We start from the raw sequence: 56419 nt of genomic DNA, 5'->3' as shown, positions 1-56419 counted from the left end.
ATCGGCAGGCCTGTTCGAGAGCGTGACCGTGCGTCCGTGGAACTGGGCGATCAACAATCCCGCCAACGCTTGAGGCTCATGACTGATGGCTTACTGGCTGTTCAAATCCGAACCGTTCAAATGGTCGTGGGAAATGCAGAAAGCCCGTGGCGAAAAAGGCGAGCAATGGGACGGTGTGCGCAATTATCTGGCGCGCAACAACATGCGCGCCATGAAACTGGGCGACAAAGGCTTCTTTTATCATTCCAATGAAGGGCTGGAAGTCGTCGGCATCGTCGAGGTCTGCGCCCTTTCACATCCTGACAGTACCACGGACGATCCGCGCTGGGACTGCGTTGACATCAGGGCCGTCCGCGACATGCCGAAGCCAGTAACGCTGAAAGATGTGAAGGCCAATCCGAAGCTGGAGAAGATGGCACTCGTCACCTCGATGCGGCTTTCGGTACAGCCGGTCATGGAAGACGAATGGATCGAAGTCTGCCGTATGGGCGGACTCGATGTCAAAGATATTTGATGCTTAATCCGGCACATAAAAGCGCGCGCGATTTCATTCTGGCCAATACCAGTCTGCAAGCGCCGCCGCATGTGCCGGAAATTCGTCTTCATCTGGCCGATGAAGCGCACGACCTCTGGCACAAGACAGAGGAAGAGCTTGCCACGATCGGCCTGCCGCCGCCCTTCTGGGCTTTCGCCTGGGCGGGCGGTCAGGGCGTGGCGCGCTATATTCTGGATCATCCTGAAACGGTGCAGGACAAGACAGTGCTCGATTTCGCATCGGGTTCCGGCCTCGTCGCCATTGCCGCCATGCAGGCAGGTGCAACAAGCGTGCTGGCTTCGGACATCGATCCCTTCGCGCTTCCGGCCATCGAGATCAATGCATCGGCCAATGGCGTGTCGGTTTTCCCCTCTCTAAACGACTTCATCGACAAGGACGATGGCTGGGACATAATTCTGGCAGGTGATGTCTTTTATGAAAAGACGCTCGCCGACCGGCTTATTCCATGGTTCATGAAGCTTGCCGAACGCGGCGCGAGCATCATCGTCGGCGATCCGGGGCGCGCCTATCTGCCCAAGGACCGGCTGCAGCAGCTTGCCGTCTATACCGTGCCCGTCACCCGCGCCCTTGAAGACGCGGAAGTGAAGCGCACGACCGTATGGGCATTTATTTAAGCAAATTTCTTCGCACCCGCCACGCAGATGACGACCACCACTGCCGTCGCAACCATCCCCATGCTGACTGGTTCCCCCGCAATACCGGCTGCCAGCATAAGGCCAAAAAAGGGCTGGAGAAGCTGCAACTGGCCCACCGTGGCCGCTCCACCCTGCGCAAGACCGCGATACCAGAAGAAAAAGCCGATCAGCATCGAAAACAGTGAGACATAGCCAAGGCTTATCCAGGCTGGCGTACCGATGCCTGTCCATGTCTCCGGGCGCGTCATGAGACTCAGTGGCAGCATGACCGGCAGCGAAAACACCAGCGCCCAGCAGATAACCTGCCAGCCGCCGAGCCTGCGCGAAAGTTGCGCGCCTTCGGCATAGCCCAGACCGCAGACGATAACGGCAGCGAGCATCAGCACGTCACCCAGAAGCGTGGATTGGCTTCCCTGTCCGTAGGCATAGGAAGCGACGATAAAGCTTCCAACCACTGAAAACAGCCAGAACATTGGGCGCGGATGCTCTCCACCGCGCAGGACAGCGAAGATTGCCGTGGCGAGCGGAAGCAGTCCTATAAAGACAATCGCATGGGCAGACGTCATGTGCTGGAGGGCAAGCCCTGTCAGAAGCGGAAAGCCGACCACCACGCCGAGCGCCACCACAATCAGTGAGATCGCATCGTTACGACGGGGAAAAGGTTCCCGAAACGCCAGCAACAGCGCCAGTCCCAGCACACCGGCAATCGAAGCGCGCGCCATTGTCAGGAAGGTCGGATCGATATCGATCACCGCCAGCCGCGTTGCCGGTAGCGACCCGGAAAAAATCAATACGCCCAAGAACCCGTTAATCCATCCCGCGGTCTTATTCCCAACATTCTCACGCATTGTGTCTTTTCGGCTTTCTTTAAAATCGTATATGGGTTTGGAAGACAATGCCGCGAAACCGCCCGAATAATCAGAGACAGTTTCCGGACAATTCTGACAAACTGTACTGGTACAAGGAATGGTACAGATGATTTCGACGGGCCTGCTGCGCAGCCTTGAAGCTGTAGAAGCCGCTTACGCAAGCGGCGAGATCGAGCGCGGCGATGAAAACGCCACCGCCGACAGGACCCCGCTCGTTGAAAAAGTGATGGGTATTATTCGCGGACGCATCACCGCGATGAGCCTCGCGCCGGGTGCACGACTGCCCTCTATCCGACGCCTTGCCGAAACGATGAACGTCTCGAAATCCACCGTCGTTGAAGCCTATGACAGGCTGGTGGCGGAGGGCATCATCCAGTCGCGGCGCGGAGCAGGCTTCTATGTCTCGGAGCGCGCACGTCAGCCGTTTTCACTCGCCACCAACATACCGCACAAGGAGCGCCAGATCGATCCTTTCTGGGTCATGCGACAATCACTAGAGGCAGACGACGCCACACTCAAACCCGGATGCGGCTGGCTGCCCGACGCGTGGCTTCCGCAGGACGCGATCCGCCGGGCGATGCGCATGGTTGCCCGCGACGAGACAAGCAATCTAGCCACCTATGGCGAACCGCTCGGTTTCCGACCGCTACGCCAGCATCTTGCTCACCGGCTCGGCGAACAGGGTATCGACGTCTCTAGCGGAGAATTACTTCTGGCCGATTCCGGCACCCAGGCCATAGATATCATCTGCCGTTATCTTCTGCAGCCAGGCGATACCGTTCTGGTCGATGATCCGTGCTATTTCAATTTTCAGGCGGTGCTTCTGACGCATCGTGTAAAACTCGTCGGCGTGCCCTATACCCATACTGGCCCGGACCTCGAAGCCTTTGCAAGAGCGGCCAGCGAACACGCGCCGAAGCTCTATATATCCAATGCCGGACTGCATAACCCGACCGGCGGCTCGATGACGCCAGCCACCGCTCACCGCCTGCTGAAGCTTGCCGAAGCGCATGGCGTCACGCTGGTTGAGGACAATATCTTCGGCGACTTCCATCCTTCGCCCGCGCCGCTTCTTGCCGAACTCGACGGGTTCGAGCGCGTTCTGCATATTGGCAGCTTCTCCAAGACGCTGTCCGCTGCCGCCCGCGTCGGCTATATTGCCGGGCGTCGCGACTGGATCGACGGACTCACCGACCTGAAACTCGCCACCAGCTTCGGCGGCAATGCGTTGTCACCGCAGATCGTTCATGCGCTTCTGACCGACGGTACCTATCGCCGTCATATCGACAGCTTACGCGCCAAACTGGCCGATGCCATGACGCTGACCGCCAATCGCCTGAAAGCGGAAGGCCTCACGCTGTGGACCGAGCCGCAAGGCGGCATGTTCCTTTGGGCGGAATTGCCGGATGGGCTGGACTCCGGCCAGATTGCCCGGCATGCTCTGGAGAAGGGTGTGCTTCTGGCACCAGGCGACGTCTTCAGCCCATCACGCACAGCAAGCGGCTTTCTCCGCTTCAATGTTGCGCAATCGCTGGAACCCTACATTTTTGCGGTGTTGCGCGATGCAATGAGAGAAGCCCGCGCCAAAATAGACAGCTGAGAAACTCCCTCAACATTAGCATCCCCGCATCGAAAACAATTTCAAGCAAAAGAGACACAGTCATCCGGACGGCTGCGGTTATACTCCTGCGACATGTCTTTGGAGGAGACATCGCGCATTTCATCGTCGGCTCGGTGTCGAAAGACATCGCGCCATGGCGATCCAGCGCAGGAAGAACGGAGAGAGCAGGCTGGCGATGCGTTCACGCCTGCTGGGAGGGAGTATCATTGAATACGCACCAGTCCGGGGCGGATACGCTTTCGCGTCCCGAAGATGAAAAACTATCTGTAGCTGCCAATCTGGCATATGGCTTTCAGCACGTGCTGACCATGTATGGTGGCATCGTAGCAGTTCCGCTGATTATCGGCCAGGCGGCAGGTCTCAGCCCAACCGAAATCGGCCTGCTGATCACCGCATCGCTTTTTGCCGGCGGCGTCGCGACGGTCCTGCAAACCATTGGCATACCCTTTTTCGGCTGTCAGCTTCCTCTGGTTCAGGGCGTCTCTTTTTCGGGCGTCGCCACCATGGTGGCCATCGTCACGTCAAGCCAAACGGGTGAAGCAGGCTTGCAGGTCGTGCTGGGTGCCGTCATTGCAGCAGCCGTGATCGGCCTTGTCATCACACCGATATTCTCGCGTATCACGCGCTTCTTTCCACCGCTTGTCACCGGCATCGTCATCACCACCATCGGCCTGACACTGATGCCCGTCGCGGCGCGGTGGGCGATGGGCGGAGACAGCAATAGCCCCGAATTCGGCAGCATGGCCAATATCGGTCTTGCAGGCCTTACCCTGGTTATCGTCCTCATTCTCAGCAAGATGGGCAATGCCACGATTTCCCGGCTTTCGATCCTGCTCGCCATGGTCATCGGAACCTTTATTGCGTGGGCGCTCGGCATGACCGATTTTTCGCGGGTAGGCGAAGGTTCGATGGTGGCACTGCCGGAGGTCTTCCATTTCGGCATGCCGGTGTTCAGCCTTGCGGCAACGCTCTCGATGTTCATCGTGATCATGGTCACGCTCGTCGAGACTTCCGCCGATATTCTGGCTGTCGGTGAAATCCTCGGCACCAAAGTGGATTCTCGACGTCTCGCCAATGGCCTGCGCGCGGATATGCTTTCAAGCATCCTGTCGCCAATTGTCGGATCGTTCACGCAGAGCGCTTTCGCGCAGAATGTCGGACTTGTTGCGGTGACGGGTGTGAAAAGCCGCTACGTGGTGGCGACCGGCGGGCTGATCCTTATCACGCTCGGCCTCCTGCCGGTGATGGGTCGGGTGATTGCCTGTGTTCCTCCGGCCATTCTGGGCGGAGCGGGTATCGTCCTGTTCGGCACAGTGGCTGCAAGCGGCATCCGCACGCTCGCCAAAGTGGACTATGAGAACAATATCAATCTCATCATCGTGGCAACCTCGATCGGCTTCGGCATGATCCCGATCGCCGCGCCCCAGTTCTATCACCACTTTCCGACCTGGTTTGAGACCATCTTCCATTCCGGTATCAGTTCGGCAGCGCTGATGGCCATTGCACTCAACCTGATGTTCAATGAAATCAAACTCGGCAACAGCAACCAGATGTCAGTCTTCGCGGAAGGCACAGAACGCATCATCCGCCATCACAACATCTCGGAGCTGCATGACGGAGACTATTTCCTGAACGGCAAGCTCTATGACGCCGACGGCAATGAAGTCAGAATCGTTGCCGCTGCTGCACACTGAGAAGATTACCTTAAGACACGGATCATCGTCCGGTCCGTCAGATGAGGCAGGAGGCGCGCCATATCGGCGCGCCTCAATGCTATGCAGCCCTCGGTCGGCGTATAGCCGGGTCGCGCCAGATGAAAGAATATCGCGCTGCCGCATCCACGACGACGTGGCGCAATGTTCCAGTCCATGACAATGCAGATATCATAAAGGTCATCGCGCCGCCACATATCCTCGTGGCTTGCCGCATAAGGCAGCCTGACGGGGCGGTTGTAATTGGCGTCGGAAGGCGCATCGCACCAGCCGTCCAGACGGCGGACACGCCCGAGCGGCAACCGTGATGACGGCAACAGGCCCTTGTCTCCGCGCCGGTATCCATAGAGCAGCCGCATGGTCGCCAGAGGCGTCGCTCCATCACCTTCACGCTTGAAAGCGGTGATTCCCCCCTTGCCAAGAGCGCATTCCAGCACCAGATTGCCGGCAACAAGCAAACCGCGAGTCTTGTGGCCCGGTTTGGCCCGCACATCAATGACGCCAATTCCCCGGCTAAATTCGTATCTGGCCAAGCCCCCGCCTCCGTGTCATGCATGTGTAAAACCGTTGTCGGCGAGAGCAAAAACCTGTTTCGCGTTTCGCCGCTTCAACTTGTCTCCATTAAATGTCATAAAACACCAAGAGCCATTTAAATCAAAGAGTAACGAGGACAGGCATGACAGGCCGTACGATACTGATTGTGGACGATGACGAAGATCTCCGTTCTATCCTCGTCGAACAGCTGGAGCTGTGCGAAGAATTCCAGATTCTGCAGGAAGACAATGCCACCAAGGGTATTCAGACTGCGCGAAACGGCATTGTAGATCTCCTGATCATGGATGTCGGCTTGCCGGATATGGATGGACGTGAAGCTGTAAAACTGCTGCGCAAGGGTGGTTTCAAGGCACCGATCATCATGCTCACCGGTCACGATACGGAATCAGATACGATTCTCGGCCTCGAATCGGGCGCCAATGATTACGTCACCAAGCCGTTCAAATTCGCCGTGCTTCTGGCTCGCGTGCGTGCACAGCTGCGCCAGCATGAGCAGAGCGAGGACGCGACCTTCATCGTCGGCCCCTATACGTTCAAGCCCGGCCAGAAGCTGCTCATCGACGAGAAGGGCAGCAAGATCCGTCTCACTGAAAAGGAAGCGGCGATCATCAAGTATCTCTATCGTGCTGGCGACAAGGTTATCGGTCGCGATGTGCTGCTTGAAGAAGTATGGGGCTATAATTCGGGCGTGACCACGCATACGCTGGAAACCCACGTCTATCGTTTGCGCCAGAAAATCGAAAAAGATCCGTCGAATGCGACGCTTCTGGTTACAGAAAGCGGGGGATACAAGCTTGTCCCATGATGGACAGCGCCCGATGCAGGTGTATTGACGATCCATGGCGCTTGATGACGATATTCGTATTCTCGGAACGGTAGGCCTGTTCGAGTCTTTCACGCCCGAACAGCTGCGGTTGCTTGCCTTCGGCGCGGAACGCCTCGTGCTCAGAGCCGGGCGCGAGCTTTTCCGTGAAGGGCAAAGTGCCGACTGCGCCTATATCGTCGTATCGGGCAACATCACCCTGTTTCACGAACAAGACGAAGGGCGGATTGCGATCCGCCCTGTCGGTCCCGGCGCCATGATTGGCGAAATGGCGTTGATCGCACAGACCTCGCGGCTTACCGGTGCGGTCGCCGAAGCGGAAACCGAGGTTATCCGCATAAGCCGCGCAATCTTCCGGCGCATTCTGGAAGAATACCCGGAAGTGGCGGCAGCGCTTCATTCGCATATCAGCCGCAATCTTCTGGAGCTGATCGGCGAAATCGAAAAAGTCGCACCGCGCCTTAATGGCGATTAAAGCGCGATCACCCTTTCCATTCCGATAGCATCGAGAAAAGCCTGATCGTGGCTCACGACGATCAATGCTCCTTCATAGGCATTGAGAGCGGTTTCCAGCGCCTCAATGGAATCAAGATCCAGATGATTTGTAGGTTCATCGAGGATCAGGAGTTCTGGAAGCTCTGTTCCACCAAGAACGCAGGCAAGTGCTGCCCGCAACAATTCGCCTCCGCTCAGACTACCGGCAAGCCGTGAAGCTCCCTCGCCGCGAAACGAAAAACGCGCCAGCGCAGCACGCGCATCATTGTCGTTCGACCCCGGATTGAGACGCCGGTAGTTTTCATAAAGCGTCTGGCCACGATCCATCAGGCTCATCTGCTGGTCGAACATCGCCACACGCGCCGGGCGCACAACGGTTCCTGTTGCTGGTTGAAGCTCCCCTGTCATCAGCCGCAACAGGCTAGTCTTGCCTGCCCCGTTCGGCCCCGCGACAACCACCCGCTCGGCCCCCACGATCTTCAATGACAGGTCGCGGATTACCGGATAATCGGCTTGCGGCCCGCCCGAGACATCTCGCATATCGAGCATGACGCGACCGGAAGGCGGAACCGCACCAGCCACATTAAAATGCATCGGCTTTACCCGTTCGACCTTTGCCTCCGCCTCCCGCAACTGCTCGTTGACCCGATTGGACTGGCGCTCCGCCAGTGCATCGCCCCGGCCTTTCGACTGTTGCGCACGGTCTTCCCGGGCATCGAGCAATAACTTGCTCATCCCAGCATCGGCGCGCGACTTGCGGCCACGGGCATCGCTGCGCGCCTGTCTTTCAACGGCAGCCTGCGCCTTGTGTTCGGCCTGTTTGACTTCGCGCCGTGCCGTTGCGAGATCGCGCGCTGCTGTCTCACGCTCCTCGGTCTTTTTCCCGTGATAGAAATCCCAATTGCCACCGTAGAACCGCAGCCCGTCGGGCGATAATTCAGCTATCGCATCCATGAACTGCAACAGTTCACGGTCATGGCTGACCACCACGGCTGCACCGCGCCAGGCGGTCAGCAAATCGACGACTGCCAAACGACCGGCACGATCGAGATTATTGGTCGGTTCGTCCAATAAAATGAGATCAGGCCTGCGGAAGATGAGAGCCGCAAGCGCCGCGCGTGTCTGCTGGCCTCCGCTCAAGATTGAAAGGGAGGTATCGGGAGCCATATCAGGCAAACCAAGCTGCTGCAGCGCGTCGGTAAAGCGCTGCGGCAGAAGCCAGTCTGCCTCATCCAGATCGCTGTCATTGGCCAAACCCTGTTCGACACGTGCCAGTCTGTCGCAATCTGTGCGCGCATCGAAAAGATCCGCCAGCGTCTGAGTACCATCGCCGCCGACGTTCTGCCGCAAAACACCGATGGTCCCGTTTACGGTCACATTTCCGCTTGTCGGAAGCAGCGCACCACTCATCATGCGCAACAGCGTTGATTTACCCACGCCATTGCGCCCGACCAGACCGATGCGGCCTTCGGCTATGCTGAAATTGATGGATTCGAAGAGAGTACGGCCATCAGCCGTAACGCAGGAAACATCCTGAAGTGTAAGAAGAGCAGACATCGCGAACCATGGAAACGTTGAAAACACTGGTCATTTGAAACAGTGCAATCCGATCCATCGTTCTTCTCTCCTCTTCTAAACCGGCTCTTATATAGGCCTTACGATCCGATCAATCCAGATCAAATGTCGCAATGACTGGCACATGGTCCGATGGGCGGTCCCAACCGCGCGCATCGCGAAGGATTTGCAGACCCTGCATATGCCCTTCAAGATCGGCAGAACCCCAGACGTGATCCAGCCTGCGGCCACGATCCGATTCGGCCCAATCCTTGGCGCGATAGCTCCACCAGGTGAAGATCTTCTGGTCAGCTGGAATAAGCTGCCGCATCAGGTCGCTCCAGCCGCCTTTCACACGCAGGTCTTCAAGCGTCTCGGTTTCGATCGGCGTATGGCTGACGATCTTGAGAAGCTGCTTGTGCGACCAGACATCGTTTTCGAGCGGCGCGATATTGAGATCGCCAACGAGAACGGAGGAATGCCCATCCTGCCGGTCAGCAACGATAGCGCGCATTTCTTCGAGAAAAGCCAGCTTATGCGCAAACTTCGGATTGATCTCGGGGTCCGGCTCATCACCACCCGCCGGAACGTAGAAATTATGAATGCGAAGCTTTTTGCCGCCAGCTTCGACCACCGCGCTCAGATGGCGGCAGTCACCCATGTCGCAGAAACCGATCTTTTCCAGGCCCGTCAGAGGACGCCGCGATATTGTTGCAACGCCGTGATAGCCTTTCTGGCCGCTGATCGCGATGTGCTCATAACCGAGCGCGCGGAACCCCTTGGACGGGAACTGATCGTCCGGGCATTTGGTTTCCTGAAGACACAGAACATCCGGCTGATAATCGCGCAAAAACTGCTCGACTAGCGGCATACGCAGACGAACGGAATTGATGTTCCAGGTAGCAACGGAAAAGGCCATGAAGGTAAGTCTCGCAGCAACGAAAAAGATGCCGCGAACCTAATCATTTATCCGACAAATGCAAACCGGTTGCACATCACAAACTGACGATTACTGACCTTTGCGTTTCATGGCGATGCGCTGATAGTCGATCTTGAACATATCGTCGGTGAAACGCACGCCGCTGCGCACATTGAAGATCATGACGGTCGTATCGAGCTTCTGGGCATCCGTGATGGTCCACTGCTTCAGCTCGTAGGATTTGGGGTCGAACATCATGGTGATTTTCGAATCGCCGAAGACCGACTTGTCGCCCAATACCAGCGTGGTCATGTCCGGCTCCTGCTTCACATTCTGAAGACGACCACCGCCAAGATCGATCCGGTCTGCCAGAAGCAGCTTCAAGGGTGTTTTCGACAGCGGATAGAGATCCCAGGTATCGAGCTTGCGGTTGTTGATGACAACAGATTCGCCATCCGAAATCACACGGATCGGGGAATTATTGTAGTTGAAACGGATTTTGCCCGGACGTTCGATATAGAAAGTACCACCCGTCTGCTCGCCCTTGGGGCCGAACTGCACGAACTCGCCAGTCATTGTGCGAACCGATGAGAAATGATCGGCGATCTGCTGTGCCGCCGCGCCGCCGCCAGCACCCTGCGCAATCGCGGCAACGGGAGCTATAACCAGCGACGTCATGCCAAGTCCAAGCGCTCCCATTCCCAGCACGGCTGCAAGGCGACCAGCTTTCGCGAATGCGGAGAAACGGGAGAACATCATCGACAAACTTTCTCTTTTCATCATTCTGTTGAACTACGCCGCCAGTTGGGCGCGAGTATGGCGTCCCGCAGTCATACACCCGGCTTAGAAATCATCGTCACCGGTCGGGACGAGAATTTCACGCTTGCCCGCATGGTTGGCCGGACCGACAATGCCTTCATCCTCCATACGTTCGATGATCGAGGCAGCCCGGTTGTAGCCAATTCCAAGACGGCGCTGGATATAGGAGGTCGAAGCCTTCTTGTCACGCAGCACCACGGCGACGGCCTGATCGTATGGATCGTCGGAATCTTCCAGATTGCCGGTTCCAGCCGGACCGCTGCCGCCTTCGTCGTCTTCTTCATCCTCGGTGATCGCATCGAGATATTCGGGCACACCCTGAAGCTTCAAGTGCTGCACGATGCGTTCCACCTCGTCGTCGCCGACGAATGGTCCGTGCACGCGCTGGATACGACCGCCGCCAGCCATGAAGAGCATATCGCCCTGACCGAGAAGCTGTTCGGCACCCTGCTCGCCCAGAATGGTGCGGCTGTCGATTTTCGACGTCACCTGGAAGGAAATACGGGTCGGGAAGTTGGCCTTGATCGTGCCGGTGATGACATCGACCGAAGGACGCTGCGTCGCCATGATGACGTGGATACCCGCCGCACGGGCCATCTGCGCCAGACGCTGCACGGCACCTTCGATATCCTTGCCGGCGACCATCATCAAGTCAGCCATTTCGTCGATGATGACGACGATATAGGGCATTGGCTCCAGATCGAGCTCTTCGGTCTCGTAGATCGCTTCGCCGGTATTGCGGTCGAAGCCGGTCTGCACGGTGCGGGCGATCGGCTCGCCCTTCTTCTGCGCAAGGCCGACGCGCTGATTGAAACCGTCAATATTGCGAACGCCGACCTTCGACATCTTGCGATAGCGGTCTTCCATTTCACGCACGGTCCATTTGAGCGCGACGACAGCCTTCTTCGGATCGGTCACAACGGGCGTCAGCAGATGCGGAATACCGTCATAGACGGAGAGTTCCAGCATCTTCGGATCGATCATGATCAGGCGGCATTCCTGCGGCGTCATACGATAAAGCAACGACAGGATCATCGTGTTGATCGCCACCGACTTACCCGAACCGGTCGTACCGGCAACGAGAACATGCGGCATCTTCGCGATGTCGGCGATGACCGGCTCACCATTGATGGTCTTGCCGAGCGCAAGCGCCAGTTTCGCCTTGGACTGTTCGAAGTCACGGCTCGCCAGCATTTCGCGCAGATAAACCATTTCGCGCTTCGGGTTCGGCAGTTCGATGCCGATGGCATTACGGCCCGGAATGACGGCCACACGTGCTGCAATCGCGCTCATAGAGCGGGCGATATCGTCGGCAAGGCCGATGACGCGCGAAGACTTGATACCCGGCGCAGGTTCCAGTTCGTAAAGCGTGACGACCGGGCCAGGCTTAACGTTGATGATTTCACCACGCACACCGAAATCTTCCAGAACACCTTCCAGCAAACGGGCGTTCTGTTCCAGCGCATCCTTGGAAAGCGCAGGATCGCGCTGGACAAGCTTTGGCTCGGCGAGGAAATGCAGTGATGGCATTTCGAAAACGCCGTTGTCCTTGAGGAAGGACGGCTGTGCCTCGCGTTGGGCGCGTGGACCAGGTTTCGGCGACGGGGCGGCCTGCTCCACGCGGGCCTTGCGGCTCCGCGGCGGCGGTGCATCGTGCCATTCCTGACCGACGAGCGGCGCGCCGTCATCCATATCATCCATATCGAAAGGCGGTTCGTCCTCGGCAGCGGCAGGCGCACCGAAACCGGGTTCACGACGCGGCGCATTGCGTATTTCGGCGTTGCGGCGCACCACGCGCATATCGTCGAAATCTTCCGCACGCGGACGGCGACGGCCAAGCCCGGTCAGGCGCTTGAAATTCGCGGTCGAGGTCAGTGCCAGATGGGTGAGTGCTCCCATAAGCTGGAAACCACCACCGGCTGATGCATCATCATCTTCGTCATCTGCTGAGAAATCATCTTCCTCCACACTACGACGAGCCGAGGGCTGCGCAGAATTGACGATCCCCGCACCGCGCCCAACGATACCGCTGGCGAAAAGGCAGAGCCAAAAAGCCGGGACTGCGAGGATAAGTGCAATACCCGATGCTATTGCACCTTGCGGAAAACTGCCGAGGAAGAGACCCGGAAACTTGAGGATCATGTCTCCGAAGACGCCACCAAGACCGATCGGCATTGGCCAGCTTTCGGGTACGGCGAAGCAGCTGGCGATAGCTGCGAACAGGAGTGCTGCGCCAAGCCATGCGAAACTGCGTTTGGCTATGCGTCCGATGCCGCCGCGCGTCATCATCAGAAGCGACCACACGGCAAGGGGAAGCAGAGCGGGAACACTCGCCAGGCCGAAAAACTGCATCGCGATGTCAGAGAACACCGCGCCGGGATAACCAAGCGCATTCGTTACCGGATTGTCGGTCGCATGACTGAAGCTCGGATCGGCAACATTCCAGGTCGCCAATGCGCCGACAGCCATGCCGGTGAGCGCCAGAAGGCCCAATCCGAACAGGATATAGAACTGCCTGCGGAAGAGATTGGCCAGTTTCAGCCTGTCTTCCGTAATCCGCTCGTCACGCAGCGGGTATGAGGGCGAATATCCTTGCCGCATATAGCCTGTCCCGAACCGAAAATATTTGCTGGGCCCCAAGCGGAAATGCTCCGGGCACATTGAATCGGTCCGATCCTAGTCGCTGGATGGTTAATTCCCCATTAACCATGCAGGGGGTCGCAAACAAATCCGTTGATGAAATGAAAAAGGCGCGGTTTCCCGCGCCTTTTCCCTCTTGAGACAATCCCGCTCTACTGAACAGACTCGCCGTGCAAAGCGATGTCGAGACCTTCAATCTCAGCCTGCTTGCTGGGTCGCAGACCCATGATGGCCTTGACCACGTAAAGAATGATCGCGGTAGCAATCGCCGTATAGACAATCGTAATGGCAGCGCCGAAGAACTGCTTGCCGATGGTTGCACCTTCACTGGCCGGGTTGATCGCCGCATCGGCGAAGAGACCGGTCAGCACCGCACCAACGAAGCCGCCGACACCATGGACGCCAAACGCATCGAGCGAATCGTCATAACCGAGTGCGTGCTTGATCTTCACGGCCGCCACATAGCAGACCACACCGGCGACGATACCGATGATGAGCGCACCCATAGGGTTGACGAAACCGGCGGCAGGCGTAACGGCGACAAGGCCTGCAACGGCGCCTGAAATGATGCCGAGTACGCTTGGCTTGCCAGCAATCGCCCATTCTACGACCATCCAGGCCAGAGCCGCACCGGCGGTCGCAACCTGCGTGTTGAGCATGGCGACACCGGCAAGTGCATTGGCGCCAGCAGCAGAACCCGCATTGAAGCCGAACCAGCCCACCCACAGAAGGGCAGCACCAATGACCGAGAGCACGAGATTGTGCGGCGCCATGTTGGTGTGGCCGTAACCATCGCGTTTGCCGATGATGAGGGCCGCAACCAGACCGGCGACACCAGCATTGATATGGACAACCGTACCGCCGGCAAAATCAAGCACGCCATCCGACGCCATGAAGCCGCCGCCCCAGACCCAATGTGCGACCGGGATATAGACGATGAACAACCAGAGGGTCAGGAAGACCAGCATGGAGGAAAACTTCATGCGCTCGGCAAACGAACCGGCGATGAGTGCGGGCGTGATGACGGCGAAAGTCATCTGGAAGGTGATGAACACATATTCGGGGATGGTTCCCGTCAGCGATTCCATCGTGACGCCGGAGAAGAAGGCCTTGGAAAGACCGCCTACATAAGAATTGAGCGATCCACCATCGGTAAAGGCCAGCGAATAGCCTGCAACCATCCACAGAATGGACATGAGGCAGGTGATGGCAAAGCTCTGCATTACGGTGGACAGCACGTTCTTCTTGCGCACCATGCCGCCATAGAACAGTGCGAGACCGGGTATGGTCATCATCAACACAAGCGCGGTTGAAGTCAGCATCCATGCCGTATCGCCCGTATCGAGGGTTGGTGTCGGTGCGGCGTCCTGTGCCATTGCCGTCCCGGCCATGGCGACGAGCGCAGGCAGGGTAGCCAGAAGGGCCGTTTGCTTGTTTCTTCCTGTTATGAGCATCGAATATCTCCGTCGAAGGGCGGCTTCAAACGCGGCTGCGCTGGAAAGACCGGTTCAAACAGAGAGAAACAAAAATCGTGCCAGTTGGCCCCGACAGGAAAATTTACTGCAAATTTTCTGATATTCGGTGCGCCGGATGCGGAAATTCCAAGCCATTGACGAGATGATGCCGATGCAATTTCGAACCGAATGACACCTCAAGTGATTCATTCGATTCAGGTTTTGCGCCATGGGCATTCCGCCAACCAGCGGCGAAATGCCTTATTTTTAATCGAAGCACTAACCTGCGATTAAAAAATAATCATTTCTTTTCATCGTGGACGCGGATCAACCCTTCCTGCGCGACCGATGCAATCAGCACGCCGTCGCGCGTATAAAGCGCGCCCCGGTTAAAACCGCGCGCGCCAGAGGCACTCGGCGTATCCTGCGTGTAGAGCAGCCAGTCATCAAGCTTGCACGGACGATGAAACCACATGGCGTGATCAAGGCTCGCAACCTGCAGGTCACGGTCGAAAATCGTGCGGCCATGCGGATGCAGGGATGTATCGAGCAGGGTCATATCGGAGAGATAGGCGAGAATGGCGGCCTGCAGCGCCCGGTCATCCGGCACGATGCCGCGCGCCCTGACCCAGACATGCTGTGCAGGCTCAAGCTTCTCGCGTGAGAAATAATGGGTCAGCGATACAGGCTTGATCTCGATTGGCCGTTCCCGCTCCCAGTATTTGCGCACATTAGGCGGCGCCATATGGAGATATTGCTCCTTGATGTCACGATCACCGACAAGCTGTTCGGGCATTGGCAGCCCTTCCGGCATGGGAAGCTGGTGATCAAGCCCACCCTCATCCACCTGAAACGAGGCCGAAAGGGAGAAAATAGCCTTGCCATGCTGCTTTGCCAAAACGCGCCGCGTGCTGAAGCTCGACCCGTCACGGATACGATCCACCTCATAGACAATCGGGATCGCCGGGTCGCCGGGTCGCACGAAATAGGCATGCAGGGAATGGACGTACCGTTCTGGCTCAACTGTGCGCTGCGCAGCGATCAGCGCCTGCCCGATCACCTGCCCACCGAAAACCCGTTGCCAGCCAACCTGTGGGCTGTTGCCGCGGAACAGGTCCACTTCAAGCGTTTCCAGATCGAGGATGGAAAGAAGCTCACGCATTGCCGCCGTCTGCTCGATCCCGGACTTTTCTTCATCAGACATGGACAGCCTGCCTCTCGCAACCATATATGCTTTACAAAGTTCGAGAGGCATGTTTGAGCCCGCGTGTCCGTACCTGTCAAGAACCGGGCAGGCCAAAGAAAACACATTCCCTCGCCAATGGTTGGGCTGGAGTTTGGGCCAGAACAGGCGGCGTGGCAAAATATCGGGTTTCATACGCGACGATATATGCCAAAACACTGCCCGAAAGACGGATTCTGGAAAGGAACGACAATGGCTGGCCAGAAAAATGCGGAAGCCCCACGCAATAACGATGTGGTGATTGCAGGTGGCGGCTATGTCGGGCTCGTTACGGCGGTTGCGATCAAATCGGCGGCGCCGCACCTTTCCGTTACTGTCATCGACGGTGCGCCGGCTGGTGCCTGGAAGAACGACCCGCGTGCATCCTCGATTGCCGCTGCTGCATCGCGCATGCTGGACCAGCTCGGATGCTGGCGGGAAATCCTCCCCGAAGCCCAGCCCATCACGGAAATGGTCATCACCGATTCGCGTACTTCCGATCCCGTGCGCCCGGTGTTTCTCACTTTCGAAGGTGAAGTTGAACCCGGCGAACCCTTTGCCCATATGGTTGAAAACCGTGTCCTCAACACCGCCCTCCACAACAAGGCTGAAGCGCTCGGAATCACCTTCCTTGAAGCCACCAGCGTGGAGAATTTCAACACTCTCCCAGAAGGTGTGGCAGTCACTCTTTCCAATGGAAACGCGCTTGAAACACGCCTGCTGATCGCTGCCGATGGCGCACGCTCCCGCCTGCGCGATCTGGCTGGCATCAAGACGGTCAACTGGGATTACGGCCAGTCCGGCATCGTGTGCAATGTCGCCCATGAACTGCCGCATGACGGCCGCGCCGATGAACACTTTTTGCCAGCCGGTCCATTTGCGATCCTTCCGTTGAAGGGCAATCGCAGTTCCCTGGTCTGGACCGAGCGCACGTCGGATGCCGAACGCCTCATCCGCGAAGACGACTTCGTGTTCGAAGCGGAACTGGAACAGCGCTTCGGTCACCGTCTTGGTGCCCTGCATGTCGAAGGCCCGCGCCGCGCCTTCCCGCTCGGCCTGACGCTGGCGCGCGAATTCGTGAAACCGCGCTTCGTGCTGGTGGGCGACGCGGCGCACCGCATCCATCCGATTGCCGGTCAAGGCCTCAATCTCGGTTTCCGGGATGCTGCCGCAATTGCGGAAGTCGTGGTCGAAACAGACCGGCTCGGCCTCGACATCGGTTCGTTTGCCGCCCTGGAGCGCTACCAGTCCTGGCGTCGCTTCGACACCGTGCAGATGGGGGTGACGACAGATATCCTGACCAAGCTTTTTTCCAACGATAACCCTGCCATCCGTTCGATCCGCGATATTGGTCTGGGGCTCGTCGATCGGGTGCCGACACTGAAATCCTTCTTCATCAAGCAGGCCGCCGGTCTTTCGGGCGATATACCGCGTCTGTTGAAAGGACAGTCCATCTAGTTGGGGCTGATTGCTGGAAGCCGTGGTCAAGCGCCCTATATCGGTAGCGGAAATCCCAACCGAGAGGAGAGCTTCCCATGGACAGAAAAGCAACCGCCATCTGGCAAGGCACGCTGAAGGAAGGCAAAGGCACCCTCAACACGCAAAGCGGTGCGCTGAAGGACCTGCCTTATGATTTCAAGGCTCGTTTTCAGGACGAAAGCGGTCGCTCCGGCACCAATCCGGAAGAACTTCTGGGCGCTGCCCACGCAGGCTGCTTTGCCATGCAGCTTTCAGCACTCCTCACGGAGCACGGAACACCTCCGGAAAAACTGGAAGCAACGGCAGCAGTTACTGTCGGCCCCGCAGCCGGTGGCGGCTTTGAGATCAGCCGCAGCGCGCTGACACTCAACGCAACTATTCCAGGCATCTCGGTCGAAGATTTTGAGGCTCTCGCCAACAAGGCCAAGCAATCCTGCCCTCTCTCGAAAGCACTGGGTGCCATCGAGGTTACGCTAGATGCAAAGCTGGTCTGAGCGAGTTCAAGACACGGAAATGATGAGCGGGCGCAAGCCCGCTTTTTATTCGGGCAGGTGGCAGACTGCTTCGATATTGTGCCCATCCGGGTCGGTCACGAAGGCAGCGTAATAATCAGGATGGTAATCAGTACGCAGGCCCGGTTTGCCGTTGTCGGCGCCACCGGCGGCAATAGCTGCTTCATAAAAGCGGTCAACCTCGGAGCGGGTTCCAGCCGAAAAAGCGACGTGAAGCACGCCCTCCAGTTTCGCGCCCTTCTGCTTGCCGATCCAGAATTCCGGCTTGCCGTTGCGACCGTAACCCACCCAGTCACCGAACTCCATGGCCCGGCTTATGCCAAGCGGTGCCAATGCCGCATCATAGAAACCCCGCGATTTGGGCATGCTGGAAATGTTGAAACCGATATGATCGAGCATGATTGCCCTGTCTCCGATGGACTTATTCTCCAATCAGATATTGGCGCGGCTATAAAGATCAAGCCTTCTGCGATGGTAACCGGCGCTCAGATCAAAAAAAGGGGAAGGTTTGCACCTTCCCCTCATTCAAATTGATAGCGATGCTGCGATTACACGCGGCGCTCGACCATCATCTTCTTGATTTCGGCAATCGCCTTGGCAGGGTTCAAGCCCTTCGGGCAGGTCTGCGCGCAATTCATGATCGTGTGGCAGCGATAGAGCCGGAACGGGTCCTCGAGATTATCGAGGCGTTCGCCCTTGGCTTCGTCGCGGCTATCGATCAGCCAGCGATAGGCCTGAAGCAGCACGGCAGGGCCGAGATAACGGTCGCCGTTCCACCAGTAGCTCGGGCACGAGGTCGAGCAGCAGGCGCACAGAATGCACTCGTAGAGACCATCGAGTTTCTGACGGTCCTCATGGCTCTGCAGCCACTCCTTCTGTGGCTCCGGCGAAACCGTCTTGAGCCATGGCTCAATGGAACGATGCTGAGCGTAGAAATTGGTGAGGTCCGGCACAAGGTCTTTCACCACCGGCATATGCGGCAGCGGATAAACCTTGATGGCGCCCTTGATGTCGTCCATGCCCTTGGTGCAGGCAAGCGTGTTTGCGCCGTCGATATTCATGGCGCAGGAACCGCAAATGCCTTCACGGCAGGAACGGCGCAGCGTCAGCGTCGGATCGATCTTGTTCTTGATATAGAGCAGACCGTCCAGAACCATCGGACCGCAATCGTCGCGGTCGACATAATAAGTGTCGATGCTTGGATTGGCGTCGTCATCCGGCGACCAACGATAGATACGGAATTCGGTGACCCGCTTCGCACCATCGGGGCGCGGCCAGGTCTTGCCCTCTTGCGGGCGCGAATTCTTGGGAAGTGCGAGTTCAACCATTGCTCTTTCCCTTGATTAGTAAACGCGCTTCTTCGGCGCAATCTTGGCGAGGCTGATGCCGCCTTCCTCTTCCGTCGTCAACGGATCGAGATGGACAGGGCGGTAGTCAAGCTTGACCTTGCCATCCGGCGACAGCCAGGACAGGGTGTGCTTGCGCCACACGGCATCGTTGCGATCCGGGAAATCCTCATGCGCATGAGCGCCGCGGCTTTCCTGACGCGCTTCGGCGGAAACAACCGTCGTCAGCGCATTGGCCATCAGGTTTTCCAGCTCAAGCGTTTCAACGAGATCGGAATTCCAGATCATCGAACGGTCGGTGACCTTAATATCCGGCAGTTCATGCCAGAGCTTTTCCATGCGCTCAACACCCTGCTTGAGCGATTCCGACGTGCGGAACACGGCGGCATCTTCCTGCATGGTGCGCTGCATCTTCTCGCGCAGTTCTGCGGTCGGCTGGGAGCCGTTGGCAAAACGCAGGCGGTCGAAGCGTTCCATGATCTTGTCACAGGCGGCGAGGTCCAGGTCAGGGATCTTCGACTTGCGGTCGATGACCTGACCGGCGCGGATTGCAGCCGCACGGCCGAACACGACCAGATCGATCAGCGAGTTGGAACCAAGGCGGTTTGCACCATGCACCGAAGCGCAGCCTGCTTCGCCGACAGCCATCAGGCCCGGCTGTACGCGGTCCGGATCGGCCTCAGTCGGGTTCAGCACTTCGCCCCAATAGTTGGTCGGAATGCCGCCCATATTGTAGTGAACGGTCGGCAGAACCGGGATCGGTTCCTTGGTCACGTCAACGCCCGCGAAAATCTTGGCCGATTCCGAAATACCCGGCAGGCGTTCATGCAGAACAGCCGGATCAAGATGGTCGAGATGCAGGAAGATGTGATCCTTGGCCTTGCCGACGCCGCGACCGGCACGGATTTCCATGGTCATGCAGCGCGAGACGACGTCACGCGAGGCAAGATCCTTGGCAGAAGGCGCGTAACGCTCCATGAAGCGTTCGCCTTCGGAATTGACCAGATAGCCGCCTTCACCGCGTGCGCCTTCAGTAATCAGGCAGCCAGCGCCATAAATACCAGTCGGATGGAACTGCACGAATTCCATGTCCTGCAGCGGCAGGCCGGCACGTGCAACCATGCCGCCACCGTCGCCGGTGCAGGTATGGGCGGACGTTGCCGAGAAATAGGCGCGACCATAACCGCCCGTCGCCAGAACCACCATCTTGGCGGAGAAACGATGAATGGTGCCATCATCGAGGTTCCACGCCACGACGCCGGTGCAGACACCGTCAGTCATGATGAGATCAAGCGCGAAATATTCGATGAAGAACTGCGCATTGTTCTTGAGCGACTGGCCATAGAGCGTATGCAGGATCGCGTGGCCGGTACGGTCGGCAGCAGCGCAGGTGCGCTGAACCGGGGGGCCGTCGCCGAAATTCTGCATGTGACCGCCGAACGGGCGCTGATAGATCTTGCCTTCTTCCGTACGCGAGAAAGGCACGCCGTAATGTTCCAGTTCGTAGACGGCGGCAGGCGCTTCACGCGCCAGATATTCCATCGCATCGGTGTCGCCGAGCCAGTCCGATCCCTTGACGGTATCGTACATGTGCCACTGCCAGCTATCCGGGCCCATATTCTTGAGCGAAGCGGCAATGCCGCCCTGTGCGGCAACCGTGTGCGAACGGGTTGGGAAAACCTTGGTGATACAGGCCGTCTTCAGGCCCTGCTCGGCCATGCCGAGCGTTGCGCGCAAGCCTGCGCCACCGGCTCCAACCACCACCACGTCGAACTTGTGATCGACATAGGTATATTTGCTTGCCACAGCGGCGTCAGCCGCGTTGTTTACTGCACTAGCCATCGGGCTATCAACCTCCGAAGCTCAGCTTGATGATCGCAAAGATGCAGGCAAAACCGACCACCGCCGTAAAGAAGGTGTTCAGCATCACCAGCACGACCTTCATGCCTTCGCTATGCGCATAATCTTCAATAATGACCTGCATACCCAGACGCATGTGATAGACGCCGGTCAGAATGAACAGCGCCATCACGATTGCCGTGAAGGGATGCGACAGAGCAGCCCGGACTTCCGCATAGCTTGCGCCATTGAGCGAAATGACCAGACCGATGAAAAACATGACCAGCGGCACAAGAGCGACTGCGCTCAGGCGCTGATACCAGAAATGACCGGTGCCTTCCTTGGCCGATCCCAGACCCCGAACCTTGCCGAGCGGAGTGCGCATATCATTGTTCATACCGTTCATGAAACCAGCTCCCCTTAGCGCACCGAATAGGCAACGACCCAGACGAGGATCGTGGCGATGACGGAGAAAACGACGGTCGCCCATGCGATCTTCGAAGCTGTGTGCTTTTCAAGCCCCGCGCCCGTATCCCAGATCAGGTGACGAACGCCACCAGCCAGATGGTGCAGAAGTGCCCAAGTATAGCCGAACAAGATCAGGCGACCGATCCATGACGAGAACAATGCATTGACGATATTGAAGCACTCTTCGCTGACTGCAGCCGAAATCAGCCAGGCTGCCAGCAAAAGGGTGCCGACGTAAAGTGCACCGCCTGTGATGCGATGGACGATAGACATCGTCATCGTAATGACCGGCTTGTAGATGGACAGGTGCGGCGACAAAGGACGCTGACGCGTTACAGTCGGTTGTGTCATGGCTCTGTAGGCTTCCCTGACGTTTCTCTCCGGCAACACCCCGCAGACGAAGATCAGCGAAGCAGCCAGAGGCGGGTTCTCCCGAACCCTCGTTCGATGTCGTCCAAAGCGCAGGGAACCGGACTTTACGATCCCGCGCCGGTACGACCCAATAAAATATGGCTGGGCCGTGGCGTACGGCCCTATGTGGCGCTTTCTACTGCGCTTTTACCATCACGTCAAAGAAGCTTTTTCACGAAAAGACTAACAATTGGTCGCACCTGGGCGACACATTCGCGTGATTGCGGCATTCAAACGATTGAACACCGCAATCGGCAAAAACATGTGTAATTTCATCAACTTTTGAGAAATCGATTAATTGCCGAATCGAATCACATAGCTCGACCAATCGGCAGCCGTGGCGATCTGTTCATAGAGTTTGCGCCCGTCTTCCGGCACGCGCGGCGCGTTGAGCACCAGCTTGGACCAGCTGCGCTCCTCGGCCTTGTCGGCCAGCACGTCGATCAGCGCCTTGGCGATGCCCTTTCCACGATGATCGTGATGCACATAGATATGGTCCACCTGTCCTGCACGCAGGCCTGTCACGGGTTCGGGCAGATCGTAGAAGATCACGAAGCCGACCAGATTTCCGTCAACCCTGGCACCCAGTGTTTCAGCGGCACGATCCTGAAGCAGATGCTCGGCATAAAAATCATCGGGGCGGCGTGGAGCGCCGCGCTTCAGCGCCTGCGCATAGCTTGCCAGCAGCGGTGCGAATTCATGGGCATCACGCAGATGGAGGAGCGCAATATCGACGGCATGATCTTTGGTCATTGGACGTTCCTTGGCGTTTCCAGCTCTTCCACCTGCGACCTGCGAAGCAGTAGCGCACGGGAAGACCGGTTCGATTTTAGCCAGCACGGATGACAAAGGTAAAGAAAGAGTTAAAATAGTCCTCATTCTCTTTGGGATCATGCGTGATAAGGCTCGATCAACGATGGCAAACCGCAAACGGATGATGCTTGGTCTGATTGTCGTCGGCATTCTTGCGCTGGCCGGTCCCGCGCTTGCCGAGGAAGCTGCGCACTTCGTCGACGCATCGGGCAATCTTGTCATCCAGACGCCGGATAACGGCGTCAGAATCATCCGGGTCGGCGCGGCACAGAAGTCATTTTTGTCTTCGCCGCAACGCATAAAAGTGATTACCGCGCCACGGGATCACGCCGTTGCCTATATCGTTGCCAAGCCCAACAGCAATTGCGAAAGCGCAGTCGTGCTGCGCGGGCGCTCTTTCATGTATGGAATCGACCGCGGGGAAACGCCGGTTCTCGACCATGCGGGCTGCGGCTATCATTAGAATTCGTTCAACGCCCGGCCTTAGAGCGGAATTCCACGATGTTTTCGTCCACCAATATCGGCAGAGCGGTGCGGACGCAGTTACGCCCACCCTTCTTCGCTTCGTAAAGCGCCCCGTCGGCCCGCTTGTAGAGATCGGAAAACACATCGTCGAATTCCATTTCCGCGATGCCGAAGCTCGCGGTGAATTCAATCCCGCCATTCCTGCCGGAAATATGGACATCGCGACAAACAAGTCGGGTCTTGTCTGCAAATCGCCATGCGGACTGGATCGTGTTGCCCGGCAGAATGATCGCGAATTCCCAGCGCATGACCATGCGTATCATTGATTACCTTGAAGTGGTCGATGTCGCACAGAACAAGCGACAGAGCCTGCCGCATGCGTTTCGATTTTTCGATTGCAGCCTCGGCACGAAACTCGAAGCCGCGCCGGTTGAGCAGCCCCGATAGCTGGTCGGTTTCGGAGCGGATCAGCATATTGGCAATCAACTCCCGCATCAGGCTCAAGAGCAGAAGCAGTCCACCCGCAACAGAAAGAGCGGCACCGATCGACTGCGAGAACATCGCATAGGTCGTATCGATATAGTCTCTGGGTTCAGCTCCCGTCCCTCCCGACAGCATCGCGATGACCGGCTTGAACAGAAAATGGACCGCACTAAAGCCGAACAGCACCGCCATCAACGTATCGATGCCGTTGCGATCCACCCGCAGGATCAGCCAAACCGCAAGCAGCAGGACGAGGAAATAGGGTGCCTGATAAAGCACCATGCCGATCATCTGGCTGCGGGCAATGTCATATATGCCGTAGACCACAGCAAGCGACACAATTGTCAGTAAACCGAGCGCAATCCACGGCACCGGTCGGACATACATTCGCGCCAGACCGACGACCAGACAGGCCAATGTCAGGTAATAGGTCGAAAAGGCGAGCATATAACCGAGGCGGGGATTGGGAATGGAAGGCATGGCAAGCTCTGTAAGGAAATAGAGCATTGCGAAAATGAAACCGAAGGCGAAGACAGGCGCTGCCGCATTATCCCGCGCATAAACGGCGATGCCGAGAAATGCGAAAGCAAACAGACCGGAAACGGTCATGTTGATCAGGAGGATAAAGTCGGCTCCATTCATCAATGCTCTTCCCCGTGCTGGCTGTCAAAGGCTTCCAAACGCTAAAGCGCCGTGCGTCCTTTTATGGACGCACAAAGGACGCTCTAAACCATTGAACCTACGCATCGTGCTTTCTGAAAATCTATTCCGATTTTCAGGCCGATGCTGTAGCCACCCCATGCCTCCTTACAATCAAAGCGTGAAAAAGCTGCTAATATACAGCCAAAGAAAAACCGCCGGGATGAGCCGGCGGTTTGATCTTTCCAGAAGCGTTTTAAAAACACCTCATCTGGTGTGAAACCTTAGTTCCATTCGCGAATGTCGACGAAATGTCCGGCAATGGCAGCGGCGGCGGCCATGGCTGGCGACACAAGATGCGTGCGGCCTTTGAAGCCCTGACGGCCTTCAAAATTGCGGTTCGAGGTCGAAGCGCAACGTTCGCCCGGCTTCAGGCGGTCGTCGTTCATGGCAAGGCACATGGAGCAGCCCGGCTCGCGCCAGTCAAAACCGGCTTCGATGAAGATCTTGTCGAGACCTTCAGCTTCCGCCTGTTCCTTCACCAGGCCAGAACCCGGCACGATCATGGCGTTTACGCCAGCAGCAACCTTTTTGCCTTCGGCCATGCGCGCAGCGTCGCGCAGATCTTCGATACGGCCATTGGTGCAGGAGCCGATGAAGACGCGATCGATTTTGATATCGGTCATCTTGGTGCCCGGCTTCAGGCCCATATAGTCCAGAGCACGCCACTTCGATGCACGCTTGGTCTCGTCCTTGATCTCGTCCGGATTCGGAACGATGTCGGTGACGAAGACCACGTCTTCCGGCGAGGAACCCCAGGAAACAACCGGAGAAATCTTGGCAGCGTCGAGTTCGACGATCTTGTCGAAATGCGCACCTTCATCCGAATGCAGTGTCTTCCAGTAGGAAATCGCCTGTTCCAGTGCCTCGCCCTTCGGTGCACGAGGCTTGCCCTGCACATAGGCAAAAGTCGTTTCGTCCGGTGCGATCAGGCCTGCGCGAGCGCCACCTTCAATCGACATGTTACAGACCGTCATACGGCCTTCCATCGACAGCGAACGAATGGCATCGCCCGCATATTCGATCACATAGCCGGTGCCACCGGCGGTGCCGATTTCGCCGATGATGGCGAGAGTGATGTCCTTGGCGGTGACGCCGGGAGCCAGCTTGCCATTCACACGCACCAGCATGTTCTTGGCCTTTTTCTGGATCAGGGTCTGGGTTGCCAGAACATGCTCCACCTCAGAGGTGCCGATACCGTGCGCCAGCGAGCCGAAAGCACCGTGCGTGGAAGTGTGGCTGTCGCCGCAAACGATCGTCATGCCCGGAAGGGTGAAGCCCTGCTCCGGTCCGACGATATGCACGACGCCCTGACGGCGATCACGTTCGGAATAATATTCAACGTTGAAATCCGCGGCATTCTTGGCCAGAGCCTCGACCTGAATGCGGCTTTCCTCGTTCTTGATACCGTTGATGCGGTCTGGCGAGGTCGGGACATTGTGGTCGACGACGGCCAGCGTCTTTTCAGGATGCCGCACCTTGCGGCCAGCCATGCGCAGGCCTTCAAAAGCCTGCGGGCTCGTCACTTCGTGCACAAGATGGCGATCAATATAAAGGAGGCAGGTTCCGTCTTCCTGCTGATCCACTACATGGTCGTCCCAGATCTTGTCATAAAGTGTACGCGGCGCGCTCATTGCGAGAGGTCCTTTGAATAGTTCTTAACTTTGGCTGTCATATGCACCCGCCGTCACAGTTCGTCAAGAAACTGAAACCGCAACAGGGTGTCGCAGTAACAATCTTGCGAGATATCGGCAGAATTATGCGTTATGTTACGCAGCCCTATGCATTTGGCAAATAAAAAAGGCGACCAAAGGCCGCCTTTTTCAAACAGAGTGCTGTGAAGCTTATTCAGCAGCAGCCTTGGCAGCCTCAGCCTTGGCGGCGGCAGCCTTGTCAGCTTCGCGCTCGGCCTTGGTACGGTTGTCTTTCTTTTCAGCAATACGGGCAGCCTTACCGGTAAGGCCACGAAGGTAGTAAAGCTTCGCGCGACGTACCTTGCCGCGGCGAACGAGTTCAACGCCTTCGACGATCGGCGAGTAAACCGGGAATACGCGCTCTACGCCTTCGCCGTAGGAAATCTTGCGAACGGTGAAGTTTTCGTTGAGACCAGCGCCGGAACGGGCAATGCAGACGCCTTCATAGGCCTGCACGCGGGTACGCGTGCCTTCGGTAACGCGAACCTGAACGCGAACTGTGTCGCCCGGCTGGAAATCTGGAAGCTTGCGCTTTTCTTCAATCTTTGCTGCCTGTTCGGCTTCAAGCTGACGAATGATATCGGTCATCGTCTGACTCCTTCTGAATTCTTCTCAAACAGTCAGAGCGCTCTACACTTGCCGCCAAGCAACCCTTGGCCCTGCGGCTATGCCTTCAGTTTCAGGCAGGAGCGGTACACCATTTATTGGTTTACGGACGTCTCGGGCTTTGCCCGAACGAGGTATTTCACGTCGGGTTTCCCCGAACTGGCAGGCACATACAGCATCGCGCAGGATTTGTCACGCCCTGTCAGAAATTTTCGTAGCCAGCCTCTCGATACTGTGCCACAAATATCGTCAACAATAAAAATATAAATCGTAAACAACTATAAAAGCTGCCGCTTAAATGGGAACGCTATGACAATCAAGAATCCATCACCCTCGTTATACAACGAGGATCTGGCACCAGCCGAAGAGCGCAAATGGGGTGCTTTCAGCATTTTCAACGTCTGGACATCGGACGTTCATAGCCTCTGGGGCTATTATCTCGCCGCAAGCCTGTTTCTTCTGTGCGGCAGCTTCTTGAACTTTGTCATAGCCATCGGTGCGGGGTCACTGGTCATCTTCTTCCTGATGAGCCTGGTGGGTAATGCCGGCGTACGAACGGGCGTGCCTTTCCCGGTGCTGGCGCGGGCATCGTTCGGCACGTTCGGAGCCAATTTTCCAGCACTCGTGCGCGGCGTTGTCGCCTGTTTCTGGTATGGCGCACAGACGGCTGCCGCCTCCGGTGCACTCGTCGCATTGCTGATCCGCAACGAGAGTATGCTGTCCTTTCATCAGAACAGCCATCTTCTCGGCCACTCTACCCTTGAAGTCATCTGCTATGTCCTGGTTTGGGCGGCCCAACTTCTCATCATCCAGCGTGGCATGGAAACCGTACGCAAGTTTCAGGATTGGGCCGGCCCGGCCGTCTGGATCATGATGCTTATCCTGGCTGTTTATCTGGTCATTAAAGCCGGCACGTTCTCGTTCGGCAGTGAAATTCCGCGCGATGTACTGCTTGAGAAAACGAGAGATGCGGGTGTCATGGGCGAGCCAGGGTCCTTTGCAGCGCTCGCGGCTGTTGCAGCCACCTGGATCACCTATTTCGCAGCGCTCTATCTGAACTTCTGTGACTTCTCACGTTATGCCAAGGATGAAGCATCCCTGCGGCGCGGCAATCTGTGGGGTCTGCCGATCAATCTTCTGGCCTTCTGCCTCGTCGCCGGCGTCACAACCACTGCGGCCTTCACCGTCTATGGCGAAGTCCTGCTTCATCCGGACCAGATTTCGGCAAAATTCGATAGTTGGTTCCTTGCGCTCCTTGCCGCACTGACTTTCACCGTCGCAACGCTCGGCATCAACGTGGTTGCAAATTTCGTTTCTGCGGCCTTCGACTTCTCCAACACATTCCCGCAGAAAGTCTCGTTCAAGCGGGGCGGTGTCATCGCAGCTCTGATCGCTCTGATCCTCTACCCGTTCGCGCCGTGGGAAACCGGTGCAGCGCATTTCGTCAACTTCCTCGGCTCCACCATGGGTCCGATCTTCGGAATCATGATGGTCGACTATTATCTATTGCGTCGCGGACAGTTGAATGTGGCTGATCTTTATCAGGAGAATGGTGAATTCCGGTTCCAGAACGGTTGGCACGTCAAGGCTTTCATCGCTTTTGCAATTGGTGCCTTGTTCTCATCCGTCCTGCCAATGGCCACCAATCTCCTGCCGGCATGGTGGGCAACCTATGGCTGGTTCTTCGGCGTCGGTATTGGCGGCGGCGTCTATTTTGTACTGCGCAGATCGCAGACAGAACTTCGCAAGCCCGCACATCAGCATTCTGCCTGATTATACGAAACGAAAATGCCCGGCATATGCCGGGCATTTTTCATTTATACCAAGGCGTTGAGAAGCTAACGCATCACGCCTTGAAAAAGTTCAATCGCCACTCGGGCTTAACCAAAATCCAATGGGCTTTACCCGATGGACTTTGGCATTACCGGCCAATCCGGCCAAGATGCGTATCTTGAAAACCTGATCCATATTTGAGACCGAAACCCAAAGCGCGGTCGACACCAATATGCACGGCCCAGATCAGCGCCATGGCGATACAGATCTGCCAGTTCATCGCCCAGCCCAACACCGCCAGAAGCACAACACCGATCCAGCTATGGGCGATATTATAGACCACGGCGCCGGTGCGCGGCCCCTTCATATAGCCGAAGAACGAAAGATCGGGCGCCAGAATGAGTATTGCGAAAAGCCACCAGCTGGCACCGCTGACCCAATAGGCACCCAATGCCAGCAGAGCGAGAGAGAGACTTTCGAGCCGCTGGATCAGGTTCATTTGCGTTTGCGTTTGCCCTCGCAATAGGCTTCCCAAAGATCGGGACGCCGTTCCCTCGTGATCCTCTCTGCCTGCTCATGCCGCCATTTATCGACGGCACCATGATTGCCGGAGGTCAGGATTTCGGGAATAGGCCGATCTTCCCAAACCTGCGGACGCGTATAATGCGGATGTTCAAGCAACCCAGTCTCAAAACTTTCCGTCTCGCCGGATTCTCGATTACCCATCACACCCGGCAGAAGCCGCACGATGGCGTCCAACAGAACGATTGCGGCAGTTTCTCCACCCGACAGGATGTAATCGCCGATCGATACTTCTTCGAGATTGCGCGCCTCAATGACGCGTTCGTCTACGCCCTCGAAGCGGCCACAGAGAATGATAGCGCCCGGCCCGTCAGCCAGTTCGCGTACGCGCTTCTGCGTCAGCGGCTTTCCGCGTGGGCTCATCAGCAGCATCGGGCGGCGACCGTCGGCAACCGAATCCAGCGCGCGGGCGATAACGTCCGGCTTCATCACCATGCCAGCGCCGCCGCCAGAGGGCGTATCGTCCACCATACGGTGCCGCCCTTCCGCAAAGTCGCGAATCTGCACCGCATCAAGCTGCCATTTGGCTTCGCCAAGCGCCTTGCCTGCAAGCGAAGTGCCAAGAGGGCCGGGAAACATTTCAGGATAAAGCGTCAGCACCGATGCATGAAAGAAGCTGGCCTCATCATCGGGCTTCGAAACTTCGGTCATGACTTCTTCGGCTTTTTCTTTTCGCTCTGCGGGCGTTCATCTTCATCGTCGGCGATCAATCCAGCAGCATAGGGCTCGACCAGCAAAGTGCCCTTGTCCAGATCGATTTCCGGTACCGCTGCTTCCGTGAAAGGAATAAGCATCGGGCGCTTGCCCTTTTCGCTGAGCTCGATGAGGTCGCCACCACCGAAATCAAACAGGGCACTCACCACGCCATAGGTCTTGCCTTCGGCATCCACCGCCAGCAGGCCGATCAGGTCGGTCTGGAAGAACTCGTCTTCATCCAGTTCGTCGTCCGGCAGTTGCGAACGATCGATGAAAAGTTCGACACCGTTCAGCGCCTCGGCGGCATTGCGGTCATTAATGCCCTTGAACCGCACGACCACGACAGTCTTTGCAGGGCGGGCTTCCAGAACCTCGTAGCTCTTGCCCTGTTCGTCATAGAGCAGGCCGTATTCGGCGATGGCCAGCGGATCGCCGGTAAAAGTCTTTACGCGCACTTCGCCGCGCGTGCCATGGGCGGCACCGATAACGGCGAGCTGGATCGGGTTTTCTGGACGCGGCATTGCCAACCTTGTTTCTGCTGCTTGGATAGGACTATTTTTCGTTCCATAGCCCTTTCGTCAGCTCAATTCACCTCAATTCGTAAGAATAGTGCTTTTCGCCTCGCGGACAACCAGCCGGTAACCTATCGCTGGCAAACTGCCCTTCCATCCAGAGTGAACGACCGGCTTGATTATGACGACGAACAGCGAATTTCTGATCCCCGCCCGCGCCGACCTTGCAGCGGCACGTGAAGAATGGCTGAAGACGCTGAAAGATGCGCGCCGCCTGTCGGAAAATACGCTTGAAGCCTACGAGCGCGATACGCGCCAGTTTCTCAATTTTCTGACCGGTCATCTGGGGGAACCGCCTTCACTAAAGGATGTCGGCAATCTGCGCATTGCCGATCTGCGTTCCTTTCTGGCCAGCCGTCGCAATGAAGGTGTTGGAGCCAGGACGCTGGGGCGCGGTCTTGCCGGTGTGCGCTCGCTTCTGCGCCATCTGGAAAAACGCGGTCTTGCCAATGCGGCAGGCGCAAGCGCCATGCGCGCGCCGCGCCAGCCGAAATCATTGCCGAAACCGCTGACCGCCGAAGATGCCCGGCGCGTGGTTGCAGCCGATGGTCAAATGGCAGAGGAACCATGGATCGCGGCGCGCAATGCCGCAGTCCTGACCTTACTCTATGGTTGCGGCCTGCGCATATCGGAAGCGCTCGGCCTGATGGGCGATGCACTATCCGACGGCACGGCTCGTTCCATCACCATCATGGGCAAGGGCAACAAAGCGCGCCTTGTGCCGTTGCTGCCCATCGTGCATCGCGCCGTTGCGCAATATCGAGCGCTTTGTCCGTTCGATCTTTCCGCCGACAAGCCGCTTTTTCGTGGTGCCAAGGGCGGCGTGCTGCATGCTGCGATCATCCAGCGCGAAATGCAGAAACTACGTGCTGGTCTCGGCCTGCCGGACAGCGCGACGCCGCATGCGCTGCGCCATTCCTTCGCCACCCACCTTCTGGGGCGGGGCGGCGATCTCAGAACGATCCAGGAGTTGCTTGGCCATGCAAGCCTCTCGACCACACAGGTCTATACCGGCGTGGACACCGAGCGGCTCTTGGAAGTCTATGACAAAGCTCACCCCCGGGCTTAACCGGCTTGAGAAGTCGCTGGCATCGGCAAAAACCACCCCTATATTACTCTCATGAAAAAGCTGCTTCTCGTTCTTCTCTATGCCTGCCTGGCAGGCGCAACTTTCGCCCGCGCCGACGATGCGCCCACTGCATGCGCCGTGCACGGCGTCAATCTCATCGACGGGCTGGAGACCAAGGACCCGGCAAGCTGGAAGGAATTGCAGCGCGAAGCTGACGCTGTGCCCAATCGCAGAGGGCTTCTCTGGAAGATCGACAAAGACGGCGTCGCCCCGTCCTACCTCTTCGGCACGATCCATCTTTCTGATCCGCGCGTCCTGACATTGCCAAAAGCTGCCGACGAAGCCTATCGTTCAGCGAACACCGTCGTCATCGAAACGACGGATATTCTGGACCCGAAGGCTTTCCTGCGTCTCAAGCTCGAGCAGCCCGACCTGCTGCACTTCACTGACGGTAGCACCCTGAAGTCGCATATTCCACCCGAGCGTCGCGAGGAGATCGAACAGAAGCTGGCAGAACGCGGTATCGTTCTCGATGCAGTTGCGAAAATGAAGCCGTGGGTGCTGACCAGCCTGCTCGCACTTCCAAAGTGCGAGAGGGAGCGCAAAAGCGAGGGCGAGAAATCGCTTGATGAACGGCTGGCTCTCGATGCGCAGGCCGAGGGTCGCAATGTATTGGGGCTGGAAAGCGCTGCAGAGCAACTGGTGGCGATGAACCGGATGCCGCTTGACTTCCATCTCCGCAATCTCGTGGCTACCGTCGACTATGGTGATAAGGTCGAGGATGCCATGGAAACCACGACTGCGCTCTACCTCAAGGGCGAGATTGGTCTAATCATGCCGTCGCTCCGGAAAATAGTTCCAGACAGCCTTTCCGAAGAGGACTACGAGCTATTTCTGAAATATCTCATTTCTGACCGCAATCAGGTCATGGCGGATCGTGCCGTCCCGATCATCGACAAGGGAAATACCTTTATTGCTGTCGGTGCACTGCATCTGCCGGGCAAGGACGGTATAATCGAATTGCTACGTGCAAAAGGCTATCGGGTGACCCCGCTATAGAAGTATATGCCTGAATATTTCTAACCGGCTTTCAAATCGGTGATGCTGTTTTCAATTGCGGTAATATTGAGTTCGAGTTCGGCAATCTGTCTCAGTATGGATTTTCCCGGCAGCGCTTCTTCCCTGGCCGCTTCATCCAGAAGCTTGAACTGTTCATCGCGCAAAAGCGATGAGAGCTTTTCGAAGCGCTCGATGGTTTTCAGATTTTCTTTCGACGGCATTAAGTCGTTCCTCAAATTTCAGCGTCGTTTCTGACCGCTTGCAACAATAAGCTTTATCAGTGCTTTACAGTGATAAAGCCTGGATAGCCAGTTGATCGATCACAAATCCGATCAGCAGACCACTTCCATGATTGAATATACATATCGATATGCAGTTTCGCTCGGGTTAACGACACCTTCGCGGAACACCTCTGCCCAGCTACTAATCCCTTTTCCTTCTTATATTAGAGTTTTTGGAACTACTGGGACTTTCTCGCATTAATATACACCGGGTTTGTTATCGCAACGCAGGACAAAGCGCATCAGAAGTGGTCGGAGCACGAATTGGCTCATAAATGACCGCTGATACCCGGCAACTATCGCTTCCCAACTATCACCTTGATGATGGAAGGGACCTCTGGAGGAACCCGTTATGGTTGATCCCCTTGATCCGCGAAACAGTGATCCCCGCACGACGACTGATCCGCGCCTGTCGGACCCGTCTGGCCAGTCGGGAATGCCGACGCCTCCACCCCAACGCGGCGGAAGCGGCTATCTGCTCGGCGCAGTGCTTTTGGCAGCGATCATTATCCTCGCTTACTTCTTCTACCGGAATGGCAGTGGAACGGATACTGCGGCTCCGCCTCCCCCGCCACCGGCGACGCAGAGCGAGCCTGCAACACCGGCTCCAGCTCCTGCTAAGCCGCCAGCGCAGAATTAAACATCAAAAAAAGCCCCGCTTTTGCGGGGCTTTTTATAGTCACATGGTTGCAACCGATTACATATGGATCGGCTTGGCAAAGGTCGCCAGAGCGGATTCACGCACGGCTTCCGACATGGTCGGATGGGCGTGGCAGGTGCGGGCCAGATCTTCGGACGAGCCGCCGAACTCCATCAGAACAGCCAGTTCGTGGATCATTTCGCCGGCATTGTAGCCGAGGATATGCGCGCCCAGAACGCGGTCAGTCGCCTTGTCGGCAAGGATCTTCACGAAACCATCGGTGTGCAGCATGGCACGTGCACGACCATTGGCCGTGAACGGGAACTTGCCAACCTTGTATTCGATACCGGCGGCCTTCAGTTCTTCCTCGGTCTTGCCGACGGAAGCGACTTCCGGCTGCGTGTAGACGACGCTCGGGATAACGTCGAAATTCACGTGACCGGCTTGGCCGGCGATGATTTCGGCAACAGCAATGCCTTCGTCTTCAGCCTTGTGCGCCAGCATCGGGCCCTGAACCACGTCGCCGATGGCATAGATGCCTTCGACATTGGTGCGCCAATGGTCGTCGATCGCAACGCGGCCGCGATCATCGACAGCGACACCCGCTTCCTGAAGGCCGAGACCATCGGTATAAGGGCGCCGACCGGTCGCGATCAGAACCGCATCGGCTTCAAGCGTTTCAGCCGCGCCACCCTTCACCGGTTCGAACGTCACCTTCGTGCCCTTGCCTGCCTTATCCACGCCGGTCACCTTTGCGCCGAGTTTGAAGGCAATACCCTGCTTTTCGAGCAGGCGCTGGAACTGCTTCGACACTTCGCCATCCATGGGTCCAAGCACCTTGTCGAGATATTCGACGACCGTGACCTTCGCACCAAGACGCGCCCAGACGGAACCAAGTTCCAGACCGATCACGCCGCCGCCGACAACGATCAGGCTGCCTGGAACCTTGTCGAAGGAAAGCGCGCCGGTTGAGGAAACGATGACCTTCTCGTCAATATCGACCTTCACGCCCGGAATGCCCGCGACATCGGAACCGGTGGCAATGATGATGTTCTTTGCCTCGATCTCCTCGACCTTGCCGTCTTCGGCAGTCACGGAAACCTTGCCCTTGCCGACGATCTTGCCGGTGCCGATGAAGGCCGTGATCTTGTTCTTCTTGAACAGGAATTCGACGCCCGTGACGTTGGCCTTCACGGTCGTGTCCTTATGCGCCAGCATCTTTCCCAGATTGAGCTTCGGTGTCACTTCCACGCCGAGCGTATCGAAGGAATGACCGGCTTCGGCGAAAACTTCCGACGCATGCAGAAGCGCCTTGGAAGGAATGCAGCCGATATTCAGGCAGGTGCCACCGAAGGTCTTGCGCTTCTCCACAACAGCAACGGAAAGACCAAGCTGTGCAGCCTTGATCGCGGCGACATAACCGCCGGGGCCCGTGCCGATGACAACCACATCGTATGACATTGAACTATCCTTCTTCAGTCTGTCCTGAACGTTTTTCGAACGCCCCGTCCATCCGGGCCCGTTCCTTCATTCGAAATTATTCACATATAATCAGTGCCTGCGGGCTACCGATCATTCCTCGTCTGGTGAGCATCCCTGAAAACGGAATGCTTCCCACTGAAGCGGCTTTTCGGGTTTTGCCGCTCCAAAATCATAACCATCCAGCGCCGTCACCAGATCGGGCAGCAGGATCGCCTGGGCTGCCGGTTCGTCCGCCTTGGGCAGAACGTCAGCTTCCGCGCCTTCCTTCAGCGCATAGATGACACTCTGCCAGATGCTGCAATCATCGAGATCTTCTGGATTGGAACCGTCGCCCTTGCAGTTGAAGGTCAGCAACGCATAGGGACGCGCCACGCCTTCTTCCGGCCAGATCACCATGCCGCTCAGCTTGAAGTCGGGCTTGTCATTGGCCGTGATGGTGAATTCATTCGTCGGCGCCGGTGACATTTTCAGGTCGTTCGGCTGCTCCGGACGAAAGGTCAGCGTATAGGCATCGTCGCGATCACGATAAATCGCCCGGTTCTGGGTGCAGGCCGCCTGAACCGCAGTCGAGAACACGGTGAGCGCAAGCACCGAAACGGCGGCAGTCCTGAAAAGCTTGTTTGCAGCGTGCATCTGTCGGTTCTCCCTGAATGTTCCGGTTGAGTGTTTCCGGCAGCGAATCGAGATTCAGCCAAACTGAACCCGTTGCTTCTTACATAGCCTTTTCGGTGGCAAGTTTAAGTCCCAGCGCGATGAAGACAACACCGCTGGTCCGATCGATCCATTTCGAGGCGCGCGAGAAGGCGGCGCGCATCTTCGGCGTCGTCATGAACAGGCTGACGCCGACGAACCATGAGATCAGCGCGGTCGCCATCACAACGCCATAGCCAAGCTTCACCTCGGTCGGCGTATGAGCATGAACGACCGTCGAAAAAATCGACAGAAAGAAGAACACTGCTTTCGGATTGAGCGCATTGGCCGCAAAACCGAGGCCGAACGCCTTGGCGAAGCTCTGCGGCTTGCGCGGTTCCTTCGATGCCATTTCCACATCGATCTTCGTCGCTCCAGCGCGCAACGCCTTGATGCCGATATAGACCAGATAGGCCACACCGCACCATTTGACGATATTGAACAGATAGATCGACTTGGAAATGATGAGCCCGAGACCCAAAACCGTATAGGTGACATGCATCATCAGGGCGGCGCCGATGCCGAAGCTCGTGATGATCGCCTCGCGACGGCCATGCAGCAGCGATTGCCGGATAACCATGGCGAGATCGGCGCCAGGGGAAACGATGGCAAAGACGAAAATCGCCATCAGGGATGCAAGTTCGAACAGATAGGGATGCATCGCGTTTCCTTCATTGCGCGTGTTTCACGCGCAGGCTGTCATCACAGAACCAGAGCCAGAAGCATGATACCGAGCCCCACCAGACTAATGAGCCAGACGAAGGAACGGAAATAGGGAATGCCCGCCAGATAAAGCGGGATATAGACGATGCGGCCGAAAAACCAGAGCCACGCCCCGAGAATACCCCATCCGGACGGATCGCCCTTCAGCACGAGCGCCAGAGCCAGACCGATGAAAGCCGGATAGGTCTCGCGGAAATTGGCGGAGGCCCGCTCCGCGCGACCGGCAAACTTGCCGGAGGGTTTCAAACCCTCGTCGCGCGGACCGGCATTCCATTGAGAGCCGAGTTCCTTTGTTGCCGCAAAGCCCTGCAGGAGGATATGAACCACCAGCAGGACAACGCTCAAGCCGACCAGCGGCAGAAACGGGGATGCGGAGAAGATGCCCGGCTCCATCGTTCGTCCTTAGAGATCGAGAACCAGACGTTCCGGATCTTCCAGGCTTTCCTTGACGCGCACGAGGAAGGTCACGGCTTCCTTGCCATCCACGATACGGTGATCGTAGGACAGGGCAAGATACATCATCGGGCGGATCACGATCTGACCGCCGACGACAACCGGACGCTCCTGGATCTTGTGCATGCCGAGGATACCCGACTGCGGAGCGTTCAGGATTGGCGACGACATCAGCGAACCGTACACGCCGCCATTGGTGATGGTGAACGTGCCGCCCTGCATGTCAGCAACCGAAAGCGTGCCGTCACGCGCTGCCTTGGCAAGACGTCCCAGTTCCTTTTCAACGCCAGCAATCGAAAGCTGGTCGGCATCACGGATGACCGGAACCACAAGGCCCTTGTCCGTACCGACGGCCATGCCGACATGGGCGAAGTTCTTGTAGATGATGTCAGTGCCGTCGATCTCGGCGTTGACCGCCGGGATTTCCTTCAGCGCATGGGTCACGGCCTTGGTGAAGAAGCCCATGAAGCCGAGCTTCACGCCATGCTTCTTCTCGAAGACGTCCTTGTACTTGGTGCGCAGTTCCATGACCGCAGACATGTCGACTTCATTATAGGTCGTCAGCATGGCGGCGGTGTTCTGGGCATCCTTCAGACGCTTGGCAATCGTCTGGCGCAGACGGGTCATCTTCACGCGTTCTTCGCGAGAAGCGTCGTCAGCCGACGATGCCGGACGGGCAGCAGCCGGTGCGGCGGCAGCCGGAGTAGCAGAAACACCCCCAGAAACACCCTTGGCGATGGCGTCGAGCACGTCACCCTTCAGCACCTGACCACGCTTGCCGGAACCGTCCACCTGGTCGGCGGAGAGGTTGTTTTCAGCCAGCAGCTTGGAGGCTGCAGGAGCAGGCTGCATAGCCGAGCCCGACGAAGCCGAGGCGACAGGTGCTGCAGCCGGTGCGGCGGCAGCAGGCTTGGCTTCTTCCTTCTTCGCAGCAGGGGCCGCAGCGATGGCAGAGCCATCGGTGGAGATCTGGCCGAGAAGCGCATTGACCTCGACCGTATCGCCTTCCTTGGCCGTGATTTCAGCCAGAACGCCAGCAGCAGCAGCCGGAACTTCCACTGTCACCTTGTCGGTTTCCAGTTCCACCAGCGGTTCGTCGACAGCGATGACATCGCCGACCTTCTTGAACCATTTTCCGATGGTTGCCTCAGTAACGGACTCCCCAAGCGTGGGAACGCGAATTTCGGTGGCCATGGTTTCTTCTTCCGTTGATCTTCAAACTTTAGATTCTGTGTTCAATTCAGGTTGGAGCAGTTCCGAAAAACCGCTCCAAAACTCTAACCCGGATCAGTTACCGAGCGCATCCTCAAGGAAAGCGGCGAGCTGCGCAAGATGCTTCGACATCAGACCCGTTGCAGGCGATGCTGCGGCCGGACGGCCCGCATAGCGCACGCGCTGATGCTTGGCGTCGATATGAGCCAGCACCCATTCCAGATACGGGTCGATGAACGACCATGCACCCATGTTCTTCGGCTCTTCCTGGCACCAGACCATTTCCGCATGGCGGAAGCGTGACAGCTCATTGATGAGCGCCTTGGCCGGGAACGGGTAAAGCTGTTCGACACGCAGCAGGTAGACGTCATCGATACCGCGCTTTTCGCGTTCTTCGTAGAGGTCGTAATAGACCTTGCCCGAGCAAAGCACGACGCGACGGATCTTTGCATCCTTCTGGAGCTTGATGCCTTCGTCCTTGTTGTACTGCGCATCGTCCCACAGCAGGCGGTGGAACGAGGATTCGCCCGACATTTCGTTAAGGGTCGAAATGGCACGCTTGTGACGCAGAAGCGATTTCGGCGTCATCATGATGAGCGGCTTGCGGAAGTCGCGCTTCATCTGGCGGCGCAGAATATGGAAGTAGTTAGCCGGCGTCGTGACGTTCGCCACCTGCATGTTGTCTTCCGCGCAGAGCTGGAGATAACGTTCCAGACGAGCCGACGAATGTTCCGGGCCCTGACCTTCATAGCCGTGTGGCAGAAGGCAGACGAGACCGGACATGCGCAGCCACTTGCGTTCGCCCGAAGAGATGAACTGGTCAAACACAACCTGTGCACCGTTGGCGAAATCGCCGAACTGGGCTTCCCACAGAACCAGAGCGCGCGGGTCGGACAGCGAATAGCCGTACTCGTAGCCGAGAACAGCTTCTTCCGAGAGCATCGAGTTGATGACCTCGTAAATCGCCTGGCCCTTCTGGATATTGTTGAGCGGGATGTAGCGGTTCTGGGTTTCCTGATCGTAGAGAACCGTATGACGCTGCGAGAAGGTACCGCGTTCGACATCCTGACCCGAGAAACGGATCGGGTTGCCTTCGGCGACCAGCGAACCGAAAGCAAGCGCTTCCGCTGTCGCCCAGTCAATGCCTTCGCCGGTTTCGATCATCTTGGCACGGTTGTCGAGGAAACGCTGGATCGTGCGATGGACCTGGAAGTCCTTCGGCACTTCAACCAGCTTCTTGCCGATTTCCTTGAGCGTCTTCATCGGCACGGCAGTCTTGCCGCGACGCTGTTCGTCGGCATTGTCGGCGGTGCGCAGGCCAGCCCACGCGCCATCCAGCCAGTCGGCCTTGTTCGGCTTGTAGCTCTGTCCAGCGTCGAATTCGGTTTCCAGATTATCACGCCACTGCGCTTTCATCTGGTCGATTTCTTCCTGCTTGATCAGGCCTTCAGCAATCAGCTTGTCGCTGTAAAGCTGAACCGTGGTCTTGTGCGCACGGATCGCCTTGTACATCAGCGGCTGGGTGAAGGACGGCTCGTCGCCTTCATTGTGACCGAAGCGGCGGTAGCAGAACATGTCGATGACCACCGGCTTGTGGAAGGTCATGCGGAATTCGGTTGCTACCTTGGCGGCAAACACCACGGCTTCCGGATCGTCGCCATTGACGTGGAAGATCGGCGCTTCGATCATCTTTGCCACATCCGATGGATAAGGCGACGAACGCGAGAAGGCTGGATTGGTGGTGAAACCGATCTGGTTGTTGATGATGAAGTGAACCGTACCGGCAACGCGATGGCCTTTCAGGCCCGAAAGACCGAGACACTCGGCCACGACACCCTGACCGGCAAAGGCAGCATCGCCATGCAGGAGCAGCGGCAGAACCTTGGCGCGCGTTGCGAGCGGAACCATGTCGTCGCGGGTGCGACCGGCCAGCAGATCCTGCTTGGCGCGGGCCTTGCCCATCACGACCGGGTTGACGATTTCCAGATGCGACGGGTTGGCGGTCAGCGACAGGTGAACCTTGTTGCCGTCGAACTCACGATCCGACGAAGCGCCCAGATGATACTTCACGTCGCCCGAGCCCTCCACGTCGTCCGGCGCATAGGAGCCGCCCTTGAATTCGTGGAAGATGGCGCGATGCGGCTTGCCCATGACCTGGCTAAGCACGTTCAGACGACCACGGTGGGCCATGCCGAAGATGATTTCCTTGACGCCCATGGCACCGCCACGCTTGACGATCTGCTCAAGGGCCGGAATCAGCGATTCACCGCCATCGAGGCCGAAACGCTTGGTGCCCTTGTACTTGACGTCGATGAACTGCTCGAAGCCTTCGGCCTCGATGAGCTTCGACAGGATGGCCTTCTTGCCTTCCGGCGTGAAAGCAACCTTCTTGTCCGGACCTTCGATGCGTTCCTGAATCCAGGCCTTTTCGGCCGGATCGGAAATATGCATGAACTCGACGCCGATCGTGCCGCAATAGGTACGCTTCAGAATATCGAGCATTTCCGGCACGGTCGCATATTCGAGGCCGAGCACGTTGTCGATGAAGATCTTGCGGTTGTAGTCGGCAGGCGTGAAACCGTAATTTTCCGGCTCCAGCTCGTTGTAGTCGTTCGGCTTTTCGGAGAGACCGAGCGGATCGAGATTGGCGTGCAGATGGCCACGCATGCGGTAGGCGCGGATCATCATGATGGCGCGAACGCTGTCGCGTGCAGCCTGCGTGATCTCTTCGCTGGTAAGGGCTGCGCCGGTCGCACCCTTCGCTTCGCCCTTTGCAGCCTTGCCTTTCAGCTTGTCGGTGACATGCTTTTCGACTTCAGCCCAGTTGCCGTCGAGCGCGGAAATCAGTTCACCATTGGCTGCAATCGGCCAGTTCTTCCTGGTCCAGGACGCGCCTTCGGCGTTCTTCTTCACATCGTCGGCATTATCGCCCAGCTTCGCGAAGAAATCGCGCCACTGCGGATCGACCGAATTCGGATCGTCCTCATATTTGGCGTACAGCTCCTCGATATAGTCGGCATTGCCGCCATAGAGGAATGAGGTAAGGGCGAAAACGTCGTTGGCTTGTTCTTGCCTTGCCATAGCCTATCCGGAGCAGTGCTCCGTCTCCTTGTCAGTGGCTCATCTTGCGCGGGCCGGAAGTTCGAAACTTCATCCCTCACGCCGCCGGGGAGGAACCGCTACAGACCCCGGCATGACTAAACTCTACGCGTCGGAACGGATATCCGTCCCTCTAAACCGGATCGTATGACCCGCCGTTATGCTAAACCCGGCAGCGGCTTTCGCCGCCGCCGGGATATTCAGACCGATACGCGATCTCAGCCCTTGAGGACTTCGACCAGCGTCTTGCCGAGCTGCGCCGGCGACGGCGACACGCGAATGCCAGCCGATTCCATGGCGGCAATCTTGTCTTCCGCACCGCCCTTGCCACCGGAGATCACGGCGCCAGCATGGCCCATGGTGCGTCCGGCAGGAGCCGTACGGCCAGCGATGAAGCCGACCATCGGCTTCTTGCGACCGCGCTTGGCTTCGTCCTTGAGGAACTGGGCCGCATCTTCTTCAGCCGAACCGCCGATTTCACCGATCATGACGATCGACTTGGTTTCGTCGTCGGCCAGGAACATTTCCAGGACATCGATGAACTCGGTGCCCTTGACCGGATCGCCGCCGATACCGACAGCGGTGGTCTGGCCGAGGCCCTCGTTCGAGGTCTGGAACACAGCTTCATAGGTAAGCGTGCCGGAGCGGGAAACAACACCCACCGAACCCTTCTTAAAGATATTGCCCGGCATGATGCCGATCTTGCACTCTTCAGGGGTCAGGATGCCAGGGCAGTTCGGTCCGAGCAGGCGCGACTTCGAGCGTTCCAGACGCTCCTTGACGCGAACCATGTCCATGACCGGAATGCCTTCGGTGATGCAGACGATGAACGGGATTTCTGCTTCAATCGCTTCGATGATCGCATCGGCGGCGCCTGCTGGCGGAACGTAGATCACGGATGCGTCAGCACCGGTGCGTTCCTTGCCTTCGGCAACGGTTGCGAAGATCGGAAGCTTTTCGCCCTTGGAGCCTTCCCAGGTTTCGCCACCCTTCTTCGGATGGATACCGCCGACCATCTGCGTGCCGTAGTAAGCAAGCGCCTGTTCGGTGTGGAAGGTACCGGTCTTGCCGGTCAGGCCCTGTACGAGAACCTTGGTGTCCTTGTTGACGAGAATGGACATGCCTTAATTCCCCTTCACTGCAGCGACGATCTTCTGCGCCGCATCGTCGAGATCGTCGGCCGAAATGACGTTCAGGCCGCTCTCGTTGATGATCTTCTTGCCGAGTTCGACATTGGTGCCTTCGAGACGGACAACCAGAGGAACCTTGAGGCCGACTTCCTTGACTGCAGCGATCACGCCTTCAGCAATGACGTCGCACTTCATGATGCCGCCGAAGATGTTGACCAGAATGCCCTGGACAGCCGGGTCAGCGGTGATGATCTTGAACGCAGCCGTCACCTTCTCCTTGGAAGCGCCGCCACCAACGTCGAGGAAGTTGGCAGGTTCTGCGCCATAGAGCTTGATGATGTCCATCGTTGCCATGGCAAGGCCCGCGCCGTTGACCATGCAGCCGATATTGCCGTCGAGAGCGACGTAAGCGAGGTCGTACTTGGAAGCTTCGATCTCTTTTTCGTCTTCTTCCGACAGGTCGCGCAGTTCCTGAATGTCGGGGTGACGGAACAGCGCATTGCCGTCGAACGATACCTTGGCATCGAGAACGCGCACGCGACCGTCGGTCATGACGATCAGCGGGTTGATCTCGAGAAGGCTCATGTCCTTTTCGGTGAACGCCTTGTAGAGGATCGGGAACAGCTTGACGCCGTCCTCACGAGCCTGACCTTCAAGCTTCAGCGCATCGGCGAGCTTGCTGGCGTCTTCATCCGTCACGCCCTTGGCCGGATCGATGGCAACGGTGACGATCTTTTCAGGAGTTTCTTCGGCAACGGCTTCGATGTCCATGCCGCCTTCGGTCGAAACGACGAAAGCCGGACGGCCAACGGTGCGGTCGATCAGGATCGAGAGATAGAGTTCGCGATCAATGTCGGCGCCGTCTTCGATGTAGAGACGGTTGACCTGCTTGCCGGCTGGGCCGGTCTGCTTGGTGACGAGCGTGTTGCCGAGCATTTCCTTCGCATTGGCAACCACTTCCTCGACAGACTTGGCGAGGCGCACGCCGCCCTTTGCATCGGCTGGCAGTTCCTTGAACTTGCCCTTGCCGCGTCCGCCAGCATGAATCTGGCTCTTGACGACATAAAGCGGTCCGGGAAGCGTCTTTGCCCATTCTTCCGCCTGTTCGACGGAATAGACAGCCACACCATTGGCGATCGGAGCGCCGTAGGTGTGAAGCAGGCGCTTGGCCTGGTATTCGTGAATATTCATCTGGTTGTCCTCTGCGGATTCCCGGTCCGTTGCATATTGGGATTGAACGGATCCGGTACGGATTGACAGCCGGAAAAGGCCGGAGCCGCCCGCAGGCGACAATCCGGCCTTGTCTGGAATTTTACTTCAGCGACGGAGCGATGCCGATGCAGGCTTCGCAAAGACCGGCGACAGATGCCACCGACTTGTCGAACTCGGCCTTTTCGTTCTTGTCGAGATCAATTTCAATGATGCGCTCGACGCCATTGGCGCCGATGACGGTCGGCACGCCGACATACATGTCCTTGACGCCGTACTGGCCAGAAAGCTGGGCAGCGACCGGCAGGACGCGCTTTTTGTCCTTGAGGTAGGATTCAGCCATCTGGATGGCCGATGCAGCCGGAGCGTAGAAAGCCGAACCGGTCTTGAGCAGACCGACGATTTCCGCGCCGCCGTCACGGGTGCGCTGGATGATCTTGTCGAGCTTGTCCTGACTGGTCCAGCCCATCTTGACGAGGTCAGGGAGTGGGATGCCTGCAACGGTCGAGTAACGGGCCAGCGGAACCATGCTGTCGCCGTGGCCGCCCAGCACGAATGCCGTGACGTCTTCAACCGAAACGTTGAATTCTTCCGAGAGGAAATAACGGAAGCGGGCGCTGTCGAGAACGCCAGCCATGCCGACAACCTTGTGCGCCGGAAGACCGGAGAACTTCTGCAGCGCCCAGACCATGGCGTCCAGCGGGTTGGTGATGCAGATGACGAAAGCCTCAGGAGCATATTTCTTGATGCCCGCGCCAACCTGTTCCATCACCTTGAGGTTGATGCCCAGAAGGTCGTCGCGGCTCATGCCCGGCTTGCGCGGCACGCCTGCGGTCACGATGACAACGTCTGCGCCTTCGATTGCTGCGTAGTCGTTGGCGCCGGTGTATTTCGCATCAAAACCGTCAACCGGAGAAGATTCAGCGATATCCAGTCCCTTACCCTGCGGGGTGCCTTCCGCAATGTCGAAAAGGACGACGTCGCCGAGTTCCTTCAGACCAGCAAGATGGGCGAGCGTGCCGCCGATCATGCCGGAGCCGATGAGGGCAATCTTGTTGCGTGCCATGATTGTTTCTTTCCTCACTTTTGATCCAGAAACGCATCAAGCCATCCGGAATCCTCGCCGGAAACGCTCAAGCGTTGGAACTGCGAGATAGGACTCTTTGGCGATAAACTCAACTCATTATTTTGCGACTAATGTTTTCAATCGGTTAGAATTAATGGTTCTTACGTAAACGTAAGATAATTTGTCAATATCAAGGCAAAACCACCCTCTCCTACCGCCGCGAACCATCCCCGGCGAAGCGGTGACGGAGCGACTGGCAAGCTGCCAATTCCAACAACGTTGTGCACCTGTTCAAAACCGGCCCCGATTTAAAACTGATGCAGTATCGAAAGTCCGGCACGAAAGTGCCACACCTTCCGCATGAATTGCGCGAGCAACATAGCCCACCGGGCTTATAAGTCCAGTCTGTGGCAGTCTGATGATAGGGCAGTTGATGTGCAGGCTGTTTATCCGGCCTTGCCGGGTGGCTCGGCCAGATAATCCGCGCTCTGCATCTCGAAGAGACGGGAAGCAGTGCGGTCGAACTCGAAGGCCTCCGTACCCTTGCTGGCAAGATAGAGCTTTTCCGGCTGGGCTTCTGCGGAAATGAATACCCGCGCGTGGTGATCGTAGAGCACGTCGATCAGCAGAATGAAGCGTTTGGCCTCATTGCGGCGCGAATAGTCCAGCACCGGAACATCATCGATGAACAAGGTCGGATAATGCTTCACGATGGCAATATAGTCTGAGGCACCAAGCGGCTTCGAACAGAGCGCATCGAAAGTGAAGCGCGCCGCGCCGTGCACGGCACGGGCGACCTCGATGTCGCGTCCCTTAATGCGGATGACGTCGGACTTTTCATGCGCGCCGTCCTTTTGCGCCGTCCAGGCCGCATCCATGCGCTTGGCCGTTTCAGGACCAAGTGGCGACAGATAGACCGGCTGGCGGTCGAGTTTCTCCAGACGGTAATCGGTGCGCGAATCGAGGTTGATCACATCGACATGCTGCTTGAGAATATCAATGAAGGGCAGGAAGAGCTGCCGGTTCAGCCCATCGCGATAAAGATTGTCCGGCGCGACGTTGGATGTCGCCACCAGAACCACGCCACGGGCGAACAAGGCGCTGAACAGGCGCGACAGGATCATCGCATCGGCAATATCGGTCACGGTGAATTCGTCGAAACACAACACCCAGGCCTGCTGGCTCAAGGCATCTGCAACCGGCGGGATCGGGTCGTCCTGCTTGGTCTCGCCACGTTTATGCGCCTGGCGATGCGCATAGATACGCTCGTGCACATCGGCCATGAAATCGTTGAAATGCGCGCGGCGCTTGCGTTCCACCGGCAGAAGCGAAAAGAACATGTCCATCAGCATGGTCTTGCCGCGTCCGACCTCGCCGTGCACGTAAAGCCCCTTGATGATGCTCGTTGCTTCCTTGCGCTTGCCAAACAGCCAGCCGAGCGCGCTCGACTTGCGTGACAGGCGTTTGGTGCAGATTTCCTCGATCAGCCGGTCATAACGGACGGTGAGTTCGAGTTGAGCGGGATCGGCTTCCACATCACCCGCCGCGACCATCGCATCGTAATGCTCGCGGACGGAGGGGAAGGCTTTCAGATTACCGTCGAAAGACATGATTACGTCCGTTCAACCTTTCAATTGCAAAAACGGCGGACCATCTCGCGATGATCCGCCTGTCTTTAGAGCGCATCCCGAAAAGTGTGAAACGGTTTTCGGGCAAGATGCGCGGCAAACAAAACAATTGGAGCGCCGATCTGATTCAATCAGATCGGCGCTCCAAGCGAAAGAATGTCTTAGCGCGAAAGCGAAACGGCCTGCCCGCCGGAAGTCTGTCCGTCGAAGCGGCTCTGTCCCGACGAATAGAGCGAAGCGACGGTGCCGCCATTCGCATCATAGAGAACGAGCTGCTTGCCGTTGACAGCCCAGGAAGCGAGATTGCCGAGTTCGCCCGGGCAACGCAGCGGACCTGCGCGGTAGCCCTGACCATACTTGGTCTGCGGCGTCGCGATCTTGCAGCTCTGGCCGCCAAGCGATGCGTTCCAGACACCGGCGACAGAGCCTGGCGTCAGATCGGGAGCGGATGCTGGCGGCAGGCTTGCAACCTGTGTGCCGGGCTGTGCATTCGGGTCCGTGGTCGGAGCCGTCGGAAACTGTGAAGCATTGGGAGAATTGAGGTTGCCCTTCTGCACCGAGCCTGCCGGAGCCGCATTCACGGGTGGCGGTGGCGGTGGTGGCGAAACCGTATCGAGATTGCCAAACCGGGAGCTCTGGCAGCCAGCCAGAACAATGCCAGCCGCCGCGAGGCTGAGCAGACTTGCTTTCGAAATTCCCATCTGGTTCTCCATTTCCGCATTTCTCATCTGGGGTGGGGATGCCCCGGACTTCCTACCGAAGCCCTGCAATGTGACAATATTGGACCGATAAAATGGCTATATGGTTAAAAAAGCAACACCGACACCTGTCATTTTTACCCTTCAAACTCTTCAAGAATGCTTGAAACCGCTTAATAATCTTGAAACTGGGACAGGAAGGCCACAGTTTCTCCGATATTGGCACCTGTTCTGCGGGAAAGCCTGCGCCGCAACTTTTCGCAATCTGACGCGGGTACTGGCAATTTGCGGGCTTTTCCGCCATATAGACGCTAATTGTCCCATAGGCTTTATCGACCAAAGCCGCAGGAAAACGGAACCACGATAGTTATGGCCACCAAGGCAGCCTTCGCCAAGATGAACGGGCTCGGCAATCAGATCATCGTTGCCGACATGCGCGGCCGCGCGGATCGGATTACGCCTGAAGCCGCGATCCGTCTTGCGGCCGACAGCGAAACCGCCTTCGATCAGATCATGGCGATCCATGACCCGCGCACAGCGGGAACCGACAACTATATCGCCATCATCAATTGCGATGGCACGGAAGCGCAGGCTTGCGGCAATGGTACGCGCTGCGTCGTGCAGGCGCTGGCCGCCGAGACCGGCAGGCAGGATTTCACGTTTGAAACCCGCGCCGGAATTCTGACCGCGACCGAACACGAGGACGGCCTGATTTCAGTCGATATGGGCAAGCCGCGCTTCGACTGGCAGGACATTCCGCTTGCCGAAGAATTTCGCGATACGCGCATGATCGAACTACAGGTCGGTCCTATCGACGCGCCGGTGCTGCATTCGCCGTCGGTTGCATCCATGGGCAACCCTCATGCAATCTTCTGGGTCGACCGCAATGTCTGGTCCTATGAACTGGAGAAGTTCGGGCCGCTTCTGGAGCATCATCCGATCTTTCCTGAGCGCGCCAATATCTCGATTGCCCATGTTACCTCGCCCGAGACGATCGACCTGCGTACATGGGAGCGCGGCGCGGGCCTCACCCGCGCCTGTGGTTCCGCCGCCTGCGCCGCCGCCGTTTCGGCAGCGCGCACACGCCGCACCGGGCGCACCGTCACCGTCAATGTTCCTGGCGGCCCGCTCAGGATCGAATGGCGCGACGATGATCATGTCATGATGACCGGCCCCGCCGAATGGGAGTTCTCAGGCACTTTCGATCCTGCGACCGGCGAATGGAGCCGCGACGCCCAGAATGACAAGCCAACTGACAGGGGTGCAGCCTGATGTCGGTGGAAGTCGTAACATTCGGATGCCGTCTCAATACCTATGAATCAGAGGTGATGAAACGCGAAGCCGATGCCGCCGGACTTGGCGAATTGAAGGATGGCGCGATCATCTTCAACACGTGCGCCGTGACGGCGGAAGCCGTGCGCCAAGCGCGTCAGGCGATCCGCAAGGCCCGCCGTGAAAACCCGGAAGCGCGCATCATCGTCACCGGCTGTGCTGCGCAAACCGAAGCGGACAATTTTGCCGCCATGGACGAAGTCGACCTCATTCTCGGCAATGAGGAAAAACTGAAATCCAATTCCTACCGGATGCTGCCGGATTTCGGCGTCAACCAGTTCGAGAAGGTTCGCGTCAACGACATTATGGAAGTGCGCGAAACCGCGAGCCATATGGTCGATGCCATCGAAGGCCGCGCGCGTGCTTTCGTGCAGGTACAGAATGGCTGCGATCATCGCTGCACCTTCTGCATCATTCCCTATGGTCGCGGTAATTCCCGCTCCGTTCCGATGGGCGCGGTGGTGGATCAGGTCAAGCGCCTTGTCGGCAACGGTTATGCCGAAGTGGTGCTGACCGGCGTGGACATGACCTCCTACGGTCCCGATCTGCCGGGAAGCCTGCGTCTCGGCAAGCTGGTGAAGACTGTTCTCACTCAGGTGCCGGATTTGCAGCGCCTGCGTCTTTCCTCCATCGATTCCATCGAGGCCGATGACGATCTGATGGATGCGATTGCCAATGAAAAGCGCCTGATGCCGCATCTGCACCTGTCGCTACAGGCGGGCGACGACATGATTCTCAAGCGCATGAAGCGCCGCCACTTACGCGACGATTCGATCCGCTTCTGCGAAACGGTGCGTTCTCTGCGTCCCGACATCGTCTTCGGCGCGGACATCATTGCCGGTTTCCCGACCGAAACTGAAGATATGTTCCAGAATTCGTTGAAAATCGTCGAGGAATGCGGACTGTCCCACCTGCACGTCTTCCCCTACAGTGCACGCGAAGGCACTCCCGCCGCCCGCATGCCGCAGGTGCGGCGCGAAATCGTCAAGGAACGTGCGGCGCGTTTGCGTGCCGTTGGCGACCATGCTTATGAAAAGCACCTCGCTTCTCTCAACGGCACTGCGCAGCGCCTTCTGGTCGAGAAGGAAGGGATTGCGCGCACGGAAGGCTTTACGCTGGCATCGGTGGACGATGGCGCACCGGGCGAAATCATCGAACGTATCGTGACAGGCCATGACGGTGAAAAACTCCTCACCCGTCAGGCAGAGCCGCAAGCGGCTTAAAGCTTAAGGGCATCAGATTTCATGGCAATGGGTTTCATCAAGAAAATGTTCTCCTTCGGCAAGAAGGAGGTCGAGGAAAAGCCGGTCGAACAACCGGCTCCCGATGCCGTGGAAACGGCTTTGGAAACACAGCTTCCTGAAAATGCCGAAGCGCCCAAAGAAATCGAAAATGCCGTCGTTGAAGTGGCCATTTCCGAACCGGAAGTGCCGGTGATCGCCAACGAGCCTGAGCCGATTGAAGAGCCTGCGACAGAAGCGGTTGAGGACGAAAAGGCAGAACCGGAGCATCCGGTTGCCGAGATTGAAATCCCGATTGAACAGCCCCCGGTGATGGAACCAATCGCGGTCGAAGCACCTGCGCCAGAGCCTGTTGTTGAGCCTGTTGTCGAGCCTGAGCCGGAACCTGCTGTCGAACTCGAACAGCCCGATGTCGCGAAAACTCCTGATGAACCAGTGGTAGAGGAAGCGGTCGAACCCGCACCTCAGCTGGAGCCAGTGAAGCCCAAGAAGGTCAAAGTCGCCAAGGCCGTCGAGGAACATAAGGAAGAAGCGCCGGTTGAGGCAGCGCCTGAGCCAAAGCTGTCCTGGTTCGAGCGGCTGCGTCGCGGCCTGCTCCGTTCATCGAATTCATTGAGCGAATCCATCGGCGGCATTTTCACCAAGCGCAAGCTCGATGATGACACGCTGCAGGATCTCGAAGACGTGCTGATCCAGGCCGATCTCGGGCTTGAGACCGCCATGCGCGTGACCGATGCACTTGCGTCGGGTCGCTACGGCAAGGACGTGACGGGCGAGGAAGTACGCACCATCATGGGCGCGGAGATCGAAAAGGTTCTAGGCCCTGTGGCAAAGCCGTTGGAGCTTGACCTGTCGCACAAGCCGCATGTCATCCTCGTGGTCGGCGTCAACGGCACCGGCAAGACCACCACCATCGGCAAGCTTGCCGCAAAGCTTACCACGGGCGGCCTCAAGGTCATGCTGGCGGCAGGCGACACATTCCGCGCAGCAGCCATCGAGCAGTTGCACATCTGGGGCGAACGCACCGGTTCGCCGGTCGTGTCCTCCAAGCTCGGCGCCGATGCGGCAGGGCTTGCCTATGATGCATGGGAAAAGGCCAAGGAAGCGGGCAGTGACGTTCTCATCATCGATACGGCAGGACGGTTGCAGAACAAGGCCGAACTGATGGACGAGCTTGCCAAGATCGTGCGCGTTCTGGGCAAGCACGATCCGGAAGCGCCGCATACCGTCTTGCAGACACTCGATGCCACCACCGGCCAGAATGCCCTTAATCAGGTCGAAATCTTCAAGAATATTGCCGGTGTCAACGGCCTGGTCATGACCAAGCTTGACGGCACGGCACGGGGCGGCATTCTTGTCGCCATCTCGGCCAAGCATAAACTGCCGATCTATTTCATCGGCGTCGGCGAAGGTGTCGACGATCTGGAACCCTTTGCGGCCAAGGATTTTGCCCGCGCCATCGCAGGAGTTGCCTGATGGAGCATCCCGTTTTCGAACGCGATCCGTCACAGAAAAGCGAAGCCGAACGCCGGGAAGTCCCGCCGCTGCTCAAGCTGGCGCTGGAGCTGGGGCCGCTTCTTGTCTTCTTCTTTGCCAATGCGCGCGGCGAAATGCTGATCGAGCGTTTTCCGGTGCTGGCGTCTATCGGCGCACCGATCTTTCTGGCAACGGCGCTATTCATGGGCGCAACCGTAATCGCGCTCGCCATTTCATGGACAATGACGCGCACCCTGCCCATCATGCCGCTTGTCTCCGGCATCGTCGTGCTGGTGTTCGGGGCGCTGACGCTCTGGCTGCATAACGACACCTTCATCAAGATGAAGCCGACTATCGTCAACACGCTGTTCGGTGCGATCCTGCTCGGCGGCCTCTTCTTCGGCAAGTCCCTGCTCGGCTATGTGTTTGATTCGGCCTTCCGTCTCGATGCCGAAGGCTGGCGAAAGCTGACGCTGCGCTGGGGTCTGTTCTTTATTTTCCTCGCCGTGGTCAACGAGGTTGTCTGGCGGAATTTCTCAACCGATGCCTGGGTATCGTTCAAGGTGTGGGGCATTATGCCCATCACCATTGTCTTCACGCTTTTACAAATGCCGCTTATCCAGAAGCATTCACTGACGGAAGACAACAAGACCGCATCCTAATAAAAGGAAGGACGCCATGAACAGCATCGCACCACGGCTTGAAATCGAACAGTTCATCTGCCGCAGCGACAATTACGGCGTCCTCATCCACGATCCCCAAAGTGCACTGACAGCATCCATTGATGCGCCTGATGCAGCGGCAATAGAAGCGGCGCTGAAGCGACGCGGCTGGACGCTCGATTTTATCTTCACCACGCACCACCATCTCGATCACGTCGAGGGCAACGAAGCGTTGAAAGCGAAATACGGGGTCAGCATCATCGGCCCCAAGGCCGAAGAAGCAAAGATTCCCGGTATCGACCGGACCGTGAAGGACGGCGACGAATTCACCTTCGGTCTCTTCCGCGTCAAGACCATCGCAACGCCAGGTCATACGGCGGGCGAAGTGTCCTATTATCTTCCCGATGCGAAAGCCGTCTTCACGGGCGATACGCTGTTCGCGCTCGGCTGCGGACGGCTTTTCGAGGGAACGCCGCTCACCATGTTCCAGTCATTGCAGAAGCTGGTTGCGCTTCCCGGCGACACGGCGGTCTATTGCGGCCATGAATATACTGAAAGCAATGCCCGATTTGCGCTCACCATCGACCCGGCCAATTCCGCCCTCAAGGAGCGCGCCGCCGAGATTGCAAGGCTTCGTGCCGCCGATCGCATGACATTGCCGTCAAGCATCGCGCTTGAAATGGCGACCAATCCCTTCCTGCGCTGGCATGATGCCGGTATTCGCAGCCGCCTCGGCCTGCAGGATGCACCCGACGAAGCCGTGTTTGCCGAAATCCGTAAGCGCAAGGATATGTTCTGACATACCATTTGAGAACGCGAATCGTTCCACAGTTCGAGGATAGAAAAATGACGGTGTTTTCCCGTTTCAAGATTGCAGGCTGCGCCGTTTTCCTCGGCCTTTTCCCCATTGGCCTTTCTCTTGTCGCCGTGCCCGTTTCCACAAGCGTCGCGTTTGCCGACGACCTGCTTGATGTCGCACCGAAGCAGACGCCTGCCGAAATCAACAATTTCAAGCTGAGCGAAGATTTCCTGTCGCGCATGGAAAAAGTGCAGGAACAGCTGGGTGGCATGGAACTTTCAGCGACCGAAGAAGAAGGACAGGATGCCACGCCTTCCTTCGACAAGATGGTGAAGAGCGTCGAATCCCGTCCGCAGGTCGTGGAAGTGCTCAAGGCCCAGAACATCACGCCGTCCGATTATATTCTCGGCTATTTCGCCCTGATGAGCAGCCTTGCCGCCGCAGACGCCGAGAATGAGCCGCAACTGGTGGACGAATTGAAGGATATCAATCCCGAACATCTCGCCTTCGGCAAGCAATATAGCGAGCGCATCCGCGTTCTGATCGGCGAGTAAATTTTCGGGCGATTGCCCCATCTCCTCATCTTGAGGAGGTATCCTGAGCTCGCGAAGGATACCATCTCGAAAGATTGGAGATGGGAACTAATGGAGCCGTCCCTCGCCCTTCGAGACACGGCCCTCGATTTCTCGGGCCGCTCCTCAGCATGAGGGACGGAGCGCGGCAATTAGTTTATCGCGCCGGTTGCCGCAAAAGCCGCAAAGCATTGATCGTCACAAGAACGGTTGCGCCGGTATCGGCCAGAATCGCGGGCCAGAGGCCGGTGATACCCAGAACGGTGGTCACCAGAAAGACAGCCTTCAATCCGAGCGCTATGGCAATATTCTGATGGATATTGCGCATGGTTCGCTTGGAAAGATCGACCATTTCCGCCACATCGCCAACCCGCCCGTGCAGGACAGCGGCGTCGGCTGTTTCCAGCGCCACGTCCGTGCCGCCACCCATGGCGATGCCGACATCGGCGGCAGCCAGTGCCGGTGCATCGTTGATGCCATCGCCGATCTTGGCGACGATCAGACCGTCTTTACGCAACTCGCCGACGATGCGCTGCTTGTCTTCCGGCAGAAGCTCGGCCCGCACCTCAATACCAAGGTCGTGACCAATTGCTTCCGCGGTACGACGATTATCACCCGTCAGCATGACGGTGCGAATATTGGCAGCTTTCAGTTCCTGCAAACCGGCAATGGCATCGGCGCGCGGTTCATCACGCATGGCGATTGCACCGGCAATCTTGCCATTGGCGACAAGGACAGAAACGGTCTTGCCTTCGTCGTTGCAGGCGACAATAAGGCTCGCCAGCGCATCCGGAATGGCTGCAATATCATTGGCTGCGCGGCGCGACCCCAGAAACAGGTCCATTTCACCAACCGTCCCTGAAACACCCTTGCCGCCATGGGCCTTGCCCTGCGTGATGACGGACAGTTTCAGGTTACGCTGTTCTGCGGCACCGACAATCGCCAGCGCCAGCGGATGGCTTGAGCCCGCATCCAGGGACGCAGCAAGACGCAGCACTTCATCTTCGGGCAGGTCGCCTGCAAGAACATCTGTCACCTGCGGCTTGCCTTCGGTCAACGTACCGGTCTTGTCGAAGCAGGCCGCCGTGATCTTGCCGATGGTTTCCAGCACAGCACCACCCTTCATCAAAAGGCCGCGCCGTGCGCCTGACGAGAGAGCTGCAGCAATGGCAGCAGGTGTGGATATGACCAACGCGCAGGGACAACCGATCAGAAGGATCGCAAGCCCCTTGTAGACCCATTCATTCCAGCCGCCCCCCGCAAGAAGCGGCGGCAGAATGGCGACGAGTGCGGCCACAACCACGACGCCCGGCGTGTAATAGGTCGAGAAACGATTGATGAAACGTTCCGTCGGCGCCTTGGCTTCCTGCGCTTCCTCGACCAGCCGCACAACACGGGCGATGGTGTTGTCCTGCGCCGCAGCCGTGACCCGGACCCGCAGCACGCCATCGCCATTGATCGTGCCGGCAAAAACCGTGTCGCCTTCAGCCTTCCCGACCGGCGTGCTTTCACCGGTAACCGGCGCTTCATCGACAGCGCTCTCGCCCGTCAGGATTTCGCCGTCCGCAGGCATACGGTCGCCCGGACGCACGGAGATCACATCGCCGACCGCCAGGCTGTCGGCGGCAACTTCAGCGGTCGCCCCGTTTTTCTCAAGAAAGGCTGTCTTCGGCACCAGCATGGTCAGGGATTGAATGCTGGCGCGCGCCTTTCCGGCGGCAACGCCTTCCAGAAGCTCACCGACCAGAAACAGAAACACGACGGCTGCCGCTTCCTCGGTCGCGTCGATGAACACTGCGCCCACAGCAGCAATCGTCATCAGCATCTCGATGGAAAATGGCGTGCCATTGATCGCCGCCATATAGGCACGCCTAGCAATCGGCACGAGGCCGATCAGCATTGCGGCCGTAACAGCCCAAAGCGCGAGGGGCGGATAAAGATGTCCGACAATATAGGCCGCGACCAGCCCGCCGCCACAGGCCAGCATCATCTGGCCCTTTTTTGAACGCCACCAGGGCAGCGGCTTTGTTGGCGCGGTCGCCTTTGGTGTAGAACCGGCACCGGCGGCAGCGGTTTCGGCAAGCGCGGTCCTGTAGCCCAGCGCCGTCACCTTTCCGGCAATTTCGTCGCTCTTTGCCGTTCCATCATGATTGACGGTCATCGCACCATTGGTCACTGAGACGGACACATCTGTCACGCCCGAAAGGCGACGCACGGCAGTATCGATCTTGGCCGCGCAGGATGCACAATCCATACCATCGACCTGAAAGCGGAAACTGTTGGCCGTTACAGCAATAGCCTTGTCATGGGCTTCATGATCATGATCGTGGTGGTCGTGATGACCACCACACGCCGCATGGTCGTGGTCGTGGTCGTGGTGAGAATGATCGTGCGAATGCTCTCGCTTCGCGACTGCTTTTTCCTCGATGAGCGGCTCGACGCCATAGCCGAGGCTGCGTACCTTGCTTGCGACCTTGTCGAGATCGCCCGTTCCATCATGGCTGACAGTCATCGTGCCTGCCGTGACAGAGACGGACACATCCTCAATACCGCGCACCCGCCGCACGGCAGTATCGATCTTGGCTGCGCAGGATGCGCAATCCATACCGTCGATGCGAAAGCGAATCTGGTTCAATGTTTCACTCATGATCTGCCCTTTTCAGGATCGCTCTTGAATTGTCTTGAGCAAGGTCTACATCCTCTAGTGACTAGAGGAGCAAGCGGAAAATGATCATGAATGTATCGATCGGCGAAGCATCGAAAGCGAGCGGCGTCAAAGTGCCGACAATTCGCTATTACGAGCAGATCGGCCTCTTGCCCTCACCACCGCGCAGCGACGGCAATCGCCGCCTCTATGACGGGCAGGATGTCCAGCGGCTGCTTTTCATCCGCCATGCACGCGATCTGGGTTTTGAGGTGGATGCCATCCGCACTCTACTTGATCTTCAGGATAATCCCGACCAGTCCTGTGCGGCAGCCGACGCTATTGCACGCGCACGCTTGAGCGATGTCGAACACCGCATCGCAAAACTGCTGTCACTGAAAACGGAATTGCAGCGCATGCTGGAATGCACCGCCCATGGCCGCATCGACCAGTGCCGCGTGATCGAAATCCTCGGCAACCATGAGGAATGCGTGCATCCGAAGCATTGAATTCTGACCGCCGGTCAGTTTACCTTGGAAAAACGGGTGGCTTGGATCTTGAGCGTGCCGATCTGCGTCCCGATTCGGGCCACGACGGGCGCATAGATGCCCGAATTGCCGAGCGATGCGAAGGAAATCGTCATCCGGCTGCGATTGCTCAGATAATCGATAGCCTTCTTGCCCTTCTGATATCCCGAAATCGGAACAAACTTTGCAGAGCAGATGACCGATTCGCCGGTGAAGCCATCGGTCGTAAACGATTCGGTGCCGTTGAAGGAAAGCTTGATCTCCGCGCGGGTCTGCCCGTCAAACACGCTCAGCGAACGGTCGCAGACTGCCCGACCGTTCTTTGCAGGTATCATGAGCGCGCTCAGCGGATCGCTGACATTGAGAAGGTCCTGCGGCGATGTTTCCACCCATGGATCACGCTTTTTCACCGGAG

The 56419-nt window shown here is 57.7% G+C and carries 54 protein-coding genes and 1 pseudogene (2 of these 55 running past the window's edge); 21 read left to right on the top strand and 34 right to left on the bottom strand.

Annotated features, from left to right (window positions below):
* The 3 genes in view from HWX93_RS04100 to HWX93_RS04090 are tightly spaced (at most 12 nt apart) and all read left to right on the top strand, a layout consistent with a single transcriptional unit that may run on beyond the window.
* Positions 1-73, top strand: the end of a protein-coding gene (locus HWX93_RS04100) for a YciI-like protein (RefSeq protein ID WP_176036581.1). It extends 218 nt beyond the left edge of the window; 73 of the gene's 291 nt are visible here — the last part of the coding sequence; its start codon lies off the left edge, out of view; it ends in the stop codon at positions 71-73.
* A 12-nt stretch (positions 74-85) separates the two neighbouring features.
* Positions 86-514 (top strand): EVE domain-containing protein, encoded by a 429-nt coding sequence (locus tag HWX93_RS04095; RefSeq protein WP_176036580.1) that lies wholly within the window; start codon positions 86-88, stop codon positions 512-514.
* The gene (locus HWX93_RS04090; protein WP_176036579.1) at positions 514-1170 is read left to right on the top strand and encodes a class I SAM-dependent methyltransferase; all 657 of its coding nucleotides are present in this window, start codon (positions 514-516) and stop codon (positions 1168-1170) included. Before HWX93_RS04095 ends, HWX93_RS04090 begins: the two co-directional genes overlap by 1 nt.
* Here HWX93_RS04090 and HWX93_RS04085 read toward each other — a convergent pair.
* Positions 1167-2039, bottom strand: a complete 873-nt coding sequence (locus HWX93_RS04085) for a DMT family transporter (RefSeq protein ID WP_109988592.1) — start codon at positions 2037-2039, stop codon at positions 1167-1169. The genes HWX93_RS04090 and HWX93_RS04085 overlap by 4 nt on opposite strands.
* Before the next feature lie 127 nt (positions 2040-2166).
* On the opposite strand from HWX93_RS04085, the gene HWX93_RS04080 reads away from it, so the two are divergent.
* Positions 2167-3660 carry a PLP-dependent aminotransferase family protein gene (locus HWX93_RS04080; RefSeq protein WP_176036631.1) on the top strand — a complete coding sequence of 498 codons (1494 nt, stop codon included), beginning with the start codon at positions 2167-2169 and terminating at the stop codon, positions 3658-3660.
* A 227-nt stretch (positions 3661-3887) separates the two neighbouring features.
* Entirely contained in the window at positions 3888-5375 is a 1488-nt protein-coding gene (locus tag HWX93_RS04075) for a nucleobase:cation symporter-2 family protein (RefSeq protein WP_176036578.1), read from the top strand.
* Positions 5376-5380: 5 nt separating this feature from the next.
* Here HWX93_RS04075 and HWX93_RS04070 read toward each other — a convergent pair whose 3' ends face one another.
* Positions 5381-5926 carry a L,D-transpeptidase family protein gene (locus HWX93_RS04070; protein WP_109988595.1) on the bottom strand — a complete coding sequence of 182 codons (546 nt, stop codon included), beginning with the start codon at positions 5924-5926 and terminating at the stop codon, positions 5381-5383.
* A 143-nt stretch (positions 5927-6069) separates the two neighbouring features.
* Between HWX93_RS04070 and HWX93_RS04065 the strand changes: the two genes are divergently transcribed.
* Both HWX93_RS04065 and HWX93_RS04060 read left to right on the top strand, forming a co-directional pair.
* On the top strand, positions 6070-6753 hold the full coding sequence (locus HWX93_RS04065; RefSeq protein ID WP_109988596.1) for a response regulator transcription factor: 684 nt from the start codon (positions 6070-6072) through the stop codon (positions 6751-6753).
* A 34-nt stretch (positions 6754-6787) separates the two neighbouring features.
* Complete coding sequence (locus tag HWX93_RS04060; RefSeq protein WP_109988597.1) at positions 6788-7246, top strand: cyclic nucleotide-binding domain-containing protein; 459 nt, start codon at positions 6788-6790, stop codon at positions 7244-7246.
* Here the strand turns inward: HWX93_RS04060 and HWX93_RS04055 are convergent.
* From HWX93_RS04055 to tesB, 6 genes are all read right to left on the bottom strand, one after another.
* Positions 7243-8823: an ABC-F family ATP-binding cassette domain-containing protein gene (locus HWX93_RS04055; protein ID WP_176036577.1), complete on the bottom strand. Its 1581-nt coding sequence runs from the start codon at positions 8821-8823 to the stop codon at positions 7243-7245. The two genes, HWX93_RS04060 and HWX93_RS04055, sit on opposite strands and share 4 nt — an antisense overlap.
* 109 nt (positions 8824-8932) lie before the next feature.
* On the bottom strand, positions 8933-9739 hold the full coding sequence (locus HWX93_RS04050) for an exodeoxyribonuclease III (protein ID WP_176036576.1): 807 nt from the start codon (positions 9737-9739) through the stop codon (positions 8933-8935).
* A 90-nt stretch (positions 9740-9829) separates the two neighbouring features.
* Positions 9830-10498, bottom strand: a complete 669-nt coding sequence (locus HWX93_RS04045) for an outer membrane lipoprotein carrier protein LolA (RefSeq protein ID WP_176036575.1) — start codon at positions 10496-10498, stop codon at positions 9830-9832.
* 84 nt (positions 10499-10582) lie between these two features.
* Entirely contained in the window at positions 10583-13159 is a 2577-nt protein-coding gene (locus HWX93_RS04040) for a DNA translocase FtsK (protein ID WP_176036574.1), read from the bottom strand.
* A 191-nt stretch (positions 13160-13350) separates the two neighbouring features.
* Positions 13351-14652, bottom strand: coding sequence for an ammonium transporter (locus tag HWX93_RS04035; RefSeq protein ID WP_176036573.1), 1302 nt, complete (start codon positions 14650-14652; stop codon positions 13351-13353).
* A 301-nt stretch (positions 14653-14953) separates the two neighbouring features.
* Positions 14954-15856 (bottom strand): acyl-CoA thioesterase II, encoded by a 903-nt coding sequence (gene tesB, locus HWX93_RS04030; RefSeq protein WP_210267195.1) that lies wholly within the window; start codon positions 15854-15856, stop codon positions 14954-14956.
* 231 nt (positions 15857-16087) lie between these two features.
* Here tesB and HWX93_RS04025 point away from each other — a divergent pair, with 231 nt between their 5' ends.
* Positions 16088-17332 carry a ubiquinone biosynthesis hydroxylase gene (locus tag HWX93_RS04025; RefSeq protein ID WP_176036571.1) on the top strand — a complete coding sequence of 415 codons (1245 nt, stop codon included), beginning with the start codon at positions 16088-16090 and terminating at the stop codon, positions 17330-17332.
* A gap of 77 nt (positions 17333-17409) precedes the next feature.
* Positions 17410-17847 (top strand): OsmC family protein, encoded by a 438-nt coding sequence (locus tag HWX93_RS04020; protein WP_061344520.1) that lies wholly within the window; start codon positions 17410-17412, stop codon positions 17845-17847.
* A gap of 45 nt (positions 17848-17892) precedes the next feature.
* Here the strand turns inward: HWX93_RS04020 and HWX93_RS04015 are convergent, their stop codons facing one another.
* From HWX93_RS04015 to HWX93_RS03990, 6 genes are all read right to left on the bottom strand, one after another.
* A complete protein-coding gene (locus HWX93_RS04015; RefSeq protein WP_109988607.1) occupies positions 17893-18264 on the bottom strand; it encodes a VOC family protein in 372 nt (123 codons plus the stop codon).
* Positions 18265-18413: 149 nt separating this feature from the next.
* Complete coding sequence (locus HWX93_RS04010) at positions 18414-19193, bottom strand: succinate dehydrogenase iron-sulfur subunit (RefSeq protein ID WP_010657572.1); 780 nt, start codon at positions 19191-19193, stop codon at positions 18414-18416.
* Between the two features lie 15 nt (positions 19194-19208).
* Positions 19209-21053, bottom strand: coding sequence for a succinate dehydrogenase flavoprotein subunit (gene sdhA, locus HWX93_RS04005; RefSeq protein ID WP_061344522.1), 1845 nt, complete (start codon positions 21051-21053; stop codon positions 19209-19211).
* Between the two features lie 7 nt (positions 21054-21060).
* Positions 21061-21456 carry a succinate dehydrogenase, hydrophobic membrane anchor protein gene (sdhD, locus tag HWX93_RS04000; protein ID WP_109988608.1) on the bottom strand — a complete coding sequence of 132 codons (396 nt, stop codon included), beginning with the start codon at positions 21454-21456 and terminating at the stop codon, positions 21061-21063.
* A 14-nt stretch (positions 21457-21470) separates the two neighbouring features.
* Positions 21471-21869, bottom strand: a complete 399-nt coding sequence (gene sdhC, locus HWX93_RS03995) for a succinate dehydrogenase, cytochrome b556 subunit (RefSeq protein ID WP_176036570.1) — start codon at positions 21867-21869, stop codon at positions 21471-21473.
* A 354-nt stretch (positions 21870-22223) separates the two neighbouring features.
* The gene (locus tag HWX93_RS03990; RefSeq protein WP_006470954.1) at positions 22224-22682 is read right to left on the bottom strand and encodes a GNAT family N-acetyltransferase; all 459 of its coding nucleotides are present in this window, start codon (positions 22680-22682) and stop codon (positions 22224-22226) included.
* 163 nt (positions 22683-22845) lie between these two features.
* On the opposite strand from HWX93_RS03990, the gene HWX93_RS03985 reads away from it, so the two are divergent.
* Complete coding sequence (locus tag HWX93_RS03985) at positions 22846-23205, top strand: hypothetical protein (RefSeq protein ID WP_176036569.1); 360 nt, start codon at positions 22846-22848, stop codon at positions 23203-23205.
* Between the two features lie 7 nt (positions 23206-23212).
* Here the strand turns inward: HWX93_RS03985 and HWX93_RS22955 are convergent.
* The 3 genes and pseudogenes from HWX93_RS22955 to rplS form a co-directional block, all read right to left on the bottom strand.
* Positions 23213-23681, bottom strand: a pseudogene (locus tag HWX93_RS22955) (GGDEF domain-containing protein).
* 932 nt (positions 23682-24613) lie between these two features.
* The gene (leuC, locus tag HWX93_RS03975) at positions 24614-26023 is read right to left on the bottom strand and encodes a 3-isopropylmalate dehydratase large subunit (RefSeq protein ID WP_061344527.1); all 1410 of its coding nucleotides are present in this window, start codon (positions 26021-26023) and stop codon (positions 24614-24616) included.
* Positions 26024-26233: 210 nt separating this feature from the next.
* The gene (gene rplS, locus HWX93_RS03970; RefSeq protein WP_006467977.1) at positions 26234-26671 is read right to left on the bottom strand and encodes a 50S ribosomal protein L19; all 438 of its coding nucleotides are present in this window, start codon (positions 26669-26671) and stop codon (positions 26234-26236) included.
* Between the two features lie 327 nt (positions 26672-26998).
* Here rplS and HWX93_RS03965 point away from each other — a divergent pair, with 327 nt between their 5' ends.
* Complete coding sequence (locus HWX93_RS03965; protein WP_176036568.1) at positions 26999-28462, top strand: NCS1 family nucleobase:cation symporter-1; 1464 nt, start codon at positions 26999-27001, stop codon at positions 28460-28462.
* Positions 28463-28610: 148 nt separating this feature from the next.
* Here HWX93_RS03965 and HWX93_RS03960 read toward each other — a convergent pair whose 3' ends face one another.
* The 3 genes from HWX93_RS03960 to rimM are packed head-to-tail and all read right to left on the bottom strand — an operon-like array spanning position 28611 to position 30261.
* Positions 28611-28961, bottom strand: a complete 351-nt coding sequence (locus HWX93_RS03960; protein ID WP_109988614.1) for a DUF4260 domain-containing protein — start codon at positions 28959-28961, stop codon at positions 28611-28613.
* Positions 28958-29695 carry a tRNA (guanosine(37)-N1)-methyltransferase TrmD gene (trmD, locus tag HWX93_RS03955; protein ID WP_176036567.1) on the bottom strand — a complete coding sequence of 246 codons (738 nt, stop codon included), beginning with the start codon at positions 29693-29695 and terminating at the stop codon, positions 28958-28960. Before trmD ends, HWX93_RS03960 begins: the two co-directional genes overlap by 4 nt.
* The gene (gene rimM / locus HWX93_RS03950) at positions 29692-30261 is read right to left on the bottom strand and encodes a ribosome maturation factor RimM (protein ID WP_176036566.1); all 570 of its coding nucleotides are present in this window, start codon (positions 30259-30261) and stop codon (positions 29692-29694) included. Before rimM ends, trmD begins: the two co-directional genes overlap by 4 nt.
* 172 nt (positions 30262-30433) lie before the next feature.
* Here rimM and HWX93_RS03945 point away from each other — a divergent pair, with 172 nt between their 5' ends.
* Together HWX93_RS03945 and HWX93_RS03940 are read left to right on the top strand one after the other, a co-directional pair.
* Entirely contained in the window at positions 30434-31381 is a 948-nt protein-coding gene (locus HWX93_RS03945) for a tyrosine recombinase XerC (RefSeq protein WP_176036565.1), read from the top strand.
* 51 nt (positions 31382-31432) lie between these two features.
* Positions 31433-32440 carry a TraB/GumN family protein gene (locus HWX93_RS03940; RefSeq protein WP_176036564.1) on the top strand — a complete coding sequence of 336 codons (1008 nt, stop codon included), beginning with the start codon at positions 31433-31435 and terminating at the stop codon, positions 32438-32440.
* A gap of 20 nt (positions 32441-32460) precedes the next feature.
* Here the strand turns inward: HWX93_RS03940 and HWX93_RS03935 are convergent, their stop codons facing one another.
* Positions 32461-32661: a hypothetical protein gene (locus HWX93_RS03935; protein WP_006470960.1), complete on the bottom strand. Its 201-nt coding sequence runs from the start codon at positions 32659-32661 to the stop codon at positions 32461-32463.
* 412 nt (positions 32662-33073) lie between these two features.
* Between HWX93_RS03935 and HWX93_RS03930 the strand changes: the two genes are divergently transcribed.
* Positions 33074-33361, top strand: coding sequence for a hypothetical protein (locus tag HWX93_RS03930; protein ID WP_176036563.1), 288 nt, complete (start codon positions 33074-33076; stop codon positions 33359-33361).
* A 57-nt stretch (positions 33362-33418) separates the two neighbouring features.
* On the opposite strand, the gene lpdA is transcribed toward HWX93_RS03930, so the two are convergent.
* From lpdA to HWX93_RS03875, 11 genes are all read right to left on the bottom strand, one after another.
* The gene (lpdA, locus tag HWX93_RS03925) at positions 33419-34822 is read right to left on the bottom strand and encodes a dihydrolipoyl dehydrogenase (RefSeq protein ID WP_176036562.1); all 1404 of its coding nucleotides are present in this window, start codon (positions 34820-34822) and stop codon (positions 33419-33421) included.
* A gap of 111 nt (positions 34823-34933) precedes the next feature.
* Complete coding sequence (locus HWX93_RS03920; RefSeq protein ID WP_109986946.1) at positions 34934-35476, bottom strand: hypothetical protein; 543 nt, start codon at positions 35474-35476, stop codon at positions 34934-34936.
* A gap of 79 nt (positions 35477-35555) precedes the next feature.
* Positions 35556-36194: a LysE family translocator gene (locus HWX93_RS03915; RefSeq protein WP_109986947.1), complete on the bottom strand. Its 639-nt coding sequence runs from the start codon at positions 36192-36194 to the stop codon at positions 35556-35558.
* A 41-nt stretch (positions 36195-36235) separates the two neighbouring features.
* The gene (locus HWX93_RS03910; RefSeq protein ID WP_176036561.1) at positions 36236-36649 is read right to left on the bottom strand and encodes an MAPEG family protein; all 414 of its coding nucleotides are present in this window, start codon (positions 36647-36649) and stop codon (positions 36236-36238) included.
* A gap of 9 nt (positions 36650-36658) precedes the next feature.
* A complete protein-coding gene (gene odhB, locus HWX93_RS03905; protein ID WP_176036560.1) occupies positions 36659-37903 on the bottom strand; it encodes a 2-oxoglutarate dehydrogenase complex dihydrolipoyllysine-residue succinyltransferase in 1245 nt (414 codons plus the stop codon).
* A 93-nt stretch (positions 37904-37996) separates the two neighbouring features.
* Positions 37997-41002 carry a 2-oxoglutarate dehydrogenase E1 component gene (locus tag HWX93_RS03900; RefSeq protein WP_109986950.1) on the bottom strand — a complete coding sequence of 1002 codons (3006 nt, stop codon included), beginning with the start codon at positions 41000-41002 and terminating at the stop codon, positions 37997-37999.
* A gap of 236 nt (positions 41003-41238) precedes the next feature.
* The gene (gene sucD / locus HWX93_RS03895) at positions 41239-42141 is read right to left on the bottom strand and encodes a succinate--CoA ligase subunit alpha (RefSeq protein ID WP_109986951.1); all 903 of its coding nucleotides are present in this window, start codon (positions 42139-42141) and stop codon (positions 41239-41241) included.
* 3 nt (positions 42142-42144) lie between these two features.
* Positions 42145-43341 carry an ADP-forming succinate--CoA ligase subunit beta gene (sucC, locus tag HWX93_RS03890; protein WP_010657594.1) on the bottom strand — a complete coding sequence of 399 codons (1197 nt, stop codon included), beginning with the start codon at positions 43339-43341 and terminating at the stop codon, positions 42145-42147.
* A gap of 121 nt (positions 43342-43462) precedes the next feature.
* Positions 43463-44425, bottom strand: coding sequence for a malate dehydrogenase (gene mdh, locus HWX93_RS03885; protein ID WP_061344542.1), 963 nt, complete (start codon positions 44423-44425; stop codon positions 43463-43465).
* A gap of 446 nt (positions 44426-44871) precedes the next feature.
* The gene (zapE, locus tag HWX93_RS03880) at positions 44872-46035 is read right to left on the bottom strand and encodes a cell division protein ZapE (RefSeq protein ID WP_176036559.1); all 1164 of its coding nucleotides are present in this window, start codon (positions 46033-46035) and stop codon (positions 44872-44874) included.
* A gap of 179 nt (positions 46036-46214) precedes the next feature.
* A complete protein-coding gene (locus HWX93_RS03875; RefSeq protein ID WP_010657597.1) occupies positions 46215-46754 on the bottom strand; it encodes a protease inhibitor Inh/omp19 family protein in 540 nt (179 codons plus the stop codon).
* Between the two features lie 366 nt (positions 46755-47120).
* Between HWX93_RS03875 and dapF the strand changes: the two genes are divergently transcribed.
* The 6 genes from dapF to HWX93_RS03845 are packed head-to-tail and all read left to right on the top strand — an operon-like array spanning position 47121 to position 52815.
* On the top strand, positions 47121-48023 hold the full coding sequence (gene dapF, locus HWX93_RS03870; protein ID WP_176036558.1) for a diaminopimelate epimerase: 903 nt from the start codon (positions 47121-47123) through the stop codon (positions 48021-48023).
* Positions 48023-49306 carry a tRNA (N(6)-L-threonylcarbamoyladenosine(37)-C(2))-methylthiotransferase MtaB gene (gene mtaB / locus HWX93_RS03865; RefSeq protein ID WP_176036557.1) on the top strand — a complete coding sequence of 428 codons (1284 nt, stop codon included), beginning with the start codon at positions 48023-48025 and terminating at the stop codon, positions 49304-49306. Before dapF ends, mtaB begins: the two co-directional genes overlap by 1 nt.
* A gap of 21 nt (positions 49307-49327) precedes the next feature.
* Positions 49328-50800, top strand: a complete 1473-nt coding sequence (ftsY, locus tag HWX93_RS03860) for a signal recognition particle-docking protein FtsY (RefSeq protein WP_176036556.1) — start codon at positions 49328-49330, stop codon at positions 50798-50800.
* On the top strand, positions 50800-51462 hold the full coding sequence (locus HWX93_RS03855) for a septation protein A (RefSeq protein ID WP_012091125.1): 663 nt from the start codon (positions 50800-50802) through the stop codon (positions 51460-51462). Before ftsY ends, HWX93_RS03855 begins: the two co-directional genes overlap by 1 nt.
* 16 nt (positions 51463-51478) lie before the next feature.
* A complete protein-coding gene (gene gloB, locus HWX93_RS03850) occupies positions 51479-52261 on the top strand; it encodes a hydroxyacylglutathione hydrolase (protein ID WP_109986958.1) in 783 nt (260 codons plus the stop codon).
* 47 nt (positions 52262-52308) lie between these two features.
* On the top strand, positions 52309-52815 hold the full coding sequence (locus HWX93_RS03845; protein WP_176036555.1) for a hypothetical protein: 507 nt from the start codon (positions 52309-52311) through the stop codon (positions 52813-52815).
* A 175-nt stretch (positions 52816-52990) separates the two neighbouring features.
* On the opposite strand, the gene HWX93_RS03840 is transcribed toward HWX93_RS03845, so the two are convergent.
* Entirely contained in the window at positions 52991-55480 is a 2490-nt protein-coding gene (locus HWX93_RS03840; RefSeq protein WP_176036554.1) for a heavy metal translocating P-type ATPase, read from the bottom strand.
* Between the two features lie 80 nt (positions 55481-55560).
* On the opposite strand from HWX93_RS03840, the gene HWX93_RS03835 reads away from it, so the two are divergent.
* On the top strand, positions 55561-55986 hold the full coding sequence (locus HWX93_RS03835; RefSeq protein WP_109986961.1) for a MerR family transcriptional regulator: 426 nt from the start codon (positions 55561-55563) through the stop codon (positions 55984-55986).
* 14 nt (positions 55987-56000) lie between these two features.
* Here the strand turns inward: HWX93_RS03835 and HWX93_RS03830 are convergent, their stop codons facing one another.
* Positions 56001-56419, bottom strand: the 3' portion of a protein-coding gene (locus HWX93_RS03830) for a DUF3108 domain-containing protein (protein ID WP_109986962.1). 412 nt of this gene lie beyond the right edge of the window; only the last 419 of its 831 coding nucleotides appear in the window; the start codon falls outside the window, past its right edge; the stop codon is at positions 56001-56003.

This window comes from Brucella tritici, from assembly GCF_902825325.1.
Classification (GTDB): Bacteria; Pseudomonadota; Alphaproteobacteria; order Rhizobiales; family Rhizobiaceae; genus Brucella.
The sequence above is the reverse complement of the archived record's forward strand: the minus strand, read 5'-3'. Positions and strand labels throughout refer to the sequence as shown.

What these genes read in the sequence shown, in the direction of transcription:
- HWX93_RS04095 (WP_176036580.1), top strand. Translation starts at nt 86, where the DNA reads ATGGCTTACTGGCTGTTCAAATCCGAACCGTTCAAATGGTCGTGGGAA.
- HWX93_RS04090 (WP_176036579.1), top strand. Translation starts at nt 514, where the DNA reads ATGCTTAATCCGGCACATAAAAGCGCGCGCGATTTCATTCTGGCCAAT.
- HWX93_RS04085 (WP_109988592.1), bottom strand. Translation starts at nt 2,039, where the DNA reads ATGCGTGAGAATGTTGGGAATAAGACCGCGGGATGGATTAACGGGTTC.
- HWX93_RS04080 (WP_176036631.1), top strand. Translation starts at nt 2,167, where the DNA reads ATGATTTCGACGGGCCTGCTGCGCAGCCTTGAAGCTGTAGAAGCCGCT.
- HWX93_RS04065 (WP_109988596.1), top strand. Translation starts at nt 6,070, where the DNA reads ATGACAGGCCGTACGATACTGATTGTGGACGATGACGAAGATCTCCGT.
- HWX93_RS04060 (WP_109988597.1), top strand. Translation starts at nt 6,788, where the DNA reads ATGGCGCTTGATGACGATATTCGTATTCTCGGAACGGTAGGCCTGTTC.
- HWX93_RS04055 (WP_176036577.1), bottom strand. Translation starts at nt 8,823, where the DNA reads ATGTCTGCTCTTCTTACACTTCAGGATGTTTCCTGCGTTACGGCTGAT.
- HWX93_RS04050 (WP_176036576.1), bottom strand. Translation starts at nt 9,739, where the DNA reads ATGGCCTTTTCCGTTGCTACCTGGAACATCAATTCCGTTCGTCTGCGT.
- HWX93_RS04045 (WP_176036575.1), bottom strand. Translation starts at nt 10,498, where the DNA reads ATGATGTTCTCCCGTTTCTCCGCATTCGCGAAAGCTGGTCGCCTTGCA.
- HWX93_RS04040 (WP_176036574.1), bottom strand. Translation starts at nt 13,159, where the DNA reads ATGCGGCAAGGATATTCGCCCTCATACCCGCTGCGTGACGAGCGGATT.
- HWX93_RS04035 (WP_176036573.1), bottom strand. Translation starts at nt 14,652, where the DNA reads ATGCTCATAACAGGAAGAAACAAGCAAACGGCCCTTCTGGCTACCCTG.
- tesB (WP_210267195.1), bottom strand. Translation starts at nt 15,856, where the DNA reads ATGTCTGATGAAGAAAAGTCCGGGATCGAGCAGACGGCGGCAATGCGT.
- HWX93_RS04025 (WP_176036571.1), top strand. Translation starts at nt 16,088, where the DNA reads ATGGCTGGCCAGAAAAATGCGGAAGCCCCACGCAATAACGATGTGGTG.
- HWX93_RS04020 (WP_061344520.1), top strand. Translation starts at nt 17,410, where the DNA reads ATGGACAGAAAAGCAACCGCCATCTGGCAAGGCACGCTGAAGGAAGGC.
- HWX93_RS04015 (WP_109988607.1), bottom strand. Translation starts at nt 18,264, where the DNA reads ATGCTCGATCATATCGGTTTCAACATTTCCAGCATGCCCAAATCGCGG.
- HWX93_RS04010 (WP_010657572.1), bottom strand. Translation starts at nt 19,193, where the DNA reads ATGGTTGAACTCGCACTTCCCAAGAATTCGCGCCCGCAAGAGGGCAAG.
- sdhA (WP_061344522.1), bottom strand. Translation starts at nt 21,053, where the DNA reads ATGGCTAGTGCAGTAAACAACGCGGCTGACGCCGCTGTGGCAAGCAAA.
- sdhD (WP_109988608.1), bottom strand. Translation starts at nt 21,456, where the DNA reads ATGAACGGTATGAACAATGATATGCGCACTCCGCTCGGCAAGGTTCGG.
- sdhC (WP_176036570.1), bottom strand. Translation starts at nt 21,869, where the DNA reads ATGACACAACCGACTGTAACGCGTCAGCGTCCTTTGTCGCCGCACCTG.
- HWX93_RS03990 (WP_006470954.1), bottom strand. Translation starts at nt 22,682, where the DNA reads ATGACCAAAGATCATGCCGTCGATATTGCGCTCCTCCATCTGCGTGAT.
- HWX93_RS03985 (WP_176036569.1), top strand. Translation starts at nt 22,846, where the DNA reads ATGGCAAACCGCAAACGGATGATGCTTGGTCTGATTGTCGTCGGCATT.
- leuC (WP_061344527.1), bottom strand. Translation starts at nt 26,023, where the DNA reads ATGAGCGCGCCGCGTACACTTTATGACAAGATCTGGGACGACCATGTA.
- rplS (WP_006467977.1), bottom strand. Translation starts at nt 26,671, where the DNA reads ATGACCGATATCATTCGTCAGCTTGAAGCCGAACAGGCAGCAAAGATT.
- HWX93_RS03965 (WP_176036568.1), top strand. Translation starts at nt 26,999, where the DNA reads ATGACAATCAAGAATCCATCACCCTCGTTATACAACGAGGATCTGGCA.
- HWX93_RS03960 (WP_109988614.1), bottom strand. Translation starts at nt 28,961, where the DNA reads ATGAACCTGATCCAGCGGCTCGAAAGTCTCTCTCTCGCTCTGCTGGCA.
- trmD (WP_176036567.1), bottom strand. Translation starts at nt 29,695, where the DNA reads ATGACCGAAGTTTCGAAGCCCGATGATGAGGCCAGCTTCTTTCATGCA.
- rimM (WP_176036566.1), bottom strand. Translation starts at nt 30,261, where the DNA reads ATGCCGCGTCCAGAAAACCCGATCCAGCTCGCCGTTATCGGTGCCGCC.
- HWX93_RS03945 (WP_176036565.1), top strand. Translation starts at nt 30,434, where the DNA reads ATGACGACGAACAGCGAATTTCTGATCCCCGCCCGCGCCGACCTTGCA.
- HWX93_RS03940 (WP_176036564.1), top strand. Translation starts at nt 31,433, where the DNA reads ATGAAAAAGCTGCTTCTCGTTCTTCTCTATGCCTGCCTGGCAGGCGCA.
- HWX93_RS03935 (WP_006470960.1), bottom strand. Translation starts at nt 32,661, where the DNA reads ATGCCGTCGAAAGAAAATCTGAAAACCATCGAGCGCTTCGAAAAGCTC.
- HWX93_RS03930 (WP_176036563.1), top strand. Translation starts at nt 33,074, where the DNA reads ATGGTTGATCCCCTTGATCCGCGAAACAGTGATCCCCGCACGACGACT.
- lpdA (WP_176036562.1), bottom strand. Translation starts at nt 34,822, where the DNA reads ATGTCATACGATGTGGTTGTCATCGGCACGGGCCCCGGCGGTTATGTC.
- HWX93_RS03920 (WP_109986946.1), bottom strand. Translation starts at nt 35,476, where the DNA reads ATGCACGCTGCAAACAAGCTTTTCAGGACTGCCGCCGTTTCGGTGCTT.
- HWX93_RS03915 (WP_109986947.1), bottom strand. Translation starts at nt 36,194, where the DNA reads ATGCATCCCTATCTGTTCGAACTTGCATCCCTGATGGCGATTTTCGTC.
- HWX93_RS03910 (WP_176036561.1), bottom strand. Translation starts at nt 36,649, where the DNA reads ATGGAGCCGGGCATCTTCTCCGCATCCCCGTTTCTGCCGCTGGTCGGC.
- odhB (WP_176036560.1), bottom strand. Translation starts at nt 37,903, where the DNA reads ATGGCCACCGAAATTCGCGTTCCCACGCTTGGGGAGTCCGTTACTGAG.
- HWX93_RS03900 (WP_109986950.1), bottom strand. Translation starts at nt 41,002, where the DNA reads ATGGCAAGGCAAGAACAAGCCAACGACGTTTTCGCCCTTACCTCATTC.
- sucD (WP_109986951.1), bottom strand. Translation starts at nt 42,141, where the DNA reads ATGTCCATTCTCGTCAACAAGGACACCAAGGTTCTCGTACAGGGCCTG.
- sucC (WP_010657594.1), bottom strand. Translation starts at nt 43,341, where the DNA reads ATGAATATTCACGAATACCAGGCCAAGCGCCTGCTTCACACCTACGGC.
- mdh (WP_061344542.1), bottom strand. Translation starts at nt 44,425, where the DNA reads ATGGCACGCAACAAGATTGCCCTCATCGGCTCCGGCATGATCGGCGGC.
- zapE (WP_176036559.1), bottom strand. Translation starts at nt 46,035, where the DNA reads ATGTCTTTCGACGGTAATCTGAAAGCCTTCCCCTCCGTCCGCGAGCAT.
- HWX93_RS03875 (WP_010657597.1), bottom strand. Translation starts at nt 46,754, where the DNA reads ATGGGAATTTCGAAAGCAAGTCTGCTCAGCCTCGCGGCGGCTGGCATT.
- dapF (WP_176036558.1), top strand. Translation starts at nt 47,121, where the DNA reads ATGGCCACCAAGGCAGCCTTCGCCAAGATGAACGGGCTCGGCAATCAG.
- mtaB (WP_176036557.1), top strand. Translation starts at nt 48,023, where the DNA reads ATGTCGGTGGAAGTCGTAACATTCGGATGCCGTCTCAATACCTATGAA.
- ftsY (WP_176036556.1), top strand. Translation starts at nt 49,328, where the DNA reads ATGGCAATGGGTTTCATCAAGAAAATGTTCTCCTTCGGCAAGAAGGAG.
- HWX93_RS03855 (WP_012091125.1), top strand. Translation starts at nt 50,800, where the DNA reads ATGGAGCATCCCGTTTTCGAACGCGATCCGTCACAGAAAAGCGAAGCC.
- gloB (WP_109986958.1), top strand. Translation starts at nt 51,479, where the DNA reads ATGAACAGCATCGCACCACGGCTTGAAATCGAACAGTTCATCTGCCGC.
- HWX93_RS03845 (WP_176036555.1), top strand. Translation starts at nt 52,309, where the DNA reads ATGACGGTGTTTTCCCGTTTCAAGATTGCAGGCTGCGCCGTTTTCCTC.
- HWX93_RS03840 (WP_176036554.1), bottom strand. Translation starts at nt 55,480, where the DNA reads ATGAGTGAAACATTGAACCAGATTCGCTTTCGCATCGACGGTATGGAT.
- HWX93_RS03835 (WP_109986961.1), top strand. Translation starts at nt 55,561, where the DNA reads ATGATCATGAATGTATCGATCGGCGAAGCATCGAAAGCGAGCGGCGTC.